Here is a 56737-nt window from a genome sequence, read left to right on the forward strand (position 1 = left end):
CTCGAACGTCGGCGCCGCGGCGGCCAGTGCCGTACCGACCAGGAACAGGCCCATCGCCGTCGCATAGGCGTGCCGGGTGGACACGCGCTGCAGGAACCACCCCGTGATCGGGATGACGGCGGCCATGGTCAACATGAAGGCGGTCGACAACCACTGCGCGGTCTGCTCGGTGATGCCCAACGCCGTCATCAACCGAGGGATCGCATTGATCATGATCGTCTCGTTGAGGATGACCACGAAGGCGGCGAGCACCAGCAGCCGCACCACAGCCGGAGTACGGCCTGGCGCGGTCGTAGCGGGCTTGACGGGTGAGTCGAGCTTTGGACTGGACACGGAACCTCGTTCGGGGGTCGTCGGACACAACGTGGTCGGGCGACCCATCCTGACGGCCGCCACCGACAAAACTCAGCGAGCCCGTCCACCCTCCCGGTAACCCCGGGCGCCCGTCATCTGCTTTTTCGGGCGGCGGCAGCCGTACCAAGGCCCACGACCTGCGAGAACGAGACCTGCGAAGACCCGCAGAATGCCTCCGGGCAAATCCTGGAGGCCCAGATCACCCCGGATGACGCGTGGGACCAGAGGGAAGGAATGATTTTCGGATTTCGTCAGGTTTGGTGGTGGTAAGCACGGACAATGCCTGATGTGAAACCAAATCAGTGGGTGCCGACAGGCGCAGCGGCTGGTGACAGCGGTCCGGTGAGGTACGGCCCGGCGGGCTCACGCCGAGCCGGGTACGGATGCGAGCGGTAGGGACACCGATGCCGAGGGCGGAGACGCCACCTCAGGGATCGAGCTCGGCGCAGCCTCGGGCACACGTGGTCTGCCGGAGGACGGCCGGGTGAAGAACAACGTCCGCGGCACCGGCGACGCAGGCGGCGGCGATCAGAGTGTGGTCAACACCGGCAGCATCCACGGCGACATCGTGCTGGCGAGCACGCCCTTGGCGTGTTCCGCGTACCGCGACCAGGTGAAGCAGATCTTCCCGTGGAAACTGCTCGGGAGGGAGTCCGAACTGGCCGAACTGGCCGCGTTCTGCACCGGCGACGACACCAGGCACGGCTACGCGTGGTGGCAGGGTGAGGCGTGGGCGGGCAAGTCGGCGCTGATGGCGGCCTTCGTCCTGGACCCGCCGCCGGGCGTGCGCGTCGTGTCGTTCTTCATCACCGCCCGCTACGCCGGTCAGAGTGATCGCGGCGCCTTCCTGCCGGTGGTGATCGAGCAACTGGCCGAACTGGTCGGCCAGCCGATGCCGGGCCTGCCGTACGAGGCCATGCAGTTGGGGTGGTTCGCCAGGCTGGTGGAGGAGGCGGCCGAGCGGTGCCGTGAGCGCGGCGAGCGTATGGTGCTGGTGGTCGACGGGCTGGACGAGGACCTGGGGGTGAGCGTCGGTCCGGGAGCGCACAGCATCGCGGCCCTGCTGCCCGCGGTCCTGCCGCCTGGAGTACGCGTCGTGGTGTCGGGCCGCCCGCGCCCTCCGGTGCCCACCGACGTGCCCGTACGGCATCCGTTGCGCGATCGGGAGATCGTACGTGTGCTCAGGCCTTCGCCCGAGGCGCGGGTGATCAGGGACGACGCCGAGCGCGAGCTCACGCATCTGCTGTTCGGCGGGCAGGCGGAGCGCGACCTGCTGGGGTTCCTCGCGGTTGCCGGAGGCGGCCTGAGCAGGGAGGACCTGTCCGAGCTGACCGGTGTCGCGGCCTCCGCCATCGAACGGCAGCTACGCGGGGTGCTGGGACGGACCTTCAGCAACCGCGACAGCGTCTGGCGCCCGCAGAAGGGGAACGGCGTCCTCATCCTGGCCCATGAGGAGCTCAGAGCCGCCGCGATCAGCGAACTGGGCGAAGCCGCCGTCGACGGCTACCGGCAGCGGATCCACACCTGGGCGGCGGGATACCAGGCCAAGGGCTGGCCGGCCGGGACCCCCGAGTACCTGCTGCACGGGTACCACCGGATGTTGTACGCCGCCGGTGATCTGGGGCGGATGGTGACATGTGCCACCGATCGCACACGACTGGACCGGATGCTGGACATGAGTGGCGGAGACGCCGCGGCACTGGTGGAGATCGCCGTCTGCCGTACGGTGGCCGAGCAGCAGAACGATCTCGATCTGGACGTGATGGTGATGCTGGCGTGGACCCGGGAGTTCCTGGGGGACCGCAATGCCAACATCCCGGCCGGACTGCCGATGGTGTGGGCCAGGATCGGCAACCTGGCACGGGCCGAGGCGCTGGCCCGTTCCCTCACCGACCCCGACTCCCGTGCTCGGGCGCTCAGCGGTCTGGTGGGCGTTCTCGGGCAGGCCGGGCGTTTCGAGCGGGCGGAGGCGGTGGCTCGTTCGATCGACGACTTCGACTCCCGTGCTCGGGCGCTCAGCGGTCTGGTGGGCGTTCTCGGGCAGGCCGGGCGTTTCGAGCGGGCCGAAACCGTCGCGAGCTCCATCGGCGACCCGTACCGGAGGGCGCTGGCGCTGAGCGGCCTGGTGGGGGCGCTGCTCGAGACCGGGAACGGCGAGCACGGTGAGCGGGTGGCCCGGTGCGCCAAGGACGTCGCGTGCTCGATCGGCGATCCGCACCTGCGGGCACAGGCGTTGAGCGGCCTGGTGGGCGTGCTGGGGCAGGCCGGGTGCTTCGACCAGGCCGAGAGCATCGCCCACTCCATCGACAACCTGCACACCCAGGCCCAGGCGTTGAGTGGGTTGATCGGGGTGCTGTTCGGCGCGGGGGGTGGTGCGCGTGGTGAGCGGGTGGTCCGGCGTGCCGAGGTGGTCGCCGCCCTGATCGAGGACCCGTACTTCCAGGTCAGGGCGTTGAGTGGGTTGATCGGGGTGCTGTTCGGCGCGGGGGGTGATGTGCATGCCGAGCGGGTGGTCCGGCGTGCCGAGGTCGTCGCCGCCTCGATCGACGACTCGTACTCACGGGTTCGGGCGCTGTGCACCCTGATCGGCGTGCTGGCCCGGGCGAGGGAGTTCGACGAGGCCGAGCGGCTGGGGGAGTGCGCCGAGGACGTCGCCCGTTCGATCGGCGATCCCTACCATCGGGGTCATGCCCTGAGCATGCTGGTGGGAGTGCTGGCCGACGCCGGGTACCTCGCCAGGGCGGAGGTCGTCGCCGGTTCGATCGAGGACTCGTACTCGCAGGCCCAGGCGCTGGCCAGCCTGGCCGACGCGTTCGCCGGGGCCGGTCATCTGGGCCGGGCCGAGGCCGTCGCCTCCGCCATCGGTGATCCGGACACGCAGGCTCTGGCTCTTGGCGGCCTGGTCGGGGCGTTGCTGCAGGCCGGGGAGCGTGACCGGGCCGTGTGGGTGGCCCAGCGTGCCGAGGTGGTCGCCCGTTCGATCGGCGATCCGTACTACCGTGCCCAGTCGCTGCACAGCTTGATCGGGATCCTCGCCGGAGCCGGGCAGTTCGACCAGGCCGAGGCGGTCGCACGTTCCATCGGCGATCTGGACCCGCGGGCCCAGGCGCTGGGCGCCGTGACCGTCGCTCTGGTCAAGGCGGGGCGTTTCGGGCGGGCCGAGACCGTCGCCCGCTCGATCGGCGACCAGTACTCCCAGGTACAGGCGCTGGGCAGCCTGCTGGTCGCCCTGGCCGGGGCCGGGCATGCCGATCATGCCGAGTGGGTGATCCAGCGTGCCGAGGTCGTCGCCGAGGCCATCGGCGATCCGCTCGCCCGGACCCAGGCGCTGAGCGGCCTGGCCGACGCGCTGGCCCGGGCCGGTCATCCCGGTCAGGCCGAGAAGGTGGCCCATCGGGCCGAGGACGTCGCCCGCACCATCAGCGACGCCTACCACCAGGCCCGAGCGCTGACCAATCTGGCCGTCGCCCTCGAACGGACCGGGCACGCCGAACGGGTCGAAGTGGTCGCCCACCAGGCCGAGGCCGTCGCCCGTACCATCGTCGAGCCGGACTCCCGCGCCCGCATCCTGTGCGGCCTGACGGGCGCGCTGGCGCAGGCAGGGCACATCGACAGAGCCAAAGCGGTCGCCTGCTCGGTCGACGACCTGTACTACAGGGCGTTGGCGCTGGGCAGCCTGCTGGTCGCCCTGGCCGGAACCGGGCACGCCGACCGCGCCGAGTTGGTCGCCCACCAGGCCGAGGCCGCCGCCCGTACCATCGGGGACCTGGACTACCAGGCTCGGGCGCTGAGCAGTCTGTCTGATGCTCTGGTCCAGGCCGGGCGTCTGGACCATGCCGAGACCGTCGTCATCTCCATTCTCGATCCGTACTACCGTGCGCGGGCCCTGAGCAGCCTGGCCGGGGCGCTTTTCCGGGCGGGAAATGTGGATCGTGCGGACAAGGCGGCGCTGCGTGCCGAGTTCGTCGCCGAGGCGCTCGCCGATCCGTACCAGGAGGCTCGGGCGCTGACCGGGCTGGCGGGGACACTCGCCAGGGCGGGGGATGTTGATCGTGTGGTGAGGGTCGCCGAGGTGGGGCACGCTGATCGCGCGGTAAGGGTCGCCAAGGCGGGGTACGCCGATCGCGCGGTGAGGATCGCCAAGAACGCCGAGGGCCTGCTCAAGTCGATTCCCGCCCAGGACGACGGGGATCGCGTCTCGCGAGGCCTGGTCGAAGCCCTGGCCTGGGCCGGGAGCCTCGGCGATGCCGAGAAGGTCTCCGCCATCATCAATGATCGGGACGGTTACGCCCAAGCCTTGCGCAGTATCGTCGACGCCTACGCCCATGCCGGGAACTGCGACCGCGCGGAGTACGCCGCGCGCTACATCCGCGACCCCGACGGTTACGCCCAGGCCCTGCGCAGCATCGCCGGAGCCCACGCCCGTGCCGGGAACCACGAACGCGCCGAGCAGGTCGCCCGTGCCATCGCCAACCCCGACTCCCTGGCCGACGCGATCACCGAACTCGTCGACCACATCGAGCCCAGGCAGGCCCGCCTTCTCATCGCCTGGGCGCTGACCGTGGCCAGGTCGCACGCCCTCCTGCCCGCGACGGTGAAGGTCGACCCGTCGATCAGCCTGCGCCTGGTCGACACCATGCGGGCGCCGACCGGGCTGTAGGCGTGGTGTGCGCTGGCTACGCTGTCCGTATGTGTACGTATGCGATGGTCACCTACAAGGTCCACTACGTGTGCGTGCCCTGCCGTCAGAGCCACAAGCTGCCGTGGGACGACGCGGAGCACCTCTGTACGCGTTGCCGTCGGCCGATGGCCTGTGCCGGTCATGATTTCGCCGCGCCGCGTAAGTCGAAGGCTCGTGAATGGTCGGCGGTGGCGGCCGTTCTCGGGGCCGGGCTGCGTTACGACGGCTTCGAGACGTGCGGCTGCGCCAGGGAGCCGAAACGCCGGCCGCGTACGAGCGCGCAGGTCCGGGCACGCCGCCGGATCGCAGCCCGCGAAGGCCTGACCGAGGCGGCGGCGTTCGCGCTGTAGGCGGGCGGTTACGGCATGATCTACGGCTTGGCCTTACGGCTTGACGGCTCGGGTGGCGAAGTAGCCCGGCAGGTACCGGGCGGTGGCGTCCGCGTGGTGCGGGGCTTCGTCGAAGTGGGTCAGCGTGAAGCCCGCCGCGAGCTGGCCGCCGATCTGCCCCGAGAGTGAGTGGCTGTACTCGATCGGCCCGGTCCCGTACGCGCGCTGCCGTTCGGCGTCCGGGAGGTCCAGGCTGCTGAACGGGAGTGGGTGGCGTACGACGAGCTCACCCCGCTCGTCCAACGCGGCGACGTCGAACAGGAAAAGGTCCGGGTTCATGAACCCGGTCATCAGGATTCCACCCGGGCGGAGCACCCGGAACGACTCCCGCCATACCGGTGCCAGGTCCGGGCAGAACACAGTCGAAACCGGGTTGAAGACGACATCGAAGCTCGCATCCGGGAACACACTCAGGTCGCGCATGTCGCCGAGCACGGTCCGGACGTCCAGCCCCTCGCGGGTAGCGACCTCCCGATCGCGCTCCAACTGCCGCGGCGAGTTGTCCAGCACCGTCACATCCGCCCCCGCCGCCGCCAGCACCGGCCCCTGCTGCCCTCCCCCCGAAGCCAGGCACAACACCTCGACGCCTACCAACTCCTCCGGAAACCAGCCATGCGGGACCGCTTGGTAGCCGATCAGCACGACGGACCAATCCCCGGTTCGTGCCCTGGCGATGACCTCCGGGCCGACCGGTTGCGTCCATTCGTTGTCGCTGTCCACTTCGCGGTCCCAGGCGGCCCGGTTGTAGGCCACGGGGTCAAGGCTGTCGGTCATAGCTGGGGAGCCTAGGGGGTGGCTGAGGGCGGCGGACGCGTGGAGGGCATTCGGTAGATCACGTGCTCATCGCCCCTACGTGGGGTCACAACCAGAGCAACTGCACGTGGGCGGCGCGGGAGGCTTCCTGTTCTCGTCGCCCTACGAGGGGTCGCAACGAGGCGCGCTCCCAGAGCCAGGCGGCGACCAGCGGGGCGGCGAGGCGGAAGATGGCCTCGGCCAGGCTATGGGCATCCATGCTCGACAAGACGGCGGCGAGCACGGTGAGCGCCCATGCCGCGATGCCGTCGATGCCGGCCGAGTAGTTCTCGCGCATGTTGCGCCTGGCGCGGACCGTCGAGGTGATGATCGCGACCTCGATGAAGGTGAACAGCAGCAGGCGTAGTGGGCCGTCGGGGCCGAGGACGTCGCCGAAGAAACACCACATGCGTTCGGCGGACACACCGGTGGCGATCGCCACAACCACAATGGCGAGGACACCCTCCGGCGCTTTGCCGGAGCAGGCGGCGGGTGTTGCGCCAGGCGGTCCACGCGAGGCCGAAGCCGAAGGGGAGCGCCGCGAGCTGCAGCCAGGGGAGAATCCACCTGACGGCACCCGGGATTCTAAGTAGTTTTTGCATCGATCGGCCCTCTCATGCACCTGGGGTGGTCAGTAGTGGAAGGACTCGCCGGGCCGGCAAGCCCGGCGGGTCTTCTGCGCTCAGGGGGCGTGGGGCGGCCTCGCCTCGAACCCCTCCAGATGGAGAACGAGGCCGCCGAACCCGGTCACCGCGGAGCCCTCGAAGCGAGGCCGTCGGGGCTGCTATGCGGCGACCGGGGATCTAGAACGAGGCGTGCTCGGCCTCGGGTTCGGACTTGGACAGCGCGTCGGCCTTTGCCTTGTCCACGGCCGCGAGAAACTCCCGCAGGAGCGCAACGGCCCGCGCTTTCGCTTCCCTCTCGGTGTCGCGCGGATGTGCACCTGCTCAAGCGAGGCCGTGATCGCCTCTTGCTCAGTCCGCCGGTGACGGACGAGGAGCGGGACGCCGAGGGGTTCGACCTCGCACTCTGGGATCCAGGGAGCTTGCTGCCTTGGTCTCCCTTCCGGGCCCGGCCACTTGCATATGCAAGATGACTGTAGGCTCACTGTACTTGCATATGCAAGACACTGAAAGGGGTTGGTGTTCAATGGCGGAATGGATCACGCAGAGGCGCGGCAGCGTTTCGCGCAAGCTCGGGTCGCCAGGCTGGGGACGGCCGACGCAGATGCTCGTCCTCACCTGGTACCGATCACGTTCGACCTCGATGGTGATCGTGTGGCGTTTGTGATCGACCACAAGCCCAAGCGGACTCTCGACCTGAAACGCCTGCGCAACATTGCCCAGAACAGTCGGGTCAGCCTGATCGTCGATCACTACAACGACAACTGGGAGCAGCTCTGGTGGGTGCGGGCTGACGGCAAGGCTGTCATCCATGAAGACGGGCCGGAACGGGCGCGCGCTGTTGAGCGGCTCGCCGCCAAGTACTGGCAATATCGAGGGCACACCCCAGCGGGCCCTGCTGTGATCACTACCGTTGCGTCGTGGAGCGGTTGGGCCTACGCGCGCCCAGCGGAGTAGGAGCCCTCATGATGAGCGCGCCATTCAGGCGTATCGCCGACGATCTCCGGCGAGACATCCTTACCGGGGTACTGCCACCAGGGGCGCTGGTGCCATCCGAGAATGAGCTCGCTGCCAAATACAGCACCACACGCACCACCGTTCGCAAGGCCCTGGCAGAGCTCAGGGCGCAGGGCCACCTGAGCAGCAGCCAGGGTGCCCGATCGCGCGTCCGGCACCAGGCGCCACTCCTGATGCAGACCACTGGATCGATTTGGCGAGAGCGGCGTCAGAGCGGTGCCAGCAACTTCAACGCACAGTTGGCATCGGTCGGGCAGAAGGCCGAGCAACGGCTTCTTGACGTCTCGACGAACCGGGCGTCGGCCGAGGTAGCTGAGCACCTGGGGTTGACCGAAGGGGATGAGGTGATCGTCCGGAGGCGCCTGCTGCTTGTCGACGACGAGCCTGTTCAGCGAACCGACGGCTACTACGCCGCCGCCTTGTTCGGGGCCACCCCGCTGAGTGAGCCGCGCAGGATCGCTGGCGGCGCGTCCGCCTACATCGAAGATGTGATGGGACGGCGTATCGTCCGCTTCGTTGAACGCGTGCAGGCGCGTATGCCGCTGCCGGACGAGAGCGCAGACCTTCAGATCGGTCTCGGCGTCCCAGTGGTACGCATCCTCCGCAAGGCGCTTGATGTCGACGGGGCACCGCTTGAGCTGCTCGATTCGATTGCGGTCGGTGACCGCCACATCTTCGAGTACGTCATCGATGTCCCCTAACAGGATTTGATCGTCGAGGCGCGGGCCCCGCTGGCACCGTGTGGCGGCGCACCCTGAAGGCCCCGTTCGGGGCAGGTCGGGGCCGCTCACTCGTTGACACGAAGTGCACGATGGTCAGAGCTGATCGCCCAGCGCGAGCCGCCTGGACGCGTCTATCGCGCGCTGTTCGGCGTTGGCGCACCGTACCGCTTGGGCATCTCAAAGGAGCTCCCACCGAACTGGCGCATGCCGTCCATCTCGGACCCACCGTTGGCGAACCAGGTATCGGCGGCGAAGTGGCGGAGTTGATGGGGATGGATCCGCTCAACGCCAGCTTGCTCGCATCGTCGCTCGATCATCTGGTAGATCCCGGACGAGTGAGTTCCTTGCCGTGTGACCCCAGCCGCATCCCGCCTATGTGGGCGAGGTCGTGCTTGGCGCGCACGCGCATGTACCTGGTGAGGGCCTTGCTCATCTTGGGGTCGAACGGCATTGATCGCCACTTGCGACCTTTGCCCATGATGAGGACGACGTCCTGATCGAGTCCACCCGTTCGACCAGCAGGGTTGCCAGCTCGGCTACCCGCAGGGATCCGGGTTCGCGGAAGAGGTGGATGATCGCCTCGTCGCGGCAGTTGTCGTGGTCCTTGCCGCTGCAGATGGCCAGCAGCTTCTGCACGTCCTCGCGGGCCGGGACGGGGATCGGGGCGTCCTCGCCCTGGGGTTCTCCTAAAACGCGCATCGGGACTCTTCCTGGTCGATGGACTCCTCGTCGGCCATCCAGTTGTAGAAGCGCCGCCGGCTCCTGAACCGGTTCGCGGTCGTGATCTCGCTGCGGGTCTCGATCAAGTGGAGCAGGAAGCCGGCGCTCTCCGCCTTGGCGAGCTCTTCCAGGTCGGCGCCATCACTGTAGGCCTTGAGTTGCTCGACTGCCTCGACGTATCCCTGGACTGTGCGCTCCGAGCGGCGCAGCAGCTTGAACTCGCGGGCGTGGTCGCGCCACAGGAGGATGTTCGCCGGGCTGGTCAGGCAAGGGGCAGACGGATGGAAGAGGTCGCCATGCGCGCTCCAGGGGGTTGGAGCCACTCTGAGGCCACGTGGCAGATCAGAGGGTTAGTGAGCGCCATGGTAGGCACAAAAGACAACCCGGACCAGAGTTTCCCCTGGTCCGGGTTCTACAGTGCAGCCGGAGGTACTCGAAACCCCAACCTTCTGATCCGTAGACAACGGCGGGGGTGGGGTCGGGAGCTTTGTGCGCTGGTCAGAGGTGTGATGGTGTGTGGAGGGGTGGGCTGTCGTGTGGCTGGGTTGCTGTACGTCCGTGCTGTACGGCACCCGCAGATTCGAGGGCAAGCGGACCCGTACCGCAGAACCGTCAAGGCCTGAGGAAACCCCGTAGATCAATGTTGAAGCATCTGCATGCTCAGCTCTAGGGCGCCTTGATGCTGGAAACTCGTACGACAATGAGAACTCCGGTCGTGACACTGACGGTAGCTTCCCCTAACGGTTGTGCCCCCTCATAGGGACCAATGAGGACCAGCGGGCAGTACACGGCCCAGTTGGCGGCGCGTTGAGTCCCTCATGAGGGCGATGAGGACGTGGCCGAGCTGCAGCGCCTGCAGCTGCTCAAGTCCATGTTGAGATCCCTTGTAGGGGCGATGAGGACCACTACCCCCTGAGTCGGACCAGAAGGGCATCGTCTAGTTGAGACCCCTCGTAGGGGCGATGAGGACACAGCGACGTCGTGTCCCTGCTCGGCAACCTGTTCACGTTGAGACCCCTCGTAGGGGCGATGAGGACCCCACGGTAAAGCCGCAGGTAGGCGCATGAGTCAATGCCTGGGTTCCTGCTCACTTTGCAGCGAACCTCCGGTCGTGCACGTGGACCGGCGGGTCTGCTGCATCCGGCCAAGATCGTATCTGCCGGTTCGCGTCTGGCGGCTCTGACAGTATGGCGATCATACGTGCTGTCGCTTGTGCAAGCTTGCGCGAAAGAGTCAGCTCTCGAACACATTCTTCAGTAAATGGTGCGAAGTTGTAAATCACGGCAAGTCCACTCCTGTGACACGCTTTGACGTCGTCGAGCTCGGCAAGATGCTATTGGGCAGTCCGGGTCGAAAGGGAGTCTTAGGTGCTTTCGTCCCCGCATCCGGCCTAGGCGCCCCAAAAGGTCAAATCAGTCATTTCAGATTAATTGCCCACTATTCAAGATCATTGCTTGTTGGTTGGGTTTTTGTCGGTGCCACGCCATAGTGTCTGCCTTGCCCTTCTGAGGGCGCTGAAGGAGGTGGATACAGTTGCGGCTTAAGGTGCTGATTTCGACATCGGCGTCGGAGTTACCGTGGAAGAGCGTGCTGGCACCCGGACGAGGTGTCGCCTACGGCCTTCTTGCCGCCACAGCAGCGGACCTGGGCAGATGGTTGCATGACAAGGGGATGGGCCCCCACGGCATGGTCCCGTTCGGCTATGGGGCTCCCGTTTTCACCAATGCGTCACGTCGTCACGGTGTGTATGCCGCCGGGGGGCCGGGTGTTTGGGAGCTGGGTAGCCCTCTCCTGGGGGCGGTGGAGGGATGGGCGGCTGCTCTGAGGGGCCGTGAACTGCTGGACTGGGACGGCGTCGCATTCCGGGTTCGGGCGGTCGAAGTGATCGACTCTCCGGACTTCGACTCAGGGCGTGCGAGGTTCCGCACGGAGACTCCTGTTGTGATGAAGGGGTCCGGAAGGGACGAACACGGGATTAGGGCGACCCGTCAAGCCTGGCTGCTCCCCAACGAACCGGAGTACGCCGTCTACTTCGAGGGAAACCTGCGGCGTAAGGCGGAGACGCTGGGACTCGACCCGGACATCACTCTGGAGCAGATCACCTGGGTGGGACCGAAGCGCTCGTTCGTCGTGGGCTCGGGAGCCAAGCCCGGCGCGGCCGTGGAGGTCGAACTTCGAGGGGCGCCGGATACGTTGCGGGCCATCTGGAGTTGGGGGCTGGGGCAGGCCAACGCGGCCGGATTCGGTTGGGTGACGGCATGACCGATGTGTCGCTGGCGTTGACCGCTCATCCCCTGCAACGGGTAGGCGCGTTTGCTCTGGCCAAGCTCGCGGGCAGCTCCAAGCCGGCGACGGTGAACGATACGGCCTTGGGCAAGGCCATGGGCGAGATCACTGAGCACGCGGTCACCGCCGCGCTGGTCAGGGACACCAAGCGAGAAGACGCCTTCTGGCTGAAGTCGAGTTTGTCGTTCTTTCCGAACTCGCCGATGTTCCACCCGTCCAATGGAAAGAAGTCGGACGCCCAGATCGAAGAGGCGGTGCGCAAGTGGCGCACCAGGCCGGAGCCTTCGGTTCATCCTGCTGCGACCTGTGTGCTGTGTGGGCGGCAGGCGGTCAAGTTCTTCGGCAAGCTCGATGTGCCTTTGGCCGAGAGCCACATCTATCGGAACTCGACTCCTCGTGGCCATGAGGGGATGGCGCTGTGCTGGTCATGTGTGTCCAGCTTCTACGCGTTGCCGTATGGGTGCGCGCTGACAGGCGGGCCGGCGATCGCACTGCACAGCTGGGATGACCGCTTCCTTTCGCACACGGTCTCGCGTCAGCTCAACCGCAATCGACGGGCCATCGCAGTGGGGCAGCAGGCCAAGGGAGCTGTGTCCCGCGAGGCGGTTGCCTTGTGGGCGCTACGGCAGTATGGCGAGCGAGTCACCGCGGGCGTCGAGTTGATGGTGTTCAGCAACAACAACAAAGGCCAGAGCCTGGAGATCTACGCGCTGGATCAGCCGCTCGCTGAGTGGATGCGCAGTACGTCGCGGCAACCCGACCGGCGCTCCGGCTTCGGCGCGCTATTGCAGGCTCACCGTTTCAAAGACCGGCCCGGCATCGTAGCCCTCGCACGCAACGCCTTTAGGGCACCGGAGCGAATTCTGGGCACGTGTGCGCGCTACATGACGTCGCGTTTGGACGAAGGCGGCCGAGTACCGCAAGACGTCGCCGCGCTGGCCAATCTGTGCTTCTCGTTCGTGATCGAGGTGATGAATGTGAATCCAAAGGATCTAGCGGAGATCAAGGCAACGGCAGCGAAGGTGGCGCTGTTGCTCGCGTCGGAGAAGTCCGGCGGCAAACTCAAACAATTTCACGCCAATCTCAAGGACACCAAGCGAATGCGCGCCTGGCTTCAGCGAAGCGCCGTCACCTGGGCCTTGGATTCCCCCGACAAACAAGACGGGCCGCTGGTGACCACACGGGCATTCGAGCTGCTCTTTGACCCGAATTCGGACACCCCTGCCTGGTTCCACCGTCAGATGTTGCTGGTAGCCGTACTGGAAGAACTCCATAGCCAGGCTTGGAGGCCGCAGGACGGCGCCCAACTGGTCGCAGAAATGGCCGACGAGAACGAGATACATGACGATGATCGGCACTACGCCGACGGTGAGGAGGACGAGTGACGTACCTGGCAGGCAAGATCGCGCTCGATATCGTCGCGGGCGCCCCGAACAACGGGCAGGGTGAAGACAACGTCGCCAAGGTCAAGCAGGTGTACATCGGCCGAGATGCGCACCCCTATGTGTCGGCGCAGGCGTTTCGTCGTTGGCTGCGCGATTCCCTCCCGTGGGACGAGCCGAGATCTCCAGTCACCCGAACCGGGACCGGGAAGAAGCAGCAGGCTTACACGGCTGGCCGACCTGACCAGTTCCTCGACGACGACCTGTTCGGCTACATGGTGGCGCTGAAGGGCGAGGGCACCTGCCAGCGGGACACCGTCCTGGCGACAGGAACGTTCCTCTCGGTGTCGCCGCGCAAGCCGACGCAGGACTGGGGCACGATGAGCCGCGGCTTCGGGGCCGGGGAGAATCCGGTTATCCACGAGCACGAGTTCTATTCAGCAGAACTCGCCGGCGATGTTCTTCTCGACCTTCCCCGAATCGGCGTCTTCGAGGTCGATGGCTCAGGGCTGAAGGTCGCCCTTACAGCCAAGGCGGCATCTGAGGCCAAAGACCTGGGGGCCGAGGAGACGACCTTCCGCGGGGTTTCCTCGCTCAGACTGTCGATCGAAGAACGTCGTCGCCGTACGGCGGTGCTGCTGCGAGGTATGTCGGCGGTCCGTGGCGGTGCCAAACAATCCCTGCACTATGGCGACCGGACGCCGGCAATGGTGCTGCTGGCCCCGATGAAGGGCGGCACGAATCCGTTCACCCGCATCCTCGCTTCACGCAATGGCCGGTGTGTGTTCGCCGCCGACGTGCTGCGCGAGGAGATCGGGGAGTGGGCCGACGAACTGGACGGGCAGGTGCTTCTCGGCTGGGCGCCCGGCTTCCTTGGCGAACTGCGAGACAAAGCGATCACTGACTTGGACGACCTCATCACTGAGGGGAAGATCCGCATCGACCACCCGCGGAAGATCCTCAACGGTCTTGCCGACGCCGTCGAAGGTGGAGCGCACGACTCGTGGTTCGAGGACGCGACAGCATGACGATGGAAGCGTTGGAGGCGACGGTCACCGCACCGATCGTCTCCTTCCGCAATCCGCTGTATGCCGGGGTTCAGGTGGGCTTGCCGTGTCCACCACCCTCCACGGTCGGCGGTCTTCTGTCCGCCGCCGCCGGTGGATGGAGCAATGTCGACCCCGCGTTTCGCTTTGCCATGGCATTCCACGCTCGCGGCAAGGGCGTGGACCTGGAGACGTACCACCCCCTCGACGCAACGGGGAAGAAGGCCGACCCCACCCCGCGTACCCGGGAATTCCTGGCTGACGTGACCCTGACGGTGTGGCTCCTCGATGAGATCCCCCTGTGGGAGCGACGTCTGAGGCGCCCGGTCTGGCCGCTCCGGCTCGGACGCAGCCAGGACCTCGTGTCAGTACGAACGACGCGTGTCCGCCTCGCCGATGAGGCAGGTACGCAGGGCGGCGCGCTCGTCCCGGCCGAGGCGACTCACATGGGAACTCTGATGCGGTTGCCCACTGCGGTTAGCCTCGACCGGACTCGTACCCGCTGGGACGCATACCGGTTCTCTGTCACCGGTGTTGCAGACCAACTGATCGCCGATAGCTATTCCGACGAGCATGGCCGCGCGGTAATCCTGCTTCCTCCGGCGCATCCGAGTCATGCGCAGCCGACGCCGGTGAGCTGATGGACCCGGTTCCCTACCTCTTGGCCAAGAGCGCGCAACGTGGCCGCCCTGCTGAGTCGCTGACGTCGCATCTGCTCAGCACGCTCAACGCGGCTGGCGCCCTCCAGCGGCGAGTAGGTCGTATCAGATTCGCGGAGGATCTGACCGAGGAGCGGTTCTGGTCGGCGGTACGGCTGGCCGCTTTGGTTCATGATGCCGGCAAACTGGCGGACGGTTTCCAGCGCATGCTTCGGGGGCGCGTTCGCAGTTGGGGACACAGGCATGAGCTGCTCTCTCTGGGCTTTCTGCCTGCCCTTATTGCCGATCCACTGCTCCGGATGTGGACGGCCACGGGAGTGATCACCCATCATCGCCCTTTGACAGGGAACCACAGATCGCTCCAGCACCTATATGGCGCCGTGAGCCCCGCAATCGTGGCTGCCCAGATCGGCGTGATTCCACAAGGTGAGGCAGCCAAGCTTGCTGCGTGGCTGGCCGAGACGGCTAGAAACGCGCACCTGCCCGTCAGCGACGCCGACGGCGACACTGATCTGGTCGATGCTGCCTGCCGTTTGCTGGACCAGATGCTGGATCAATGGGACGGCGACCTCGAAGGCGACGGCCTCGGCCTCGCGGCTGTGCTTGTCCAGGGAGCCGTCACTCTCGCGGATCATCTTTCATCCGCAGACGGCACGTTGCACTCGCGCCAACCTATCGATGCTCGCTTCCGGCCCGCGCTGGAACGAGCCTGGACGATGAAGGGCCGAGAGCTATGGAGCTTTCAGAACGACGCCGCACTGATTGATGGTCATCTTCTGCTCCGGGCCCCGACCGGCAGCGGTAAGACCGAGGCGGGTCTACTCTGGGCGGCTTGCCAAGTAGATGCCATCGCCGACGCGACAGGCGGGAGCCCACGGGTCTTCTTCGCTCTGCCTTATCTGGCGTCGATCAATGCCATGGCCAAGCGCCTCGACGCCATGCTGGACGAGCTTCAACTCGGTGCGGCCGACGCCGTCGGTGTGGCCCATTCGCGCGCGGCCTCCTACCACCTGAGAACCGCCATCTGTGGTGAGGACGAAGTCACGGCTGCTCAAAAGGCCGTTGCTCGCGCGGCTGCGACCAAGTTGTTTCAAGAAACGGTCCGCGTGGCCACGCCGTACCAATTGCTTCGGGGAGCCTTGGCCGGGGCTACGCATTCCAGCATTCTCATCGACGCGGCCAACTCTGTCTTCGTCCTGGACGAGTTGCACGCCTACGATCCACGGCGTCTCGGCTTCATCCTGGCTTCTGCTCGGTTGTGGGAGCGCATCGGTGGCCGCATCGCCGTCCTGTCGGCGACTCTGCCGACGGCGCTTGCCGACCTGGTCGTTGAGACCTTGGAGAAGCAGGTTAGCTGCATCGATGCCTCGGACTTGGGCCTGCCTGTGCGGCACCGGCTCAGGCTCCGGCATCATCACCTCACCGATGCCGCGGCCGTCGAGGAGATGAAGGGTCGGCTGCGGGATGGGCAATCGGTGCTTGTTGTGGCCAACAACGTGGCCGCGGCGCAGCAGCTGTTCGACGAACTGGCGCCGCTTGCCCGCGACCTCTTCGGTGAGGAGGCCGCGATGCTGTTGCACGCTCGCTTCAAACGGGGAGATAGATCGCGGATCGAGTCTCGGATCTGGGAGCGATTCCGGACCCGCCGTACCCCTCGACTGCCCGGCCTTCTGGTGGCGACCCAGACCGTAGAGGTCAGCTTGGACGTCGACTTCGACGTGCTGGTCACGTCCGGTGCGCCGCTGGAAGCGTTACTCCAGCGCTTCGGCCGGGTCAACAGAGTCGCGGAACGGCCTCCTGGAGATGTGATCGTTCATGCTCCTGTCTACGCTCGCCGGAACAAGAGCCGCCCGCAGGAGTACGCCGATGGTGTCTACCCGCGCGAACCCGTGGATCTCGCGTGGCAGATCCTCTGTCGTCATCAGGGCGATGACGTGGATGAGCGACATGCCACCGGTTGGCTGGATGAGATCTACGCCTCAGATTGGGGCAGCCAATGGCGGCGGGAGGTCCGCGCGCATAGAGACGAATTCGAAACAGCCTTTCTGAAGTTCGACCACCCGTTTGACGACCGATCCCTACTGGCAGAGGCATTCGACACGCTCTTCGATGGCACGGAGGCCATCCTCCAGGACGATATCGACGCCTATACCGAAGCCTTGGGTCAGGCCGGTGGCAAGACTGGGCGACTGCTCGCCGAGGAACTCCTGATCCCGATGCCGCACTGGGCCGGCAAGCTCACCCGCTACGAGCGTCAACTCGACGTGCGAATCATCAACGGTGACTACGACCCCGAGCGTGGACTTCTATCCGTGTCCGGCCCAGTCGCGCAGTCCTATCAACCTGGAGAGGTGCTGTGATCAGGGCAGACGATGTCGGAGGTGTACACATCAAATACCTATACCACTGCCCTCGCCAGCTGTGGCTGTATGTGCGAGGAGTCCGCCCCGAACATCTCAATGCAAGTGTTCAGCTCGGCGAAGCCGTACATGAGACCAGCTATACCCGCACCACTCCGGTCGATCTTGGCGTCGCGAAACTCGACCATGTTGACGGTCGCGCATGGGTGCACGAGGTGAAGTCATCATCTGGCCCTTCCTCTGCCGATGAAGCGCAGGCAATGCACTACTGCTTGCGGCTTCGCGCGGTCGGCATCCCTGCTCAGGGGGGAATTCTTCACTATCCGAAGACGCGACGAACCAAGCGAATTCCATATACGGAGGAGAAGGAGCGGCAGGCGCAGGAGGATATTTCTGAAGTCCTGCGCGTGATCTCAGCTCCTGTATCGCCTCCGCTTGTGTCGCGCACGAAATGCCGAGGTTGTTCCTATCTCGACTACTGTTGGAATGAATGACGCCTGCTGCGGCTCGAACGTATTGGCTGACGACAGCCTGCAGAATTCGTCGCAAGGATCAGTCCTTGCTCATAGAGCGAGCTGATGGCACGCCGGTTCATATCCCCATTACCGACGTGCGGGACATCGTCGCATGTGAATCTATCGAAATCAACACTGCAGTAATCTCTCTGCTCAATCAGCATCGGATCAATGTCCACTTCCTGAGTCACTACGGCGACTATGCCGGCTCGTTGCTCACCTCGGATACCAGTACGTCTGGCGAGACTGTCATCGCACAAGCACGTCTTGCTGGTGACTCGGAAGCGTCCCTGGCTATTGGGCGCGCACTGGTCGTCTCTGCTGCGGTTAACATCCGGCGTGTCATCGATCGGAAGCTGCTCACTCGTCCAATGGCCGTCCTCGAAACCTCCGCAGCCGAGGCGACGAGTCGCGAGGAACTCATGGGTGCTGAAGGTACCTTCCGCCGATCGGCGTGGGCAGTGCTCGACACCCGCTTGCCGGAATGGCTGCAACTTAACGGACGCAGTCGCCGCCCTCCAGCGAACGCGGGGAATGCGTTCATCAGCTATGTCAACGGCATCGTCTACGCTCGGCTTCTAACCGCGATCAGGCTCACTCCGCTGCATTCCGGAATATCGTTCCTTCATAGCAGTATGGAGCGCCAGCGCCACTCTCTTGTGCTGGACCTCGCGGAGGTCTTCAAACCGCTGTTCGCTGAGAGACTGCTGCTGCGGCTGTCGGGGCGTGGACAGCTTAAGTCGCATCATTTCGACGTCGGTGTCAATCAGGCGATGCTCAGTGACGCTGGTCGAAAGCTTGTCGTCCAGACGGTCCGCGATGAGCTCGCCGTGACATTCAACATCGTAGCCTCGGGCGTAAGGTCGCTTATGACGAGCTTCTCTACCTCGAAGCGCTTCAGCTCACCCGGACCTGCCTGGAGGGCACCTCTTACAAACCGTTTCGGATTTGGTGGTGAAACGCTGTGTACGTGGTGGTCGTGTACGACACGCTGGCTGAGCGTAATCCGAAGATTCTGCGGGTGTGCCGACGGTATTTGCATCATGTGCAGCGGAGTGTGTTTGAGGGGGCGTTGAGCGTTGCCCAGGTGCGGCGGTTCCGGTCCGAGGTGGAGAAGGTGATCGACGCTGGGTACGACAGTGTCTTGGTGTTCACGTTTCCGCCGGGGACCTTGCCGGAGCGTCAGGAGTGGGGCGTGGCTCAGTCGGCTCCTAGTGACATCATCTGAGTCCGCAGAGTGACTGCCTGGCGAGTGCCAGTGTTCGGACCTAAGCTGGGTGATCTTGGTTGAAATGCAGCAGACCCGCCAGTCCACATGCACGACCGGAGGTTCACTGCAATCCGACCACTATTGCGCGACTAGGTACGCCTACTCACCTGCGGTTTTACCTTGGGGTGCTCATCGCCCCTACGAGGGGTTACAACTCGATGACCCGACGACCGTCGCGACGATGCCGACGTGCTCATCGCCCCTACGAGGGGTTACAACCCGCACACAAACGCGGCGGACTGCGCAGGCCCCGCACCCGTGCTCATCGCCCCTACGAGGGGTTACAACGTGATCACGTCCGCTGTCCGGGCACGCAGGTCCGTGCGTGCTCATCGCCCCTACGAGGGGTTACAACTACACGGCGTCGAGGGTGATGATGTCCTGCGTCGCCCGTGCTCATCGCCCCTACGAGGGGTTACAACACGCCACCCACGACCGCACCGTCACAGCGGTTCAGCCGTGCTCATCGCCCCTACGAGGGGTTACAACATCATGCCCCAGAGGGTATGTGGGGGCCCCAGACCAGTGCTCATCGCCCCTACGAGGGGTTACAACAGGATGGTGTCGACGGCGGCGCGCATCTGGTTGACGTGCTCATCGCCCCTACGAGGGGTTACAACCGCGTTTCTACGTGTGCGGTGGAACTGCGGTTCACGTGCTCATCGCCCCTACGAGGGGTTACAACTAGATATTCGTCCGGTACCCGCTGTTGTCCGTGCAGGTGCTCATCGCCCCTACGAGGGGTTACAACATGCCGCCCACCGGCCCGCCGGTGGACAGCCACCTGACGTGCTCATCGCCCCTACGAGGGGTTGCAACGCGTAGAGCTGGGCACGGCCCGCCCGTAGCTGCACCTCCGGCTGTACCGCATGCAAAAGGCCCTCCGGGATGATCCCGGAGGGCCTTTGAGCTGGTGCAGCCGGAGGTACTCGAAACCCCAACCTTCTGATCCGTAGTCAGATGCTCTATCCATTGAGCTACGGCTGCTCGCTGTGTAAGCAAGCATAGCGGGTCTTGAGGGGTGGATCGAACCGGTTACCGGTTTCAGGGGTGTGGGGTGGGCTGGGGGGTCTTGTCCTTCTTGGGCCAGAGGGTGTAGCTGATCGGCCAAATGAGGGCGATGAGGGCGATTCTTCCCACGACCCAGATGAAGTCCGTCAGGGCTGTTGTGCGGGTGGGGTCGTCGACGAGCCAGGCCAGGCCGTACAGGATGGTGGTGGCGATGGCGGCGGCCAGGAGGATGTGGATCCACAGGGCCCATTCGTAGCGGGCTCGGGCCATGCCGCCGGGGGGTGGGCCCACGGGGCGGGGGCCGCCTGCGAAGCGGTGGTGGAATTTGGCGTCGGCCCAGCGGATGGTGCGGTGGCCGAAGACGATGGAGTACGCGATGTAGGCCGCGGCGAGGCCGTGACGCCAGTCGGCTGTGGCTCCGGCGCGCATGTCGGCGATGGCGGCGGCCAGCAGGATCACATCGAGCAGCGGCACGCCGATGAGCAGCGCCGTACTGAGTCGCCGCATGTTCCACAGGTAGCGGCTCGCGAGGCCGAGGGCGAGCAGGACCCAGAAGCCGACCTCGCAGATGATGATGATGGCTAGGACCATGTGTCCAGCCTGGTGGACAAATGCCGCGTTTTCGCCATCACGCCTGAGGAAGCCTGTGTACATCCTTCGGTGTATCCACAGGCTGCCCCCTCGGTGGAGGGAACGGTCGGTCGCGGGTGGTCTCATGGAGAGTATGAGACGAGACGTGCTCGCGGGTCTGGCCGCCTTCGCCGTCGGGCTCGTTCTGCTGGCGGGCGGGGCCGGCTGGCCGAGGCCCGTGCCGATGTGGGCCGCCGCGATTCCGCTGGCGCTCACCTGTCTCGGCGTCGTGGTGCGCAAGCGGGCGCCGCTGGGCGCGCTCGGGCTCGGTGTGGTGGGCATCGTGATCGACATGCTGTTCACGGGGCCGTCGCTGGGGACGGTGATCGTGTTCACCGACAACCTGTACGCGGCGGCGTTGTACGGCCCGGCGCGGATGGCGCGGTTGTTGCTGGGGGTCACCTCGGTGCTCGCGGTCGGGGCGGGGATCGTGGCCGGGTTCGTGCAGCAGACGTGGTTCTGGCTGGCGCTCGGCAGCGTGCAGGCGGCGCTGGTGCTGGTCACGCCGGTGATCACGGCGTTCTACCTGCGGCAGCAGCGGGAGCGGGCCGCCGCCGAGCGGGCCAGGTCCGAGCAGGTCGCGCACCTGGCCGAGCTGGACCGGCAGGCCGCCGTCACGGCCGAGCGCACCCGTATGGCACGCGAGTTGCACGACATGATCGCCAATCACTTCAGTGCGATCGCGATCCAGTCGACGGCGATGTTGTCGCGGGGCGACCTCGACGCGGCGGCCGTACGGAAGATCATGGAGTCCATCAGGGAGAACAGCCTGCAGGGCATGACCGAGATGCGGACGATGGTGGGCCTGCTGCGTCAGGCGGGTGACGACACCTCGGGCGAGGCCACGCGGCCCCGGCTGGTTGACATCGCCGACCTGGTGAAACGGTCGACCGATGCTGGGGTGCGCACGCGGTTGAGTACGCAGGGCGGGGTGCGTGAGGTTCCGGTTTCGATTGATCTGGCGGGATATCGGATTGTGCAGGAGGCGCTGACCAACGCACTCAAGCATGGTGCCGCACGGGCCGAGGTGCGTGTCGCCTACGAGGTCGATCAGGTCGTGCTGTCCGTCGTGAACCCGGTGGACGACGGGCGTTCGCGGCTGCCGGGGTCGGGGGCCGGGCTGATCGGGATGCGTGAGCGGGCGGTGCTGGTCGGGGGGACGTTCGAGGCGGGCGTGCGGGGCGAGGTGTGGCAGGTGGCGGCCGTGCTGCCCACGGATGACACGACGTTGCCCGAGGACGAATGTGTGGGGGCGAGGGAGCGGGAGGGGGAGCCTGAGGCGGCGGTGGCCGGGAGGTTCGCCTCGGTGTTGTGGGCGAGGGGGTGAGGGGCGGGTTGGGTATCTGTGAGGCGCCGGGAGGGCGTATGACCATTCGTGTTCTGGTTGCTGATGATCATGCGGCGGTTCGGGCCGGGATCGTGTTGATCCTGGACGGCGCCGACGACATCGAGGTCGTGGGGGAGGCGGCCGACGGCGAGGAGGCCGTGGCCCTGGTGCGGGAGTTGTCGCCCGATGTCGTGCTGATGGACGTCCGGATGCCCCGGCTGGACGGGATCTCCGCCACGAAGGCCATCGCGGGGGCCGCCGATGTGTTGATGCTGACGACGTTCGACCTCGACGAGTATGTGTTCGGGGCGCTTCGCGCCGGAGCGGCCGGGTTCCTGTTGAAGAACACCGATGCGGAGGCCCTGGTGGAGGCGGTACGGCTGGTGGCCAGGGGGGATGGCCTGATTTCGCCCAGTGTGACGCGGAAGTTGATCTCGGCGTTCTCGGTGCAGCCCGAGCGGCGCAGGCCGTACGAGGTGGAGGGGTTGACGCCGCGGGAGCGTGAGGTGCTGGCGTGTGTGGCGCGCGGGCTGTCCAATGCCGAGATCGCCGAGGAGCTCGACATGGCCGAGGCGACCACCAAGACGCATGTCAGCCGGGTGCTGAACAAACTGGGGCTGCGCAGCCGGGTGCAGGCGGCGATCCACTTCTCGGACGGCGTGGGAGCGTGACCACCGGGGGAGGGCTCTACGCCGGTACGAACAGCGTCAGGGTCTCCGCGACGCAGGCCGGGCGGGGGGAGGCGTCGAGTTCGACCGTCACGCGCAGGGCGGACAGGTAGCCGTTCGGGGTGGGCTCGACGGACAGTACGGTGGCCGAGGCGCGGACACGGGAGGCGACGGGGACGGGGGCGGGGAAGCGGACCTTGTTCAGGCCGTAGTTGACGCCCATGGCCACGCCTTCGACCTTCAGGATCTCCCTGACGAGGACCGGGAGCAGCGCCAGGCTCAGATAGCCGTGCGCGATCGGGCCGCCGAACGGTCCCTTGGCCGCGGCTTCGAGGTCGACGTGGATCCACTGGTGGTCGCCCGTGGCCTCGGCGAAGAGGTTGACCTGGTCCTGGGTGACGGTACGCCATTCGCTCGGGCCGATCGTCTCGCCCACGGCGTCCCGTAGTGCGGTGAGGTTCGCGAAGATCCGCATAGCGGAACATTATTCCAGCCGGGGTGCCGATTCCAGAGGGGTGTCACATTCGCGCGCTCTGTCCCGTCGTGAAGGATGACGACAGGGTAGGGGGTGTCATGGTGGATGCAACGAGCGTCTTCGAGGAGCACAGGGGCGTGCTGTTCGCCGTCGCGTACCGCATGCTCGGCAGTGCGGCCGATGCCGAGGACGTCGTACAGGACGCCTGGCTGAAGTGGACGGCCGCCGACCGTGCGGACGTCGCCGAGCCCAAGGCCTATCTGGTACGCATCACCACCAATCTCGCCGTCGACCAGCTGCGTTCGGCCAGGGTGCAGCGTGAGGCGTATGTCGGGCCATGGCTGCCCGAGCCCATTCTGACCAGCCCGGACGTCGCCGAGGACGTGGAGCTCGCGGAGTCGGTGTCGATGGCGATGCTGGTCGTGCTGGAGACGCTGACGCCGTTGGAGCGTGCGGTGTTCGTGCTGAAGGAGGTGTTCGGCTTCCCCTACGGCGAGATCGCGGAGGCGATCGGCAGGTCGGAGGCGTCGGTGCGCCAGCTCGGGCACCGGTCGAGGGAGCACGTGCACGCCAGAAGGCCGAGGATGCGCAGCGGCAGGTGCGAACGGCAGGCGGTGACCGACAAGTTCTTCGGCGCGGCGCTCGGCGGCGACCTGAACGAGCTCATGGCCCTGCTCGCCCCCGACGTCACGCTGTGGACCGACGGCGGCGGCAAGGTACGCGCCGCACTGCGGCCCATCAGCGGCGCGTCGAAGGTGGCAGCCTGGCTGGTGGGAGTGTCGGGACGGTCGTACCAGGGGGTGCCGGTCTCGGGGATGACGACCGAGATGCGGCAGCTGAACGGCGGGCTCGGCGCCGTCGTGTGGGGCGCCGGGCGACCGCTGTCCGTCATGACGGCCGACATCGACGACGAGGGACGGGTGATCGGCGTTCGGATCATCGCCAATCCCGACAAACTTCGCCAGGTCGTCGCCGGGGTGCCGCGGGAGGTGTGAGGCCGCTCGTCAGCAGGCCGCTCGTCAGCAGGTACGCGTGTCGTCGTCGTGCCGCCGGGTGAGGCCTCGCCGGTCGAGAAGCTCCAGCAGCGGTACGGCGACACGCCGCGTCGTGGCCAGGGCGACTCGCGCCTGGCTCACGGTGAACGGGGCTCCCAGGTCGCGCAGCAGCACCACCGCCCGGTCGGGGGCGTCGGGCAGCAGCACCACGTTCTCCGCCACGACCAGCACCGCCCCCGACTTGGCGAGTACGGCGAGTGCCTTGCCCGTCAGGCCGAGCTGCCCGAGACGGGAGACGCTCGGGGCGTCGAAGGGGTGGGCACGCAGGTGCGCTTGCAGGGCGGCGGCGGGCTTGCGCAGGTGTGTCGGGAGGGGGGAGGGGGCCTGGGGGGTGGCTCGCTTGACCACACCGGCGACGATGACCAGCGCGGGGGACTCGGCTTGGCCGGGTTGTGGATGCGGGCCCGGGTGCGTGGGTGGGGGGTCAGAAAGCGTTTCGCCCCGGCCGGCGTCCTCCCGTGGACCTGGCGCCGCGGATGGCGACCCGCCGGGCAACCCCCCGTGGGACCGCTCCCCCCGAGCGCCACCCCCCTCCACCAACGCCCGTGTGACCCGCCGATCGGGCAACCCCAGCACCTGTGTGGCCGCCTCCAGCGTCATCCCCTGTGCCTGGCCGCCCACCGCCTCCCAAAGAGCCAGGCGAAGCTCCCCCCAATGTCCCGGATCGGCATACCAATCCCCCCACACCGCCTCGACCTCTCCCGAAGGCGGCACCCCCATCGCCCCCAATGTGGAACCGCTGAGCAGCCCGTGCCAGCGCAGCAGATCCCCGGCCCCGGGCGTACCGGGGACGGCGGCCAGTGCGTGCGCCCTGGCGGTGGCGGTGCCGCGGCGGCGGGGCAGAGGGGGAGGGCAGGGGTCGAGGACGAGGGCGCCGACGAGGACGGTGTGGCGGCCGGGGTCGCGGAGCAGGGCGCGGTCGCCGACGCGGAGGGGGAGGGGACGGGCGAGGGTGAGGCGGGCGGTGTCGCCGCCGAGGGGGCGGAGCCGGGCGGGCACCGCGGCCGAGCCGACGTGGAGCACCAGGTCGCCCTTCGGGGGATCGCCGGGCGAGAGCCGTACGTCCAGCACGGTGGTCTCCAGCCAGGCCCCAGGGGTGAGCAGAGCCGTACCCCTGGACAGCAGGTCGCGGGAGGCGCCTCGGAGGTTGACGGCGACGCGGGCGGTGGCGGGGACGTGTGAGGCGTGGCGGTTGAGCGTCTGCAGGCCGCGTACCTGGACCGTGCGCCCGGTGCCGGACACGAGCAGCTTCTCGCCCACGCGAAGCGTGCCGTGCGCGAGCGTGCCGGTGACGACGACTCCCGCCCCGGTCACGGTGAACACACGGTCGGCCCACAGGCGTACGGAGGCGTGGGGGTCGGGCGGCGGGAGCGTGGGAGCGAGGGCGTCGAGGGCGGCGGCCAGGTCGGGCAGGCCCTGACCGGTGCTGCCGCTGACGGCGACGGCGGGCACGTGCCGCAGGGCGGTGCCGCGCAGCCGTGCCCTGGACTCGGCGATGGCGGGAGCGGGGTCGGCCAGGTCGCTCCGGGTGACGACGAGCAGCCCGTGCCGTACCCCGAGTGCGTCGAGCGCGGCGAGGTGTTCGCCCGACTGGGCCCGCCAGCCCTCGTCGGCGGCGACGACGAGCATGACGGCGGGACAGGGGCCGACCCCGGCCAGCATGTTGGTGACGAAGCGCTCATGGCCGGGTACGTCGACGAAGGCCACCTGGCGGCCCGAAGGCAGCTTCGTCCAGGCGAAGCCGAGGTCGATGGTCATACCGCGGCGGCGTTCCTCGGCCCAGCGGTCGGGCTCCATCCCGGTGAGCGCCCTGACCAGGGTGGACTTGCCGTGGTCGACATGCCCGGCGGTGGCGATCACCAGCACGGGACACCGGGCCTTGTCAGGATCGTGTGAGCGGGTCCGATCACCCGCCGTGAGGCGCAGGCCACCCCGGCACCGGGCCTTCTCAGCCTCGCGCGAGCGCCTTCAGGCACCCCGCCGACCGTCATTCGCCCTCCAGGCCTCACCGGAGCTCTGTGGCGCCCCTGAGACCCGTACAGAAGGGCAGGGGCAGGAACGATCTGGCGGAGGCGGACGGGAATCGAACCCGCCGCGCCGAGATGCTCGGCGCCACCGGTTTTGAAGACCGGGAGGGCCACCAGACACCTGGACGCCTCCACGGCGGATCCTACTGACATACCCGTACAAGAGCGGCGAAGAGCTCCTCGTCCTCCTCGGCCGGTACGGCACGCAGGTCCAGCAGGCAGCGCCCGTGCTCCACCCGGCCCAGCACGGCGGGATCGCCCAGCCGCAGCGGCTCGGCGTATCTCTCGGGCACGGCGAGCGCCACACTCGGCAGCTCGACGCCGGGCGCGCCGCCCCCGCCGACCGTGGCCGTACTGTGCACCGCCTCGGCGCGCACGTGCCCCTCCAGGCGTGCGGCCGGCGACTCCAGACGTGCGGCCAGCGACCTGGCCCGTTGCCACAGCTCGCCCACGTCGGCGTGCAGCGCCTGCCGCGTGGGGGTCGTGCCGAGGGTCAGCGTCGCCTCCAGGGCGGCCAGGGTGAGCTTGTCCACGCGCAGGGCCCTGGCCAGGGGGTGGCGGCGCAGCAGCTCGACCAGATCGGCCCGGCCCGCCAGCAGACCGCACTGCGGGCCGCCCAGCAGCTTGTCGCCGCTCGCGGTGACCAGGTCGGCGCCCTGGGCCAGCCAGGTGCTCACGTCCGGCTCGCCGGGCAGCAGCGGCTCGGGACGCAGCAGGCCGGACCCGGCGTCGGCGACCAGCGCGACGCCCGTCGGCGCGCACACGGCCGCGAGCTCCCCGACCGACGGCGTGCCCGCGAACCCCTCGATCCGGTAGTTCGACGGATGCACCTTCAGTACGAACCCGGTCAGCGGCCCGATCGCCCCGCGGTAGTCGTCGGCCGAGGTGCGGTTCGTCGTGCCCACCTCGCGCAGCCTCGCGCCCGTCGAGGCCAGCAGGTCGGGCAGCCTGAAGCCGTCGCCGATCTCGACCAGTTCGCCGCGGCTGATCACGATCTCCCTGTCGCGGGCGAGCGCGGTGGCGGCCAGGACGAGTGCGGCGGCGTTGTTGTTGACCACGTGCACGGCCTGGGCGGCGGGCAGGGCGGCGGCGAGTGCGGCCGTCGTGCCACGGCCGCGCCGGCCGCGCCTGCCGGTGACCAGGTCGAGCTCCACGTCGGTGACGCCCGACGCCGTGACGACGGCGGCGACGGCCTCGGCCGACAGCCTGGCCCTGCCGAGGTTCGTGTGCAGGAGCACGCCGGTCGCGTTGATCACACGACGGGTCCCGTGCCCGCTCAACTCGGCCAGCGCGGCGGTGGCGACGTCCTCGGGCGCGACGGCTCCGGCCCTGGCCCGGTCCTGGGCCTCGCGCACGGCCGCCTTGACCCGTTCGCGCCCGTACCTGGCCAGCGCCTCGGCCAGCACCGGATCGGCCAGTACGGCATCGGTGCGCGGAACGAGCCGCCGATGATCAGACATGATCAACAATTGGCCGCTTCATGGGGTTAGATTATGATCATGCGGCGATTGACGCACTACGCCCAGGGCGGCGGCTGCGCATGCAAGATCCCGGCGAGCGACCTGGAGGCCATGCTCGCCGGATTCGGCGCCACAGGTCCGGCGCACCCGCTCGGCGAGCTGATCGTCGGCACCGAGGCCGGCGACGACGCCGCCGTGGTCTCGCTGCGGGGCGACACCGCGATCGTGAGCACGGCCGACTTCTTCACGCCCGTGGTCGACGACCCCTACGACTGGGGCCGGATCGCCGCGGCCAACGCCCTGTCCGACGTCTACGCCATGGGCGGCCGTCCGCTCGTCGCCCTCAACCTGCTGGTCTGGCCGCGCGAGGGCCTGCCGTACGACATCGCGGCCGAGGTCCTGCGCGGCGGCGCCGACGTGGCCGGGCTCGCGGGCTGTCACACGGCCGGAGGGCACAGCGTCAACGGCGTCGAGCCCATGTACGGCATGGCCGTGACCGGTGTGGCCGACCCGGGCAGGCTGATGCGCAACGACGCGGGCACGGCGGGGCTGCCGCTGTCGCTGACCAAGCCGATCGGCTCGGGCGTGCTGAACAACAGGCACAAGGCGACGGGCGAGACGTTCGCCCAGGCGGTCGAGGTGATGACCGCGCTCAACGCCGATGCCTCGGCCGAGGCGCTGGCCGCCGGTGTGCGGTGCGCGACGGACGTCACCGGGTTCGGGCTGCTCGGCCATCTGTACAAGCTGGGCAGGGCGTCGGGTGTCACCGCCGTGCTGAACGCCTCGGCCGTGCCGCTGATCGAGGGGGCCAGGCAGTCGGTGCGCGACGGGTACGTGCCCGGGGGCTCGCGGCGCAACCTGGAGTGGGTGGCGCCGCACCTGGACGCCTCGGGGGTGGAGGAGGACCTGCTGGTCCTGCTGGCCGACGCGCAGACCTCGGGCGGCCTGCTGATCGCGGGCGAGATACCCGGCGGCACGGTGATCGGCGAACTGCTCCCGCGCGGCGAGCACACGGTGGTCGTACGCTGAGCGCCGTGGCCTCGCGCCGCTCAGGCGGGCACGGAGACGCCGACGCCGCCCTTGGTCCGCGCGCCGTACCTCTCCTTCTCGGTGGCCAGGTCGAGCGGGCGCACCCTGGCCCTGGCGGCGAGCGTCTCGTCGGTGATCAGGGCGGCGGGCACCAGCCAGGACACCTCGAACTCGATGCCGTCCGGGTCCTTGGCGTACAGCGCCTTGGTGGTGGCGTGGTCGGAGGCGCCGACCAGGCTGTCGAGCTCACCGAGACGTACGGCGATGCGCTCGAGTTCGTCGAGCGTGTCGACCTCCCACGCCAGGTGGTAGAGGCCGACCGTCGAGCGGCCCGCGCCGGAGGGGCCCGCCTGGGCGCCGATCTCGAACAGGCCGAGGTCGTGGTCGTTGGAGGAGCCGGAGGCCTGGAGGAAGGCGGCGCCGGGTCCGCCCATGACGACCTCGAAGCCGAGTGCGTCGCGGTAGAAGGCGACGCTGCGCTCGACGTTCCTGACGTACAGAACCGCGTGGTTGAGCCGCTGGACGGGCATGGGATCTCCTTTGAAGCTTGAACTCTCAAGCACGTTACCCGCAAGTGCTTGAGAGTTCAAGTAGAGTGGTGGCATGACCAGATGGCTCGACGAGGATGAGCAGCGGACCTGGCGCGACTTCCTGGCCGCGACCCAGCTCGTGCAGGAGGCGCTCGATCGCCAGCTCCAGCGCGAGGCGGGCATGCCGCACACGTACTACATGATCCTTGTGGCCCTTTCGGAGTCGCCGGGGCGGCGGATGCGTATGCGGGAGCTGGCCAACAGGTCGCAGTGCTCGCAGAGCAGGCTCTCGCATGCCGTCGCCAGGCTGGAGGAGCGCGGCTGGGTCGGACGCAGGCCCTCGCCCGACGACGGCCGCGGCCAGGTCGCCGAGCTCACCGACGCGGGCTTCACCGCGCTCGCCGAGGCGGCGCACGGGCACGTCGAGGAGGTGCGTCGCAGCCTGTTCGACCCGCTCACCCCCGAGCAGGTACGCAACCTGGGCGAGATCTGCGCCACCGTCAGGAACACGCTGGAGTCGTAGCGCGAAACTGTCGGCGGCAGGCTCTACGGTGATGCCCCGTAGCCGATCGAGGGGACGGGGAAGATGACGGATCTGGTCCGCGAAACCAGCCAGGACACCGACGAGGCATTGTTCAGGTCGGTCCATGCCATCGCCACGCATTTCGCCGGAAGGCCGGTGCCCGAGGTGATGCAGGCCCTCGTCCAGCGCCTGCCGAGGGCGCGTGGCGTGGACGTCTCGGACATCCGGCGCATCGCCGAGGAGATCAGCGTCGGGCGTGATCCCTCCGGGCTCTGAGGGAGCGACGTGCTCCTTCCGGGCTCCGAAGGGGCGGCGGGAGTGGGCGGGGTGATCCGGGGCAGGGCGGGGCCCTGTGACGGATCTTTCAGGCATGCGGTGGGCTTGTGGGCGGGTCCGGGGTCAAGGTGAGGGGGGCGGAAGCCGGGGTCTCAGGGGTTGGGTCAGGGTGGTCTCAGGGGTGACGCCGGATGTCCGGCGGGGCCGTGCGGAGGAGGCTTGGGGCATGATCCCGGCCAAGAGGCTTCTCCCCCTGATCGCATGTGCGGCGATCGCCTTCGGCGTGGTCGGCGTGGTCGTGGGGCAGTTCGGCCCCGACTCCACGCTCGACCCGCTCCAAGTGACCGTCAGCGAGTACGCCGTGGCCGACCGCGGGGGCGTCACGGAGGTCGCGATGGCGATACTCGGGCTGGGGTCGCTGGTTCTGGTGGCGGGGCTCAGGGCGGCGGGGGCGCCGATCAAGGGGCTGCCCGAGCGGCTGATGTGGATCTGGAGCGGCGCGCTGGTGGTGGCGGCCGTCGTGCCGACGTCCGAGCTCGGGCTCGACCTGACCTGGACGGCGCAGATCCACAGGTACGTCTCGATCGCCGCGTTCCTCAGTATTCCGGCCGCCGCCGCGCTGCTGGTGCCGAGGTTCGCGGCCGACGAGAGGTGGAAGGCCGTGGCCAGGCCGGTGGAGTGGCTGGCGCTGGCCGGAGGGTTCGGCATCCTGGCGATGACCTATGTCGCACTGCCCGGCGACCGTGTCATGATCGGTCTGGTCGAGCGCCTGCTCCTCGGCGCCGAGGTCGCCTTCCTCGGCGTCCTCGCCGTACGGCTCGCGCAGCTCATGTGGGTACGCACCGGTTCCCTCCGCTTCGCCCCACTCGGCAAGCACACGGCTTCGCTCTCCTGAGCGGGGGCCGGGTCGGTAAGCGCACGGCTTCGCTCTCCCGGGTGGGGGACCGGGGCGGCGAGCGCAAGGCGTCGCTCCCATGGGCGAGGCGCCCGCGTGCCCTTGCTCCCGGGTGAGGGCATCCCCGATGCCCCTGCCCTCCTGAGCGGGGCGCGGCCCCGGGTAGCTGTGGTGTCACCATTTCACGACATGTCACAGAATTCTCACGAATAGACCGTGATCACCCCTGGTCCCAGTGCTATTCTCTCCCGCGATCTCTAAGTGGGAGCGGGTGCCATGGCCTCGGGCAGATCTATTCGATACAAGATCTCAGCTCTGCTGGTCTTCCCGATCGCCTCGCTGGTCGGGCTCTGGTCTTTCGCCGCGGTGACCACCGTCGACGACGCCCTGAGCCTGCGCAAGGCAGAGCGAATCTGGACGGAAATAGTCGGCCCGGCCGACGAGATGGTGTTCTGGCTCCAACGCGAGCGACTCGCGGTCGCCGATCGAATCGACGGTGTCGTCGCCGACTCCTCCCTGCTGGCCAAGAACAGGGCGCAGAGCGACCAGCGCATCAAGGTCGTGCTCGACGCCCTGCTCGCGGAGGACATGCAGAGCGAGTTCGGCGCGGAGGAGAAGGCCAGGGCGCAGGGCCTGCTCGGCGAGATGGACAACCTCAAGGAGGCCCGTCGCATCGTCGACGAGGGGGCCATGACCACCGAACGTCTGATCAAGACGTACGGGCAGGTCATCGACTCGATCTACCGCCTCTACGGCAGCTTCTCGCTGAGCAACGACCTGGCGCTGAACCGCCAGGCCCGAGGCCTGATCAATGCCGGCCACTCCCTTGAGCTGCTCGAACGCGAGCACACCGTCGTCATGGCGACCAAGGCCAGGCCGAGCCCGAGCGAGGCCCAGCTGCTCACCCAGCTCGACGGCGCCCGCGTCCAGCTCTTCGACAAGGCGCTGGCCGACCTCGACGCCGAGCTGCGCGGCCCGCTGGAGTCGCTCGGCTACTCGCCCGAGCACACCGCGATGCAGACCCGCGTCAACGTGCTGATCGCCCGGGGCCAGAACGCCGTGCTGCTGGCCCAGATGGCCAACGGCCCGGTGACGGAGGGCGCCTGGCGCACCGGCACCGAGCAGGTGCTCAACGCCTACCGCAAGTCGATCGACACCACGAGTGCCCTGCTGCTTGCCCGCATCGAGCCGGCCAGCCTCGCGGTCTTCATCAAGGCCGGTGTGGCGGGCGCGCTCGGTCTGCTCGTCGTGCTCGGCTCGCTCTACGTGTCGCTGCGCGTCGGCCGCTCGCTCACCCGCGAGCTCGCCGGGCTGCGCGGATCGGCACGAGAAGTGGCCGTGGTACGGCTCCCACGGGTCATCACCAGGCTCAGCCGCGGCGAGAGCGTCGACCTTGAGGCCGAGGCGCCACCGATCATGGTGGCCAAGGGCGCGACCAGCGAGGTGGCCGACCTGGCGGAGGCGTTCGACAGCGTCCAGCGCACCGCGGTCGACGGCGCCATCGAGCAGGCCAGACTGCGTGACGGCATCTCCCAGGCCCTGCAGAACCTGGCCAGGCGCAACCAGTCGCTGCTGCAGCGCCAGCTCAAGCTCCTGGACGAGATGCAGCGCGACACCGAGGACCCGGACACGCTGGAGAGCCTGTTCAAGATCGACCACCTGACCACCCGCATGCGAAGGCACGCCGAAGGCGTCGTCCTGCTGGCGGGCGGCACAGCCGGGCGCAAGTGGCGCGGCAGCGTCTCGCTCGAAGACGTGCTGAGCGGCGCCGCCGCCCAGGTCGAGGAGTACCGCCGGGTCCGCGTCTACCCGATGCCCGGCTGCTCGGTGCCCGGTGGCGCCGTGGCCGACCTCATGCACCTGTTCGCCGAGCTGATCGAGAACGGCACCTCGTTCTCCTCGCCAGGCAAGGAGGTGTCGGTCAGGGGCGACCTGGTCGGCAGGGGATTCGCGATCGAGATCGAGGACCGCGGTCTCGGCCTCGGCTCCGACCTGCGCGAGGAGATCAACCACAAGCTGGCCAGCCCGCCCGAGTTCGACCCTTCGGCGACCGAGCGCCTCGGCTTCGCCGTGGTCGGCCTGCTGGCCGCCAAGCACAACATCGCCGTGATGCTCAAGCCCTCGCCGTACGGCGGGACCACGGCCGTCGTGCTGCTGCCGCTCACACTCGTCCAGCTCGAACCGCTCAAGCCCGAGCCGGAGCTGGTCCAGGTGACGGCCGTCAGGATCGACCAGCTGCCCGAAGGCAGGCGTGGCGAGCCCGACCAGCCGTGGCAGGACGTCGCGCCCGAGCCCAGGCAGGTGACGGGCGCATCGCCCGGCGGCGGCTCGCGGCCCGGTCTCGGCAGGCCGAGCGCCGGCACGGGCCCGAACGGCCTGCCGCGCAGGCAGCGCACCAGCCGCAGGGGCGAGGAGCAGCCGCAGCAGGCCAGGAACGGCGACGGCCCGCTCGGCGCGGGCGCACCGCCGCCCCAGCCGCCGCAGCCGAGCTTCACCGCCCAGGCGCCGAGCCCGGTCGCCGAGCAGCCGATCGACGACGCCGTGCTCGTGGAGAGCCCGGCGAGCGACGAGGTGGCCAAGCCGTTCGAGCCGTTCGGCGCCGAGCGCGGCCCCTTCGAGCCGCCCTTGGAGCGCTACGAGCGCGAGCAGGGCATCGTTCCCGAAGGCGCGCTGCCCAGGCGAGTTCGCCAGGCCAGCCTGCCCGCACGTCTCAAGCAGCCGCTTCCGCTGATGTCAGGACCGGAGGAGCGCTCTCCCGAGGAGACCAGGGCGCTCTTGTCGTCGTTGCAGTCTGGCTGGCAGCGTGGACGGCAGGTGGACGATAACGACGGAGGGACCCAGCCGTGAGCAGGGAGCAGGAGTGGGTCGACGACGAGGCGGGCCCCGTCGTCCGGCCCTATGCCCTGACCAGGGGCAGGGCCAAGCCCTCCTCGAAGGCGATCGACCTGCTCGCTCTGGTCGTCTCCAGGGGCATACCGGTGCCGGCGCAGAGCGATCTCGGCATTCACCATCTGCGCGCGCTCAGCCATGTCACCTCCGCCAAGCCGGTGGCGGAGGTGGCGGCCGAGATGAACCTGCCGATCGGCGTGGTCAGGGTGCTGCTCAGCGACCTGCTCGACCATCGGCTGATCGTGGTCAAGCCGCCCCTGTCCACGGCGGCCTCGCCGACGGCGAGCCTGCTCAGAGAAGTGATCAACGGCCTCAGGGCCCTGTAGCCCCGGGCGGCGGCAGGGCCGGGAAACGGCGAAGGAGCGCCCCCGGCGCTCCCCAAACTGCCGTCACGATCGAAGGGCCCGCCGTCAGCGCGCTCCGGTGAGCGTGCGCAACGAGTGCTCGACCAGCGAGATCATGACCTCCTTGGCCGAAGCCCGCATCCGTACGTCGCACAGCATCACGGGCACGTCCTCGTCGAGGTCGAGCGCGATGCGCACGTCGTGCACACTGTGCGGCACAGCGTCGTCGAAGCAGTTGACCGCCACCACGAACGGCGTGCCCCGCTGCTCGAAGTAGTCGATCGAGGGGAAGCAGTCGGTCAGCCGCCTGGTGTCGGCGATGACGATCGCGCCGAGCGCGCCGTAGGACAGCTCGTCCCACATGAACCAGAACCGCTCCTGGCCCGGCGTGCCGAACAGGTACACCACCAGTCCCTCGCGGATGGTGATACGGCCGAAGTCCATGGCGACGGTCGTGGTGGTCTTGCCCTCGACCCCGTCGAGGTCGTCCACACCGATGCCGCGGTCGGACAGCACCTCCTCGGTGCGCAGCGGTTTGATCTCGCTGATCGCGCCCACCAGTGTGGTCTTGCCCACGCCGAAGCCGCCCGCGACGAGGATCTTGAGCGCGACCGGGTCCTCAGAGAGCCCGTAGTCCATTGATCACTTCCTTGAGAATGCGCTCACTCGGGCGCGGTCCCGCCGCAGCGGGAGCGGAGACGCGGATGAGCCCCTGATCTATCAGATCGCCCAGCATCACTCGGACCACTCCGAGCGGTAGGTCGAGCTCGGAGGCCACATCGGCTACCGAGACGGAGAATCGGGCGGCCCGCAGGATGAGCTCCTGCTCCGGACCCGCCCCGTTGGCCCGAGCACCGGTCGCCGTGAGCATGGCGATGAGGTCGAGCGTCGCCCCTGAGGAGCGAGTACGACCCCCGATGAGAGCGTAGGGCCGTACGACCGGCCCCGCCTCCTCGTCCATCCACTCGGGCCCGCCGTTCATGACCCCGTGCGAGGGTTGGTCGAGATGTGTTGGCCGACCCGCTTGACGAGCATCGCCATCTCGTAGGCGATGTGACCGACGTCGGCGTCGGCGTCGGCCAGCACCGCGAGGCAGGTGCCCTGCCCGGCCGCGGTGACGAAGAGGAACGCCGACTCCATCTCGACGATCGTCTGGCGCACGTCACCGCCCCCGAAGTGCCGCCCCGCGCCCCTGGCCAGACTCTGGAAGCCGGCGGCGACCGCCGACAGGTGCTCGGCGTCCTCGCGGGCGAGGCCGCGGGAGAACCCCACGGCCAGACCGTCGGTCGACAGGATCACGGCCTGCCTGACGGCGCCGACCCTGGTGGTCAGGTCGTCCAGGAGCCAGTTGAGTTCGCCGGTGGTGGTAGGTCCGTTCATGCGTCCCCCTCCTCATTTGTCTCTTCGCGGGCGCGCTGCGTTCCCCGTTGGAATGCGGAGAACAGGTCGCGTACTTCCTGGGGGGAGCGTTCTGCTGGTCTGCTCTGCTCCGTGCTGGCGGTCTCGGTGCCGGGTTCCGAGTCCATGGTGGGTGCGGGCAGCGGTCCCTGCTGGGCCTGTTCGGCCACGCGCAACTGCGGCGCGAGGTTGGCCTGCCTGACCCGGCGGGGCAGTCCCGCGTGTGTGCCGTCCTGCGTGGAGCCGATGACGGCGAGCGGACGAGGGCGCGGTCGCTCGCCCGAGTCGACCGAGACGAGCCTGGGCGCCTCGTAGGCGGGCGGCTCCAGCTCGGCGGTGCTCTCGTCGACGAGCAGCGAGCGCGGGATGAGGACGATCGCCACCGTGCCGCCGAAGGGCGAGGCCCGCAGCATCACCTGGACGCCGTGCCTGACGGCGAGCTGGGCGACGACGAACAGGCCGAGCCTGTCGCTGTCGGCCAGGTCGAACTCGGGCGGGTTGATCAGCCGCTCGTTGAACTCGGCGTACTCGTGCGGCGAGAGCCCGAGCCCCCTGTCCTCGACCTCGACCACGAAGCCGTTGCCGACCGAGTCGCCGCGTACCTGCACCGAGGTCTGCGGCGGCGAGTAGATGGTGGCGTTCTCCACGATCTCGGCCACGAGGTGGGTGAGGTCGGCGGCGGCGGTGCCGTCGACGGCGGCCGACGGCATCGGCTGGACGTCGATGCGGGTGTAGTCCTCGACCTCGGCGATGGCCGCCCTGACGATGTCGAGCACCGCGACCGGCTTGCGCCAGGCCCGCCCGGGAGCGGCGCCCGACAGGATGATGAGTCCTTCGGCGTGCCGCCTCATGCGGGTGGTCAGGTGGTCGAGCTTGAAGAGGTTCTCCAGGTCGTCGGGGCCGTGCGTACGGCGCTGCATGCCGTCGAGCAGGGTGAGCTGGCGGTGCAGCAGGCCCTGCTTGCGCCTGGCCAGGTTGAGGAAGACCTGGCCGACTCCCTTGCGCAGTGCGGCCTGGCCGACGGCGGCCGAGACGGCGGTGCGCCTGACCGAGCCGAACGCCCTGGCCACCTCGCGCATCTCGGCCGACTCGCCCGCCTCGATGGGCGGCGCCTCGGCGTCGACGTCGACGTCCTCGCCCTTGCGCAGGCCTTCGACGACGCGCGGCAGCCGTACGTGGGCCAGGTCGAGTGCGGAGGTGCGCAGGTCGGCGAGCTCTCCGGCCAGGCGGCGGCCGAAGCGCACGGAGATGATGATCGAGGCGACGACGGCGACGAGGCCGAGCCCTCCGGCGGCGACGATCCTGACCGTGATCGCGGTGGAGACGGCGGCCGAGCGCTCCGACAGTGCGGTCGAGGCGGCGGCGCCGAGTTCGTCCAGCTCGGCGATGACCTTGGCGATCGTGGCGTGCCAGGCGGCGGCGTCGACGGGCGGCGAGCTGGAGGCGATCAGCCGGGTCTCCTCCAGCGCCAGCGCGGTGAACGCCTCGCCAGACAACGCCCGCTCGTACGGCTTGCGCAGCTCGGGTTCGAGCCCGGACAGGGCGCGCGACTGCAGGAACTGGCGGGTGGCGACGTACTCGGCGAAGGCGTCGGTCTCGGCGTCGGTGACGTTGTTGTCGATGAGCACGCCGCTGATGAGGGCGTTCTCCCTGGCGACGAACTCGCGTGCGCTGCCCATGAGCTGCAGGGAGGTGGCCTGCTGGTAGATCTGCAGGTCGGGCACGGCGGCGATCTGGTCGTAGAACCTGAAGACGGCGTCCAGGACCCTGTTGTACTCGCCGATCGCGGTCAGCCTGCTGCTGTTGCCCCCGTCGATGGAGGCGCGGATGCCGTCCAGCCTGGACAGCTCGGTGGTGACGGCGCCGATGGCGGCCTTGAGCCCGTCGGTGACGGCTTCGCCCGCGTCCTTCTCGGCCTTGCGGAAGGCGGTGACGGCCTTGTCGGTGTTGAGGCGTTGCGCACCGAGGTCCTCGGTGAGCTTGCGTGAGGTCACCGCGATGACGGACCTGGTCCGCTCGGCCTGTAGCTCCAGCCCGAGATGCGTGGAGGTGACCCCCACGGTCTCGTACAGCGTTCCGGCACGCAGGAGCGCCTGCCCGTCACCCACTGTCAGGTTGAGCACGAAGCCCCACAGGGCGCTCAGGGACAGGAGGGGAAGAAGCAGCAACAAAAAGATCTTGAACCGAATTGACCGGTTTCTCGAACCCATGTCCCAACCTCGGATGTCGAGCTGGCGATTTACACCCTTGATCGGTAAATGCACCTCCGGAAGATCGCACAGGAGACTAGCACCGATTTGGGGTGTGGCGCAGGGATAGAAGTGATGGTTTGTGGGACTAGAGGAGGCGATGACGGAATCGATCATTTCATCGCGGGTTTCCCGGCCGTTCTCAAGCCCTGGCTAGGGTTCGTGGGCTGTGAGGGACCCCTACTTCGACAACGCGAAGTACCTTGCGATCGTCCTGGTGGTGTGCGGGCACCTGATCGAGGACCTGCGCTCGGATCCGGTGGCGCACGCGCTCTACTTCTACGTGTACCTGTTCCACATGCCGCTGTTCATCATGCTGAGCGGCTATCTGTCACGCAACTTCACCTTCTCCAGCGGCAAGGCCAGACGCCTCATCGCCACGCTCGCCGTGCCGTACGTCATCTTCGAGGTGGCCTATTCGCTGCCGCGCCTGCTGCTGTACGGCAAGCTGGAGATCAGCCTGCTCGACCCTTACTTCCTCACGTGGTTTCTGATGTCGCTGTTCCTGTGGCGGCTGTCCACGCCGGTCTGGCAGCAACTGCGCCGGCCGCTGGTGGTCGCGACGGGGCTGTCGCTGCTGTCGGGGACGAGCGCGCTGCCGGACGAGCTGTCGATGAACCGCACGCTCGGGCTGCTGCCGTTCTACGTGCTCGGGCTGATGCTGCGGCCCGAGCACTTCGACCTGCTGCGCAGGCCCTACGCCAAGGCGGTGGGCGCGGGCGTGCTGCTCACGGGGCTCGGGCTGGCCTTCCTGCTGCACGAGCGGGTGCCGACCGAGTGGATCAGGTGGCGGCACGCCAACACCGCGATCGGGGTCGACGACCTGACGGGCAGCGGGATCCGGCTGGCGATGCTGGCGGCGGGTGCCGTACTGGTGCTGGCGTTCCTGGCGGTGACGCCCGATCGGCGCACCTGGTACTCCGACCTCGGCACGGCCACGATGTATGCCTATCTGCTGCACGGCTTCGTGGTGAAGGCGGCCGAGCGGCTGGGGCTCGGCGTGCCGCTGTCGATCCTGCTCGGCGTGGCGGTGGCCACCGCGCTGTGCACACCGCCGGTCCGCAGGCTCTTCCACTGGGCCGTCGAACCCAGGATGGAGTGGGCCTTCACCGCCCTGCGACGCCCCGTGCGCTGAGCGACTCCCCGGCCAGGGCCCGCCTGTCGATCGAACGCAGCCACAGCACGCCCACGACCGAGATGGCCAGCAGGCCGACCCAGTCGAGCGTCGTGTACAGGTGCACCTGGCCATCCGTCGCCTGGGGCACCTGGCCGATGCGCAACATGCTGAACTGCCAGTCCCTGCCGGTCAGCACCAGCGTCAGTGCGATCGCGATGCCGCGCATGGAGTCCCACAGGGCGTGCAGCGCCGAGACGCCGAGATAGGTGAGCACGACGGGCAGGGTGAAACGCCAGTGCCTGGTGGAGGCGGCGAACAGCACACCGCCGATGATCGCCGTCCACAGGCCGTGCCCGACGGGCGCGAGCAGCCCGCGCAGGATCTCGGTCTCCACGAGCTGCCGCAGCGACAGCCCGTCCTCGGTGAACAGCGCGTTGAAGGCGTAGCCCGCACTCTCGAACGCCGCGAACCCGAACCCGACCGTCGCACCGAGCACCAGCCCGTCCCTGGCCGTACGGCGCCGCATGTGCCTGGCCACGAACATCAGCGCGGCCAGCTTCACGCCCTCCTCGATCAGCCCCACCGCGCCGTACATCCACAAGGACGGCTTGAGCAGCCAGCTCTCCAGGATCGAGGCGCCGAGCACACCCAGCACGCCGCCCACCACGAAGGCGACGAACAGCAGCTCGACCGTCACCTCCTGCGACCTGCCGCGCTCGTAGGCCCACACGACGAAGGTCACCGGCACCAGGAAGCTGCCGAGCAGCACGACGGTCGGCACCAGGTTGGAGTTCTGCGTCCACGCCGTGACCAGGACCGTGGCCAGCCACAGGGCCAGCCCGATGAGGAAGACACGCAGCCAGGGCCTCATGCCGAGAGCTCCGCGACGGCTCGGTAGGCGGCCGTGACGGCGGCGTCGGCGTAGGCGGCGGGCACGGAGTCGGAGTTGGCGATCGCGATCCTGCCGTACCTCTTGCGCGCGGCCTCGGCCGGGAAGGGCCCGTCGGGATAGAACAGATTCCACGGCCTGCAGTACTCGGGCGCGTAGCCGTGGCCCCAGCGGTTGACGGTGATCGCCTCGATGTCGCGTTCGGGGTCGAAGCCGCCGGGCCCGAGCAGCCGGGTGAGCTGGTCGCGGATGGAGTACTCCATATAGCTGTAGGGCGTTTTGATCAGCTGGTGCCTGCCCGCGATCGACCCCTCCGAAGGCGACATGCCGGGCGCGCACGGCGTGCTGATCATGTGGACGTTGATCGGCTGCGAGGGGTCCTTCGGGCACTCGTAGCCCGGCATGCTGACCGGGTAGTCCAGCTCGGACACGCACCAGTACGCGCCCGTCCAGCGCACGTGGTTGACGCCGACCTTGCGCCACGGCTCCCAGTTGCGCAGCTGCACCATCGAGTACAGCAGCGGCACCTTCACTGCCTGGTGCAGCGCCGTCTTCTGCTCGGGCGGCAGGTCGGTGACCAGATAGGGGATGACCATGTTCCAGCACGCCATGATCACCGCACCGGCCCTGACCGTCCTGATCGCGTCGCCGTCGTAGTAGCCGACGGTCGCGGTCGAGGCGGTCTCCGGGTAACCGTCGTTGGACGCGGACACGACCGGGCTCGACAGCCGGAAGCGCACCCGGTTGGAGGCCAGGTCGAGCTTGCTGTAGTCGTAGGAGGCGGTCGTCACGCCGTCCATGTCGCTCGCACTGGCGAATCCCGGGATCATCCGGCCCACCATCATCCGCACGAGCGCCTGGTTGCCCTCGGGGAAGTGGTAGATGTACGGGTCGTCGGCGTCCCAGCCCTTGATCATGCTGGGCGAGTTGAACCTCGACGGCTTGTCGGTGTCGAGCTTCAGGCCCTGGAAGCCCGGATAGTCCCACTCGTCGGCACTGCCCCAGGCGTCGATGGCGCCGAACGCGTCGGTGCCGTACGCCCACTCGTCGCTGGACATCGTCCGGCAGAACTTCTCCACGTCCGGGTGCACCTTGCACACGTCGAGCAGGAACTGCGAGTACGTCATCCCGGCCAGCCTGGCCTGCTTCTGCTCGGCCGACAGGCCGCCGAACCAGTCGGGCGGGCTGGTGTAGAGCATGAGCAGGTCGCGCTTGGCCCGTTCGGCGATCGGCAGGTCGGCCACCCACTGCTCGGCCTTGATGCCGTCGGTGTAGCGGATCAGCTTCTCGGTGGCGAACGTCTCGCGGTCGCAGTACACACTGTCGGTCATGCCGAGCTTGGTGTAGAGCTCCTGGTCGAAGTACTTCTCGAACTTCTGCACCTGGACGTCGAGCTGCTGCAGCAGGTTCTTGCCCGCGGGCGTCCACACCGATGGCGCCTCGATGGACTGCGAGCCGCCGTAGCCGATGAGCGGGCCCTTGCGGGCCTTGGGCTCGAACTGGTTGCGCCGGGCGTGGCCGCCGATCTCGTCGTGGTTCTCCAGGATGAGGATCTTCGCGCTCGGGTTGAGGCGCAGCCATTCGAAGGCCGCGCTGACCCCGCTGATGCCGCCGCCGACGACCACGAGGTCGTAGTTCTCGCCTGTGGACTGCGGCGTGCCCGCGTACTGCCAGAAGCGGTCGTCGCGCAGCGCGTGCGGCACGCTGAGGGCCTCGGGGGTGTTGCCCCGCAGGCCGTGCAGGTCGGGCGGGAAGGCCACGTCCGTGGGCACTTCGAGGCTCTCGGTGCCGATGACCCCGGGTTCGGCGTTGTTGTAGGAGGGGCCGCAGCCCGTCACCGCGCCGAGCGCGGCCAGGCCCGCCGCCATCGCGACACCGTCGAAGAAGTCACGGCGCGAGATGTCACGGCCCATACCGAGCTCGCGTGCCCGCTTTGGATTGATCTCCTGGCCATCGGTCATGGGATCGATCATCGCCAGCCGGTCGATAAACCCCCACTCGGCACGCAGCGCCCTTCGGAAACATTTTGCCTAATAAGCCGGTCGGGCCACAGGGATTGGCCATTGTTCTAACGTTTGAACAAGGCCGCTTTTCCCGGGGGAGCAATCATGCAAAAGCAAATTGTCGGAATACTCCTGGGTATGGGGATTCTCGCCGGGTGTGCGGCGGCGGCCGAGCCCGCCAGGCCGTCCAGGCTCGACGGAGCCCTGCTGCGGGCACCGGCGGGCATGAAGGTCGCCTACGGCCCCGAGAGCGGCCCTTTCGGCTCGCTCAAGGCCACCCGGCTCGGCCTGCGAGCCCTCCGCGCGTCCGAAACCGGCCCGGCCGCCTGCACGGCCGGCCGGCTCGACCCCGGCGACCCCGGCCTGAGTACGGCTCCCGCCGCCGTGGTGGCCTTTTCCTCCGAACGCGGTTCGGTCGCTCAGGCGTTGGTCGCGCTCCCACAGGGCGAGGCCGTAGCCCGTTTTCCGAAACCGCTGGCCGAGGAGTGCCGCTCATACACCGTCAATACGGTGAAATACGCGACACGTGAGCTCGCACTTCCGAAAAAAGGCGACGAAAGCCGGGCCTTCCTCACCTCGGCCACCGGCGCGGGCGGGCGGCTGCAGATCGGCTCGGTGGCCATCAGGTCGGGCGGCGTGGTGATGAGCCTGCTCGTCGTCGGTCAGGAGCTCCAGGCCGACGCCCTCGCCGTGGTGAGCGGCGAGGCCTACGACCGGCTGGTGCGGCAGATCAGATGAGGACGTGGTCGCCCGGGTGCCCCACGAACGAGAACTGCGCGTTGCGGGTCAGCTTGATGTGATCGGCCTGCCAGGTGTGCATGGCGGTGTCGGCGCTGCGCCAGTAGACGAAGTTGAACCGGTCGGCCGAGTAGATCTTGACGCCGTCCTCCTTCAGCGCCCTGACCAGGCGGGTGTCCTCGCCCCTGGTGACGTCGTCGAAGCCGTACGTCCTGAACATCGAGGCGGTGCCGAGGAAGGTGCCGCCCTGCACCAGGTGGGCGTAGCGGTGCTCCAGGCCGGGCAGGCGGAGCATCGTGGTGTTGGAGCCCTCGAAGTAGGTGTAGTGCGCGCCCTTGCCGACGAGCTCGGCGTCGGTGTAGTCGAACGAGCGCACCAGGTCCGACAGGTAGTGCTCGCCGTACAGGTTGTCGTCGTCCATCTTGGCGATCAGCTCGCCGTCGGCGGCGGCGATGCCCAGGTTCAGGCACGCGCCGAGCGAGAGGCCGGGAGCCGCGGGCAGGACCACGACGTCGGAGATCCCGGCCACACGCGCCTTGTCGGCGACCACGATCGGGTCGATGTCCAGGCCGTGCAGCACCATGACCAGCTGCAGCGGGCGGTGCAGCTGCTTGGCGACCGAGGAGATGGCGTGCTCGATCTGCGCCGCGCGGTTGGTCGGCAGCACCACCGAGATCGAGCGTGACCTCGGCTCGACGTGCTGACCCATGACCTGGAGGATCTGGTCGACGCGATGCGAGAACAGGTGCTTGTCGAAGACCTCGCGCATGGCCAGATGCCCCTGGCGGGCCCGCAGCTCGGGGCTGTTGACGAGGTGCAGCACCTGGTTGTAGGACTCGATCGGCTCGCGTGCGATCGGGATCAGCTCGCCGAACGTCTCCTCGATGGCCCGCGACCAGCCGGACACCACGGGCGTGGAGCAGGCCGACAGCTCGAAGACGCGCCGCGCGCACATCGTGGGCGAGTCGAGCACCGAGTTGACGTTGAGGAAGACCTTGTACATCCGGTAGGCGGCCAGCATCTGGTCGTAGGGCAGTTCGCCGACGATGTGCGGGCGGTACTCGGCGGGCCAGGCGTACTTCTCGTCCACCTCGCCGTTGCGGGCGAAGATGTGCAGGCCGAGTTCGCGCACGGGGTCGAGCACGGTCTCCATCTGCTCGCGGCGCTCGGGGTGCTTGTCGCGGAAGTACATCCCGGCGAAGACCACGTCGTGCAGGCGGCCCTGCTTCTGCTGGATCGGGTTGTGCACCCGGGGCTGCGCCGCGAACTGCAACACGTCGACCCGGTCGTGACCGAGCACCTCGCGGTACTTCGGCAGCATGTCGCCGTCACAGGTGAAGACGTAGTCGAAGAGCTTGGCGGTGTCGATGAAGAAGTCGAAGTTGGGCGGGTCCTCCTTGTTCCAGAAGACCGTGGGCACGCCCTCCTGGTTGCACCAGGCGATGAGGTCGCGCAGCTCCTGCTTGGGGGCGTTGGTCCCGGTCATCTGGTAGCGCCATCTGCCCTGGTTGCCGTGCCAGGCCGACTCGCAGAACAGCATGTCGGGACGCTTGTCCGCGAAGATCTCCGGCCAGTCCTTCAGGCCGAACTCGATCTGGTCCCACTCGTACTTGAACGCCATCCGGGAGAAGTCGTCCAGGATGACGGCCACCTTGAGGTCTGGCCGGTCGACCGGGCCGAGCGGCCACTTGATCGCCGGAACCTCGACCAGGGGACCGCGCCTGGCCACGGCCTCGGCCACCTCGGTGACCGGGGTCGGGGCCTTGGGCGCCTTCTCCTTCGAACGCACCGCGCTGACCAGGCGGCCCGCGCTCTTGGCCGTGATGGCCTCGCCCAGCTTGAACGAGCGCTTGGCCTGGGTCGCCTGTAGCTTCCACGCGGCGTACTCGGCCTTGGCCTCGGCGATCTCCAGCCTCCTGCGGAGCTCCCTGATGTCGGCCTCGTAGCGCTCGACGAGCTTGCGCTCTTCGGGCAGCCAGTTGACAGGCCCGAGCCGCTGGTAGGCGGGCTCCCGGGTCTCGGCGGACGTCGGCTCTTCGGGGGACTCGGCCATGATCGCTCTGCTTTCGGGGCTTTCGTACGGGTTTGTCAGCGTACGCCGCGGGCGTGTGCCGCAGGGGACAGGTTGTCGCCCTTGAGCCACGCCTGGATGACACGGGCGATCCGCGGACCGGCCGCGCCGTCCCAGAGCACCGGCAGGTCGCCCGAAGGCGTGCTCGCACCGTCGGCCAGCGCCTTCTCGGCGGCGGCCGGAAGCAGCGCCGGACTGACCAGGCGGTTGGTCCCGTGCGTCACGGTGATCGGCCGCTCGGTGTTCGGCCGCACGGTCAGGCACGGCACGCCCAGCATGGTCGTCTCCTCCTGCACGCCGCCCGAGTCGGTGACGACCAGCGCCGCGCCGCGTACCAGCGAGAGGAAGTCCACATAGCCCAGCGGGTCGACGACCTGCACCGAAGGCCCGTCGACCAGACCGGCCTCGGCCAGCCTCGTGCGACCACGCGGGTGGATCGGCACCACGATCGGCACCTGGGCCGAGACCGCGAGCACGGCGTCGACCAGTTCGCGCGCGGCTTCGGGCGAGTCCACATTGGCCGGGCGGTGCAGGGTCGCGACGGCGTAGCGCCCGGGCAGGCCGAGCCGCTCGACGATGGGCGCGGGGTCGAGCTTGGGCAGCGCGCTGAACAGGCTGTCGATCATCGGGTTGCCGACGAGGTGCACCTTGGCGGCGTCGACGCCCTCGGCCGCGAGGTAGGACAGGGCGTCGGGCGAGGTGGCGAACAGCAGGTCGGACAGGGCGTCGGTGACGATCCTGTTGACCTCTTCGGGCATGCCCCTGTCGAACGAGCGCAGCCCGGCCTCGACGTGCGCGGTGGGCACACCGAGCTTGGCGCAGACCAGGATGGCGGCCAGCGTGGAGTTCACATCGCCGTAGACCACGACGAGGGTCGGCTCGTGTTCGAGCACGACCTGCTCCAGGCCGACGAGCAGTGCGGCGGTCTGGGTCGCGTGCGACCCCGAGCCCACTCCGAGGTTCGCCACGGGCTCGGGCAGCCCCAGGTCGGCGAAGAACACATCCGACATCAGCGCGTCGTAGTGCTGGCCGGTGTGGATGATGCCCTGCCGTACGCCAAGTTCGTCGAGGGCGCGCACCACGGGGGCGGCCTTGACGAAGTTGGGTCGAGCGCCAAGCACGTGCAGAATGAGCGCGTTTTCCGTGCTCCGCCCCATGTGACCTCGCCTTTCAGAACGTAACGGGGGAAATCGCTGCCTATGGTACGGTCACGCCGTGGTATCCGACGCCAAAAAAGTCACGGCGAAGTCGGCCCGAGCTGGCGTCGGCGGACTTCTCCGCGGTTTCGCGCAACACCCCGTCATCGTCACCAAGGTCGTCTACTCCAAGGTGAAGGCCGACCCGGTCAGGGTCGCCCAGGCGGCGGCCGACGCCCTGCCGCCCAGGTTGCGGCCGATCGTGGGCAAGGTGGCATGGCCGGCGGCCAGGCAGGTCCGCCTCGTCGCACGCAAGCTCGGCATGCGGATGGTCAGAGGACCGTTCCAGGAGGCCAAGGCCGCCTGGGAGGCCGGTCGCATCAGCGACGCCGTCGAGGTGCTGCGACCGCACTCCAAGTACCCCTTCATCCGGCGCAGGGGCCTGTACTACGTGGGTGAGCTGGCCTCGATCAGCCCCGGCCCGATCCCGGACGCGCCTTCGGTGGCCGTCGGCGAGCGCGTCGAGGGGCGGGTGCTGCACTGCGTGACCAACGCGCTGCCGTACACGCAGGCCGGGTACACCGTGCGCACGCATCGCATCGTCACCGCGCAGCGGGCGGCCGGACTGGACCCGCACGTGGTGACCAGCTGGGGCTACCCGATGCTCCAGGGGCACGCCGACGCCGCGCCCTTCGAGGAGCTCGACGGCACGACGTACCACCGGCTGCTGCCCAACGGCGGCGAGGTGCCGTTCGAGAGCAGGGGCCGCATGATCCGCGGCGCCGACGAGGTCACCGAACTCGTCCGCCGCCTGCGCCCGCAGGTGCTGCACGCCGCCACCGACCACCGCAACGGCTCGGTCGCACACGCCGTACGGCAGCGCACGGGCACGCCGTTCGTCTACGAGGTGCGGGGCTTCCTGGAGGAGACCTGGGCCTCGCGCGACCCGATCCGCGTCGGCAGCCAGCGCCACGTGCTGCAGCGCGAGCGCGAGTCGTTCCTCATGCGCGAGGCCGACGCGGTCGTCACGCTGGCCGAGACGATGGCCGTGGAGATCGTCGAGCGTGGTGTGGCCCGCGAGAACATCTATCTCGCGCCCAACGCCGTCGACGACTCGCTGCTGACCGCCTCCTACGACGGCGCCGCCTTCCGCCGGTCGATGGGCATCGGCGACGGTGAGATCGTGGTCGGCTCGGTCTCCAGCATCGTGGCCTACGAGGGCTTCGCGACGCTGCTGCGCGCCGCCGCGCTGCTGCGTGAGCAGGGCACGCCCGTCCGCGTCCTCATCGTGGGCGACGGCACCGAGCGCGAGACGCTGCTCGACCTGGTCAAGGACCTGGGCCTGACGGATGCGGTGCTGCCCGGCCGGGTCGGCCCCGAAGAGGCCCTGCAGGCGCAGGCGGCGATCGACATCTTCGTCTGTCCTCGCGAGGACCTGCGGGTTTGCCGACTTGTTACGCCATTGAAACCCGTCGAGGCGATGGCGCTCGGCAAGCCCGTCGTGCTGTCGGATCTGCCTGCTCTGTCGGAGCTCGTGGGCTCCGACGGCGCCGGACTGCTCGTACCGGCCGGTGATCCCGCCGAGCTCGCCAAGGCGCTCGCGGGGCTGCGTGCCGACCCCGAACGGCGGGCGCTCATGGGCGAGGCGGGACGGGCCGAGGTGGCCGCCAAGCGTACGTGGAGCCGCGTTGCGGAGACTTACCGCGACATCTACCGAATGCTTGCCGAGCGATGACCTTAGCGATACCTGTCTGTTCTGACGTGTTCAGTCGCATTAGGCGTGAGCTATGTGGAACTGAGATAGCCTTTGCGACCATGAAGTGTTGTCTCCAAGGCGATTGGGCAAGGTCGTGAGCGAGAGAAGCGAGCGAACCATCCAGAGCGGCGCCTTCGCGACCGAGGCCGGCGCCGCCGGTCAGGGTCCCGACTTCGACCTGGCCGTCATCGGCCTGGGGTACGTGGGCATGCCGCTGGCCAAGGAGGCCGTCGCGGCCGGACTGCGCGTGATCGGCGTCGACGTCGACCCCCGCAAGGTCGAGGCGCTCACCGAAGGCCGTTCCTACATCGACGACCTGACCGACGCCGATCTCGAGCACATGCTGGCCAACGGGTTCGGCGCCACGCTCGACGAGACGGTGCTCGCCAGGAGCAAGACCATCGTCATCTGCGTGCCGACCCCGCTCGACGAGGACCACCGCCCCGACCTGAGCGCCGTCGAAGGCGCCACCAAGGCCGTCGGGCGCAACCTCACCAAGGGCACCCTGGTCGTCCTGGAGTCCACCACGTGGCCCGGCACCACCGACGAGGTGGCCAGGCCCCTGCTGGAGACCTCGGGACTGGTCGCGGGCGAGGACTTCCACCTGGCCTTCTCGCCCGAGCGCATCGACCCGGGCAACCCCAAGTTCGGCCTGCGCAACACCCCCAAGGTGGTCGGCGGCTTCACCAAGGGCTGCCTGGACGTCGCGGCGGAGTTCTACAGCCAGTTCATCGAGCAGGTCGTGCCCGTCAGCGGCACCCGCGAGGCCGAGATGGCCAAGCTGCTGGAGAACACCTACCGGCACGTCAACATCGCCCTCGTCAACGAGATGGCGATCTTCTGCGACGAGCTGGGCATCAACCTGTGGGAATCGATCGAGGCGGCGGCCACCAAGCCGTTCGGCTTCCAGAAGTTCCTGCCGGGACCCGGCGTCGGCGGGCACTGCATCCCGGTCGACCCCTCCTACCTCTCCTACACGGTGCGCAAGCTCGGCTATCCGTTCAGGTTCGTCGAGCTGGCCCAGGAGATCAACGAGCGGATGCCCTCGTACGTGGTCGCCCGCGTGCAGCGTCTGCTCAACCGCTACAAGAAGGCGGTGAACGGCTCCAAGGTGGTCATGCTCGGTGTGACCTACAAGCCGGACATCGCCGACGAGCGCGAGACGCCGGCCCTGCCGGTCGCCCGCGTTCTGCTGGAACTCGGCGCCGAGCTCACCTTCGTGGACCCGTACGTCAAGCAGTGGTCGGTCGACGGCATCCCGGTGCCTCGTGAGGAGGATCTGGCCGAGGCGGTCCAGAACGCGGACGTGACGCTGCTGATGCAGCAGCACTCGCTGTTCGACCTCGGTCTGGTCGAGGAGAAGGCCAAGCTCGTGCTCGACACCCGCGGCGTGCTCGCCGAGGGTGAACGCGTCGAGCGGCTGTAGCGACGGAGGGCTGCGCGCAGTGCACGTGCTCGTCATGACGGTGGTGCATCACCCCGAGGACGCGAGGATCCTGCACCGGCAGATCCGCGCTCTCGTGGACGCCGGTCATGAGGTCACGTATGCCGCGCCCTACACCGCGCGCGGTGTGGTGCCGCGCTCGTGGGTGACCGGCGTCGATCTGCCGCGCGCCGCGGAGCGCAGGCGGCTGTCGGCCGTCCTGGCCGCGCGCAAGGTGTTCAAGCGCATGCGTGACAAGGTCGATCTGGTCCTGGTGCACGATCCCGAGCTGCTCTTCGCGATCTGGGGTGTGCGCAAGCGCCCGCCGGTCGTGTGGGACGTGCACGAGGACACGCCCGCCACGCTGTCGCTCAAGCCGTGGCTGCCCTCCTTCCTGCGCCCGCCCGTGCGCTTCCTGGCCAGACTGCTGGAGGGCACGGCCGAGCGCCGGCTGCACCTGCTGCTGGCCGAGACCGCCTACGCGGGCAGGTTCAAGCACGCCCATCTCATCGTGCCCAACGAGACCTGGGTGCCCGACGCCGTCACACCGCCAGGCGACGACCGCATCGTCTATCTCGGCTGGCTGTCGGGGGCCAGGGGCGTGCGCGAGGCCGTCGAGGTGGCCAGGCTGCTGCAGCCGCACAAGGTCGCCGTCGAGCTCATCGGCTATGCCGACCCGCAGAGCAGGCCGATGCTCAACGAGGCGGTGTCCGAAGGCGTGCTCGAATGGCGCGACTTCATGCCCAACGACGAGGCGCTCAAGCGGCTCGACGGCGCGCTCGCCGGGCTGTCGCTGCTGCACGACGAGCCCAACTACCGCCACTCCATGCCCACGAAGATCGTGGAGTACATGGCACACGGCATCCCGGTCATCACCACCCCCTCGCCTCGGGCCGTCGAGCTGGTCGAGAGGTACCTCAGCGGCGTCGTCGTGCCGTGGCAGGACCCCAAGGCGGTGGCGCAGGCCGTACTCACCCTGAAGGAAGACGTGCAGGAGCGCAGGGCCCAGGGGGCGCGCGGCTACGCGGCCGCGCGTGCCAACCATCACTGGCCCAACTCCGCCCGCCGGTTCGTCACGCAGCTGGAGGCGTGGGGCGGCATCAAGCACTGAACATCTTTAGGCTGATCCGATCCCGAGGGCGGTAGGTTCCCGATCGTGCGCTGGCTCACTGTCCTTCTGGGAGCGGCGATCCTCGCCGTGATCGCGGCCGTGGTCGTGGTTCTTCCCAACAGTCCTTCGGCCCCGGTGAGCGAGAAGCGCCCCAGCTCCTCCGCGCCGCCGTCGGCCACGACCGAGCCGACGCCCACGGCCAGCACGTTCACCGACCCGTGCGGCACCTTCGACACCGCGACCCCGACCCCGTACGCGGTCACCGGCTACTGGCTGACCCCCAAGGCCGACCCCTGCACCTGGCGCGAGCAGATGGAGGCCATCCACAAGCTCGGCGGCGACACCGTCATCAGGATCGGGTACGGCCTGCAGCCCCGGCAGATCGACGCCGAAGGCCGCATCCTCGACAAGGACGGCAAGCCCGACGAACGCTACGAACGTTGTGCCGACGGCGGCGGCACGTGCTTCCAGTCGGTCGACGCGGCCCTGAAGGCGGCCAATCCGGGTAACAAGATCACCCAGACCTACGTCTACCGGACCGACGAGTCCTACGGCGAGGCCATCTACCGCTGCCGCGCGATGGAACGGGCCATCACGGTCGGCGATCGGCAGTACTTCCTGCTGGTCGCCCCCTCCGACGGCTCCGACGACGCCACCTGCGCGTTCGCCGACAAGCCCCGCGACTGGCACCTCATCGTCATCGCCGCCGCGGCCGAGGACAGCCTCACCAAACTGCTCGACCTCGGCGACAGGTTCGGCGTGAAGGTCTTCCCCGCGCTGCCGCTCGCCCCCCGTGACCCGGCCGTGCCCACCAGAGCCGACCCCGAGCACATCGGCACGCTGACCACCGTGACCCGGCGCATCCTCCAGGACTACGGCTCCAGGCATGCCGGACGGGAGTCGCTCGGCGGTGTGTACCAGCCGTTCGAGCTCCAGCTCAGGAAGATCTCGGCCGACAATCCGACCCTGCACGTCTACGCCGACCAGCACGAGATCGTCGAGCAGGAGCTGCCGGGCAAGCCGATCCTGGTCAGCCCCTACCTCGACGCACGCAAGCGCGTCGGCTTCGGCGCCACGCCCGCCCAGGTGGCCGAGGGCTTCAAGGCGCTGGCCCGCAGCGGCGTCGGCATCATCGCACCGCAGGACTCGCGCGGCACCGGCAAGGTCGGCCTGTTCTGGGGCGACGAACGCGACCAGGAGGTCGACCCTCGCCTGCGCTCGATGGTCGGCGAGACCACCTACGGCACCGCCTACCACGGCTCGACCCGCGACTACTACCGCGCCATGGCGGCGGCGCGTGAGCAGATGGGCTCCACCGTCCAGCTCTGGGCCAATGTGGAGGCGTTCGAGCCTTCGGCCGACCAGCCGTGCGCGCCGCAGGGCACCCGCGGCAAGACCGACAAGAAGCGCCTGGACGCCGCGGTGGCGATGACCGGACGCTACGTGCAGAAGGTCGTCTCCTACATGTGGAGCGACTTCATGACATGCGGTTCGCCCTCGCTGGAGTCGGAGATCGCCACCGACTACAACCGCCCGATCGCCGTCGACGCCATCAGGCGCAACCGCGACATCCAGGACGGCGTCGAGGTACGCGGCTACTACCTCGAACACTCGACCGTGACCGTCGCCTGGCCCGGCGGCTCGGCCGAGATGAACGTCGACACGCAGGGCTGGCACGACCCCGACCCGCTGGAGGAGCTGCCCTTCCGCATGCAGACCGCGTGGGTGCCCTTCGACTGGAGCGTCGTGGGGGACGCCTGGGTGACGATCACCGTGCGCGCCGCCGACGGCAGACAGACGACCAGTCCTCTGCACGTACGCGTGAAAGGGTGACCTCGCCGTGTAACGTGCCTGGCATGGTCCCCTGCATCCCCGTCAGCGTGGACCTCGTCGTGCTGACCGTGCGCTGCCAGGCGCTGTGCGCGCTCGTCTGGCGTCGCGACAATCCGCCTTATCTGCGGCGCTGGGCGCTGTCGGGTGGATTCATCCAGCTGGACGAGGATCTGCCCGCCGCCGCGCACCGGGTGCTGGCCGAGCGCGCCGGACTGCCCGGTGCGCCCGTGCACCTGGAACAGCTGCAGACCTACGGCTATCCCGACCGCGATCCGCGTCAGCGGGTGCTCAGCGTGGCCTACGTCGGTCTGTCACCCGACCTTCCGGCGTCGGAGAAGGCGCACATGAGCTGGCAGCCGGTCGGCGAGCTCACCGCCATGGCCTTCGACCACCGCCGCATCATGCTCGACGGCGTCGAGCGGGCCAGGGCCAAACTGGAGTACACCTCGCTCGGCGCGGCGTTCTGCCCGCCCGAGTTCACGGTGGCCGACCTGCGCCGGGTCTACGAGATCGTGTGGGGCCGCACCCTGGACCCGCGCAACTTCCACCGCAAGGTCACCAAGGCCGAGGGCTTCCTGCTGGAGACCGGCGCGACGACGACACGCGACGGCGGCCGCCCGGCGAAGCTGTATCGCAGGGGGCCGGCCGAACTTCTGCATCCGCCTATGTTGCGCTCTTTGAAGGAATGACCTGCGTCAGGTCGATGTCGATCGCGAAGGGCACCGACAGTCGCAGCTTGTCGTGGTGAATGCCGGTCAGGGCATAGGCCTTCGTCGCGGGGTCGAGCTCGTAGGTGATGACCGTCGGCCGGTCGTTGATGTTCTCCACCCGCCAGAAGTGGGGGAAACCGGCCTTCGCATAGATCTGCGGCTTGTGCTCGCGATCACGGGCCAGCGACTCCCGTGAGACCACCTCGACCACGAGGACGACATCGGCGGCCGGCAGTGCGGTCTGCGCCAGACTCATCCCGGAGGTGTCGCGCACGACCGTGATGTCGGGCTCGGGCCGTTGCCGCTCGTCGATCGTGACCGTCATCTCACGCTCGACCAGCAGATCGCCGGGCGCGGTCGCCTCCAGCCCTTTGACCAGCAGGCTGATGACACGCTGATGGAATCTGGTCTGCGGGCTCACCAGGACAAGGCTGCCATCGATCAACTCGGTGTGAGGGGGAATCCCGGGACGATCAAGGTCGTCGGCGGTCCACCCGCCCTCCGGCGGGGTGGCCCAGTCGGGCAGGTCGGCGAAGCGGTCGGTCGGGGCGGTGGGCTCTGAGGCGGGCTCGATCGTGAGCTCCACCTCGGGCATGGTCTGCGCACTCATGTTGTCCTCCTCGCCAACCACGTTGCAATCCCTCCAGTGTCCCCGAACGATGTCGTGCTCACCCGCTTCTTTTAAGGTAAGGCCATGCCTCGTTTCCGTGCGATCCTGGACACAATGCCGCCCTACAAGCCGGGCAAGGCTGTGGTAAGCCCCGACGGGCGCTCCTTCAAGCTCTCCTCCAACGAGTCGCCCTACGATCCACTGCCCTCCGTGGTCGACGCGGTCGCCGACGCGGCGCGTCACATGAACCTCTACCCCGACGCCGCCGCCGTAGCCCTGACCGAGGCCGTGGCGCAGCGGTACGGCGTGCCGCCCGAGCACGTGGCGCTCGGGCCCGGCTCGGTGACGGTCGTGCAGCAGCTGCTGGAGACCGTCGGCGAACCCGGTGCCGAGGTGGTCTACGCCTGGCGGTCGTTCGAGGCCTACCCGCTGCTGGCCGACCTCGCGGGCCTGACGTCGGTCCAGGTGCCGCTCGACGGCGAGGACCACGACCTCGACGCCATGGCCGAGGCGATCACCGACAACACCAGGCTGGTCTTCGTCTGCAACCCGAACAACCCGACCGGCACCTCGATCGGCAGGCAGCGCCTGGTCGACTTCCTGGACAAGGTGCCCGCCCATGTGATCGTCGTCCTGGACGAGGCCTACCGCGAGTACGTGCGCGACGAGGACGTGCCCGACGGCCTGACCCTCTACCGCGACCGCCCGAACGTGTGCGTGCTGCGTACCTTCTCCAAGGCCTACGGGCTGGCCGGGCTCAGGGTGGGCTACCTCATCGGGCACGAGCCGATCGCCGCCGCCGTGCGCAAGACGACGGTGCCGTTCGCGGTCAACAGCCTGGCCCAGGTGGCGGGCATCGCCTCGCTGGCCGCCGAGGAGGAGCTGCTCGCCCGCGTGGAGAGCGTGATCGGCGAACGCACCCGGGTACGGCAGGCGCTGCTGGAGCAGGGCTGGGACGTGCCGCCGACCGAGTCGAACTTCGTGTGGCTGCGCCTGGGCGAGCGCACGCTCGACTTCGCCGCCGCGTGCGCGGTCGAGGGCGTCGCCGTACGGCCGTTCGCGGGGGAGGGGGCCAGGGTGTCGATCGGCAGCCCCGAGGCCAACGACGCCTTCCTCAAGGCGGCGGGCGACTTCCTGCGGCGCTGAGTTCTCCCTGGGGCTGCTGCGAGCCGGTCGTCCTGATCGGTTCGTAGCGGCCTTTCGGCGTTCCGGCGGCCTCGGCTGGCGGAGACCTGCTTCCGGGCGCTCCACGGAGCTCTGAGGGCCGTACAGTCGATGCCCTAGTCGATCGAGGCGTTGACCGTGGGGCGTGCGGGAGCCGTGGGAGGGGGCGGGCTGGAGGGGCGCCTGCGTTCGGTCGAGATGACGAGCGCGACGCCGACCAGGATGATCAGACCGCCTCCCACGACCTGAACCGTGATCGGCTCGCTCAGCACCAGAGCGCCCAGCAGTACGGCGACGGCCGGATTGACGTAGGCATAGGTCGACACCAGCGAGATCGGCGCATTGGTCAGCAGCCACGCGTACGACGTGAAGCCGATCAGCGACCCGATCAGGATCAGATAGACGAGCGCCGCCCACGACCGCCCCGACACGGCCGCCAGGTCGAGGTGCTCCCCGAACGCGGTGCCCGCAACCGCGAGCCCGATGCCGCCCATCACCATCTCGGCCGCGCTCGCCACGAACGGGTCCGAAGGCATCGGGATACGGCTGGACAGGAACGATCCCACCGCCCAGGCCAGCGAGGCCGCGAGAATGATCACGATCCCCGTGGTCTGCGACCCCTCGCCCGACCCGCTGCCGCTGAACGACAACGCCGCCACACCGCCGAACCCGACCAGCACCCCCGCGAGCGTCAGCACCTTGGGCCGATCGCGCACCATCAGCCTGAGCACCACCAGCCACAACGGCACCGACGCGACGAGCAGAGCCGCGAACCCCGTCGAGATGTACTGCTCGGCGACGGAGACCATCCCATTGCCCGCCGTCAGCAGCAGCAGCCCGACCAGCGTGACGCCCCCGAACTCCTTCCACGTCATCCGCAGCGCCCCGGGCCCCTTCCGCAGCAGGATGAACGCCCCGAGCAGCACACCGGCGGCGACGAACCGCATGGCCCCACTGAGCATGGGCGGCAGGGTCTCCACCGCGATCCCGATGCCGAGATAGGTCGACCCCCACACCACGTAGACGATGCCGAGAGCCAGCCATACGAAAAGGCTGTGCCGCCTGTCAGGGGTGTTCGCACTCATAGGTGGTGACAATAGCGGTCAAGTGGGACATATTACTCGCGGGGTTCGGTCAACTAATTGCGCGACCGAAACACGAAAGATCGAGTTGAGAGAGTGAGGGGGGTCCCCCCGGAACGCGCCTAGCGTCCCCAGCCTTGAAACCCCCGCTCCACCCCCGAAAGCCGAAGCCCTGCTTCAACTCCACTCGGGCCTCGACCCCACGTCTCAGGCCCAAGTGTCATCCCCCCTGAAGCCCTCGGCCCTTCGTGGCCCCCACGGCCACACCGCCGAGTCACCCGCCCCTCCCCAACACGCCCACCCGCCACAGCCCCACCGCACCCCCGGCGAGCCAGGCTTCCCCGAGCCCACCCCCCGGAACGCGCCCAGCGGTCAAAGACGATGCTGGGCGCGGCCGGAGTCCTGCTAGGGGTGCGTGAGTGACGGGCCCCGGCCCTGTGCCGGGCGGGGGCCGCCAACTGTGCTTGCCGTACTGTGAGACCTGCTCATGCTTGGCGTAGTATGAGAGGGGCTCACCTTGTCCCGAGCTTCTCCACGATCAAGCGGTAGAGCTGGCGGGGCCGGCCGGGTTGTGGCGTGCGATTCGGGGGGAGCGGCCACGCGAGTCCCTCGTCAACCAGCGTGCGCAGCAGTCTGCGGGCCGTGCGTGGGGTGACCCCCAGCATGCGGCCTGCGCCTTCGGCGTCCACCACGGTGTCGCCGCCCTCCAGCTTCGCCGCCAGCCTGGCGAGCACCTCGATGCCCTTCGGCTTGAGCGGGGTCGATCCTGTGGGGGGCATCCGGGGAGCGGGGATGAGCGCGCGGCCCTCCCTGTCCACGGCGAACCCCTGCGCCTGCTTGCCCGCCTGTGTCCTGGCCAGCGCGGCCCTGGCGTGCGACTCGGCGTCATGGGTGGTACGGCCCATGCCGACGCCGACCTCGACGGCCAGGCCGAGCTCCTCCCTGATCCTCGCCGCGAACGGCAGCACCCTGAAGCCGTCGGTCGCGGCCGCGATCGAGCCCCGGGTGGCCGTGACCAGGTAGCTGTGGTCGTCGATCGGCCAGACCGTCGCGTTGATCCGGTTGGCCTCCTGGACCAGCAGCCGGTGCAGGCTGAGCCTCAGCTCGTCGCGCCAGTAGCGGGGCGCCGCCCGCCTGATCGGCTCTCTGAGCGTGGGCACCTCGACGAGTACCACCGTGAGCTGGGACTCCTCCAGCCTGTGGTGTGCGCCGAGCAGAGCGGCCGTGTGCAGTGCCGTTCGCACGGCGGCCGACGTGGGCCTGACCCTGACGACGGGCACTCCCGCCGTCTGCAGCCTGTCGGCCACGCCTGGCAGGCAGGTGAGCGCGCCTGTGGTGGCGCCCTGTCTGGCCAGTCGTTCATGGTAGGCCGCGATCGTGCCGGTGGCTCCGGGTTCGTCGCGGCTGTGTACCTCGGTCACGGGTATGCCGAGGTCGGTGTACGCCTCCTCGATGTCGGCCCTGGACACCACGTCGACGCTGACCTTCGCCG

50 protein-coding genes, 2 tRNA genes and 1 CRISPR repeat array (2 of these 53 only partly in view) are annotated in these 56737 nt (G+C 68.4%); of the genes, 29 read left to right on the forward strand and 23 right to left on the reverse strand.

Going from position 1 to position 56737, the window contains the following annotated elements; all coding sequences use genetic code 11:
* Positions 1 to 333, reverse strand: partial view of an MDR family MFS transporter gene (locus ACTWNK_RS02880; protein WP_474301931.1) — the start only. 1125 nt of this gene lie to the left of the window's left edge; the window shows 333 of its 1458 coding nt (coding positions 1–333); its start codon is at positions 331 to 333; its stop codon lies off the left edge, out of view.
* 505 nt (positions 334 to 838) lie between these two features.
* Here ACTWNK_RS02880 and ACTWNK_RS02885 point away from each other — a divergent pair.
* Together ACTWNK_RS02885 and ACTWNK_RS02890 are read left to right on the forward strand one after the other, a co-directional pair.
* Entirely contained in the window at positions 839 to 5014 is a 4176-nt protein-coding gene (locus ACTWNK_RS02885; protein WP_474301932.1) for a hypothetical protein, read from the forward strand.
* A 29-nt stretch (positions 5015 to 5043) separates the two neighbouring features.
* A complete protein-coding gene (locus tag ACTWNK_RS02890; RefSeq protein WP_474301933.1) occupies positions 5044 to 5385 on the forward strand; it encodes a hypothetical protein in 342 nt (113 codons plus the stop codon).
* Positions 5386 to 5418: 33 nt separating this feature from the next.
* On the opposite strand, the gene ACTWNK_RS02895 is transcribed toward ACTWNK_RS02890, so the two are convergent.
* Together ACTWNK_RS02895 and ACTWNK_RS02900 are read right to left on the reverse strand one after the other, a co-directional pair.
* On the reverse strand, positions 5419 to 6198 hold the full coding sequence (locus tag ACTWNK_RS02895; protein ID WP_474301934.1) for a class I SAM-dependent methyltransferase: 780 nt from the start codon (positions 6196 to 6198) through the stop codon (positions 5419 to 5421).
* A gap of 85 nt (positions 6199 to 6283) precedes the next feature.
* Positions 6284 to 6658 (reverse strand): hypothetical protein, encoded by a 375-nt coding sequence (locus ACTWNK_RS02900; protein ID WP_474301935.1) that lies wholly within the window; start codon positions 6656 to 6658, stop codon positions 6284 to 6286.
* A 715-nt stretch (positions 6659 to 7373) separates the two neighbouring features.
* Between ACTWNK_RS02900 and ACTWNK_RS02905 the strand changes: the two genes are divergently transcribed.
* Together ACTWNK_RS02905 and ACTWNK_RS02910 are read left to right on the forward strand one after the other, a co-directional pair.
* Complete coding sequence (locus tag ACTWNK_RS02905; protein ID WP_474301936.1) at positions 7374 to 7796, forward strand: TIGR03668 family PPOX class F420-dependent oxidoreductase; 423 nt, start codon at positions 7374 to 7376, stop codon at positions 7794 to 7796.
* A gap of 8 nt (positions 7797 to 7804) precedes the next feature.
* Positions 7805 to 8557: a GntR family transcriptional regulator gene (locus tag ACTWNK_RS02910; RefSeq protein WP_474301937.1), complete on the forward strand. Its 753-nt coding sequence runs from the start codon at positions 7805 to 7807 to the stop codon at positions 8555 to 8557.
* Positions 8558 to 9007: 450 nt separating this feature from the next.
* Here ACTWNK_RS02910 and ACTWNK_RS02915 read toward each other — a convergent pair whose 3' ends face one another.
* Positions 9008 to 9214 carry a hypothetical protein gene (locus tag ACTWNK_RS02915; RefSeq protein WP_474301938.1) on the reverse strand — a complete coding sequence of 69 codons (207 nt, stop codon included), beginning with the start codon at positions 9212 to 9214 and terminating at the stop codon, positions 9008 to 9010.
* A gap of 50 nt (positions 9215 to 9264) precedes the next feature.
* On the reverse strand, positions 9265 to 9621 hold the full coding sequence (locus tag ACTWNK_RS02920; RefSeq protein ID WP_474301939.1) for a phage integrase N-terminal SAM-like domain-containing protein: 357 nt from the start codon (positions 9619 to 9621) through the stop codon (positions 9265 to 9267).
* Positions 9622 to 10831: 1210 nt separating this feature from the next.
* Between ACTWNK_RS02920 and ACTWNK_RS02925 the strand changes: the two genes are divergently transcribed.
* From ACTWNK_RS02925 to ACTWNK_RS02960, 8 genes are all read left to right on the forward strand, one after another.
* Complete coding sequence (locus tag ACTWNK_RS02925; protein ID WP_474301940.1) at positions 10832 to 11560, forward strand: CRISPR-associated endoribonuclease Cas6; 729 nt, start codon at positions 10832 to 10834, stop codon at positions 11558 to 11560.
* Positions 11557 to 12969, forward strand: coding sequence for a hypothetical protein (locus tag ACTWNK_RS02930; RefSeq protein ID WP_474301941.1), 1413 nt, complete (start codon positions 11557 to 11559; stop codon positions 12967 to 12969). The genes ACTWNK_RS02925 and ACTWNK_RS02930 overlap by 4 nt, the downstream gene beginning before the upstream one ends.
* Entirely contained in the window at positions 12966 to 13994 is a 1029-nt protein-coding gene (cas7i, locus tag ACTWNK_RS02935) for a type I-B CRISPR-associated protein Cas7/Cst2/DevR (protein ID WP_474301942.1), read from the forward strand. Before ACTWNK_RS02930 ends, cas7i begins: the two co-directional genes overlap by 4 nt.
* Positions 13991 to 14653: a CRISPR-associated protein Cas5 gene (gene cas5 / locus ACTWNK_RS02940; protein ID WP_474301943.1), complete on the forward strand. Its 663-nt coding sequence runs from the start codon at positions 13991 to 13993 to the stop codon at positions 14651 to 14653. The genes cas7i and cas5 overlap by 4 nt, the downstream gene beginning before the upstream one ends.
* The gene (cas3, locus tag ACTWNK_RS02945) at positions 14653 to 17031 is read left to right on the forward strand and encodes a CRISPR-associated helicase Cas3' (protein ID WP_474301944.1); all 2379 of its coding nucleotides are present in this window, start codon (positions 14653 to 14655) and stop codon (positions 17029 to 17031) included. Before cas5 ends, cas3 begins: the two co-directional genes overlap by 1 nt.
* Positions 17028 to 17525 (forward strand): CRISPR-associated protein Cas4, encoded by a 498-nt coding sequence (locus ACTWNK_RS02950; RefSeq protein WP_474301945.1) that lies wholly within the window; start codon positions 17028 to 17030, stop codon positions 17523 to 17525. The genes cas3 and ACTWNK_RS02950 overlap by 4 nt, the downstream gene beginning before the upstream one ends.
* A gap of 65 nt (positions 17526 to 17590) precedes the next feature.
* The gene (cas1, locus tag ACTWNK_RS02955) at positions 17591 to 18622 is read left to right on the forward strand and encodes a CRISPR-associated endonuclease Cas1 (protein WP_474301946.1); all 1032 of its coding nucleotides are present in this window, start codon (positions 17591 to 17593) and stop codon (positions 18620 to 18622) included.
* The gene (locus ACTWNK_RS02960) at positions 18568 to 18774 is read left to right on the forward strand and encodes a CRISPR-associated endonuclease Cas2 (RefSeq protein ID WP_474301947.1); all 207 of its coding nucleotides are present in this window, start codon (positions 18568 to 18570) and stop codon (positions 18772 to 18774) included. The genes cas1 and ACTWNK_RS02960 overlap by 55 nt, the downstream gene beginning before the upstream one ends.
* Positions 18775 to 18941: 167 nt before the next feature.
* A CRISPR array of direct repeats spans positions 18942 to 19635; the repeat unit is 30 nt; unit sequence GTGCTCATCGCCCCTACGAGGGGTTACAAC.
* A gap of 92 nt (positions 19636 to 19727) precedes the next feature.
* On the opposite strand, the gene ACTWNK_RS02965 is transcribed toward ACTWNK_RS02960, so the two are convergent.
* Both ACTWNK_RS02965 and ACTWNK_RS02970 read right to left on the reverse strand, forming a co-directional pair.
* A tRNA-Arg gene (locus tag ACTWNK_RS02965) sits at positions 19728 to 19803 on the reverse strand.
* Between the two features lie 57 nt (positions 19804 to 19860).
* A complete protein-coding gene (locus ACTWNK_RS02970; protein WP_474301948.1) occupies positions 19861 to 20418 on the reverse strand; it encodes a hypothetical protein in 558 nt (185 codons plus the stop codon).
* Between the two features lie 133 nt (positions 20419 to 20551).
* Between ACTWNK_RS02970 and ACTWNK_RS02975 the strand changes: the two genes are divergently transcribed.
* Entirely contained in the window at positions 20552 to 21784 is a 1233-nt protein-coding gene (locus tag ACTWNK_RS02975) for a sensor histidine kinase (RefSeq protein ID WP_474301949.1), read from the forward strand.
* A gap of 38 nt (positions 21785 to 21822) precedes the next feature.
* On the forward strand, positions 21823 to 22455 hold the full coding sequence (locus ACTWNK_RS02980) for a response regulator (protein WP_474301950.1): 633 nt from the start codon (positions 21823 to 21825) through the stop codon (positions 22453 to 22455).
* A gap of 16 nt (positions 22456 to 22471) precedes the next feature.
* On the opposite strand, the gene ACTWNK_RS02985 is transcribed toward ACTWNK_RS02980, so the two are convergent.
* Entirely contained in the window at positions 22472 to 22927 is a 456-nt protein-coding gene (locus ACTWNK_RS02985; RefSeq protein ID WP_474301951.1) for a MaoC family dehydratase, read from the reverse strand.
* Positions 22928 to 23025: 98 nt separating this feature from the next.
* Between ACTWNK_RS02985 and ACTWNK_RS02990 the strand changes: the two genes are divergently transcribed.
* On the forward strand, positions 23026 to 23922 hold the full coding sequence (locus ACTWNK_RS02990; protein WP_474301952.1) for an RNA polymerase sigma-70 factor: 897 nt from the start codon (positions 23026 to 23028) through the stop codon (positions 23920 to 23922).
* 24 nt (positions 23923 to 23946) lie between these two features.
* On the opposite strand, the gene selB is transcribed toward ACTWNK_RS02990, so the two are convergent.
* The 3 genes from selB to selA all read right to left on the reverse strand — a co-directional run bounded on the left by selB (position 23947) and on the right by selA (position 27469).
* Positions 23947 to 25848, reverse strand: a complete 1902-nt coding sequence (selB, locus tag ACTWNK_RS02995) for a selenocysteine-specific translation elongation factor (protein WP_474301953.1) — start codon at positions 25846 to 25848, stop codon at positions 23947 to 23949.
* Between the two features lie 198 nt (positions 25849 to 26046).
* A tRNA-Sec gene (locus ACTWNK_RS03000) sits at positions 26047 to 26142 on the reverse strand.
* A gap of 10 nt (positions 26143 to 26152) precedes the next feature.
* On the reverse strand, positions 26153 to 27469 hold the full coding sequence (selA, locus tag ACTWNK_RS03005; RefSeq protein ID WP_474301954.1) for an L-seryl-tRNA(Sec) selenium transferase: 1317 nt from the start codon (positions 27467 to 27469) through the stop codon (positions 26153 to 26155).
* A gap of 33 nt (positions 27470 to 27502) precedes the next feature.
* Here selA and selD point away from each other — a divergent pair, with 33 nt between their 5' ends.
* Positions 27503 to 28498, forward strand: a complete 996-nt coding sequence (gene selD, locus ACTWNK_RS03010; protein WP_474301955.1) for a selenide, water dikinase SelD — start codon at positions 27503 to 27505, stop codon at positions 28496 to 28498.
* Between the two features lie 20 nt (positions 28499 to 28518).
* Here selD and ACTWNK_RS03015 read toward each other — a convergent pair whose 3' ends face one another.
* Entirely contained in the window at positions 28519 to 29028 is a 510-nt protein-coding gene (locus tag ACTWNK_RS03015) for a VOC family protein (RefSeq protein WP_474301956.1), read from the reverse strand.
* Between the two features lie 73 nt (positions 29029 to 29101).
* Between ACTWNK_RS03015 and ACTWNK_RS03020 the strand changes: the two genes are divergently transcribed.
* The 5 genes from ACTWNK_RS03020 to ACTWNK_RS03040 all read left to right on the forward strand — a co-directional run bounded on the left by ACTWNK_RS03020 (position 29102) and on the right by ACTWNK_RS03040 (position 33937).
* Positions 29102 to 29551, forward strand: a complete 450-nt coding sequence (locus tag ACTWNK_RS03020; RefSeq protein WP_474301957.1) for a MarR family winged helix-turn-helix transcriptional regulator — start codon at positions 29102 to 29104, stop codon at positions 29549 to 29551.
* A gap of 63 nt (positions 29552 to 29614) precedes the next feature.
* Entirely contained in the window at positions 29615 to 29827 is a 213-nt protein-coding gene (locus tag ACTWNK_RS03025) for a hypothetical protein (RefSeq protein ID WP_474301958.1), read from the forward strand.
* A gap of 226 nt (positions 29828 to 30053) precedes the next feature.
* Entirely contained in the window at positions 30054 to 30722 is a 669-nt protein-coding gene (locus ACTWNK_RS03030) for a DUF998 domain-containing protein (protein WP_474301959.1), read from the forward strand.
* Positions 30723 to 30998: 276 nt separating this feature from the next.
* The gene (locus tag ACTWNK_RS03035) at positions 30999 to 33569 is read left to right on the forward strand and encodes a sensor histidine kinase (RefSeq protein ID WP_474301960.1); all 2571 of its coding nucleotides are present in this window, start codon (positions 30999 to 31001) and stop codon (positions 33567 to 33569) included.
* On the forward strand, positions 33566 to 33937 hold the full coding sequence (locus tag ACTWNK_RS03040) for a DUF742 domain-containing protein (protein WP_474301961.1): 372 nt from the start codon (positions 33566 to 33568) through the stop codon (positions 33935 to 33937). The genes ACTWNK_RS03035 and ACTWNK_RS03040 overlap by 4 nt, the downstream gene beginning before the upstream one ends.
* Before the next feature lie 84 nt (positions 33938 to 34021).
* Here the strand turns inward: ACTWNK_RS03040 and ACTWNK_RS03045 are convergent, their stop codons facing one another.
* Genes ACTWNK_RS03045 through ACTWNK_RS03060 form a run of 4 tightly spaced genes read right to left on the reverse strand, consistent with a single transcriptional unit; the run spans position 34022 to position 37521 of the window.
* A complete protein-coding gene (locus ACTWNK_RS03045; protein WP_474301962.1) occupies positions 34022 to 34594 on the reverse strand; it encodes a GTP-binding protein in 573 nt (190 codons plus the stop codon).
* A complete protein-coding gene (locus tag ACTWNK_RS03050) occupies positions 34575 to 34937 on the reverse strand; it encodes a DUF742 domain-containing protein (RefSeq protein ID WP_474301963.1) in 363 nt (120 codons plus the stop codon). The genes ACTWNK_RS03045 and ACTWNK_RS03050 overlap by 20 nt, the downstream gene beginning before the upstream one ends.
* A complete protein-coding gene (locus tag ACTWNK_RS03055; protein ID WP_474301964.1) occupies positions 34934 to 35335 on the reverse strand; it encodes a roadblock/LC7 domain-containing protein in 402 nt (133 codons plus the stop codon). Before ACTWNK_RS03055 ends, ACTWNK_RS03050 begins: the two co-directional genes overlap by 4 nt.
* On the reverse strand, positions 35332 to 37521 hold the full coding sequence (locus tag ACTWNK_RS03060) for a sensor histidine kinase (RefSeq protein ID WP_474301965.1): 2190 nt from the start codon (positions 37519 to 37521) through the stop codon (positions 35332 to 35334). The genes ACTWNK_RS03055 and ACTWNK_RS03060 overlap by 4 nt, the downstream gene beginning before the upstream one ends.
* Before the next feature lie 250 nt (positions 37522 to 37771).
* Here ACTWNK_RS03060 and ACTWNK_RS03065 point away from each other — a divergent pair, with 250 nt between their 5' ends.
* The gene (locus ACTWNK_RS03065; protein WP_474301966.1) at positions 37772 to 38737 is read left to right on the forward strand and encodes an acyltransferase family protein; all 966 of its coding nucleotides are present in this window, start codon (positions 37772 to 37774) and stop codon (positions 38735 to 38737) included.
* Here ACTWNK_RS03065 and ACTWNK_RS03070 read toward each other — a convergent pair.
* Positions 38709 to 39590 (reverse strand): PrsW family intramembrane metalloprotease, encoded by an 882-nt coding sequence (locus ACTWNK_RS03070; protein WP_474301967.1) that lies wholly within the window; start codon positions 39588 to 39590, stop codon positions 38709 to 38711. The genes ACTWNK_RS03065 and ACTWNK_RS03070 overlap by 29 nt on opposite strands.
* Entirely contained in the window at positions 39587 to 41569 is a 1983-nt protein-coding gene (locus ACTWNK_RS03075; RefSeq protein WP_474301968.1) for an NAD(P)-binding protein, read from the reverse strand. The genes ACTWNK_RS03070 and ACTWNK_RS03075 overlap by 4 nt, the downstream gene beginning before the upstream one ends.
* 180 nt (positions 41570 to 41749) lie before the next feature.
* Here ACTWNK_RS03075 and ACTWNK_RS03080 point away from each other — a divergent pair, with 180 nt between their 5' ends.
* On the forward strand, positions 41750 to 42349 hold the full coding sequence (locus ACTWNK_RS03080) for a hypothetical protein (protein WP_474301969.1): 600 nt from the start codon (positions 41750 to 41752) through the stop codon (positions 42347 to 42349).
* On the opposite strand, the gene ACTWNK_RS03085 is transcribed toward ACTWNK_RS03080, so the two are convergent.
* Together ACTWNK_RS03085 and wecB are read right to left on the reverse strand one after the other, a co-directional pair.
* On the reverse strand, positions 42342 to 44402 hold the full coding sequence (locus ACTWNK_RS03085) for a glycosyltransferase family protein (protein ID WP_474301970.1): 2061 nt from the start codon (positions 44400 to 44402) through the stop codon (positions 42342 to 42344). The genes ACTWNK_RS03080 and ACTWNK_RS03085 overlap by 8 nt on opposite strands.
* 35 nt (positions 44403 to 44437) lie before the next feature.
* The gene (gene wecB, locus ACTWNK_RS03090) at positions 44438 to 45577 is read right to left on the reverse strand and encodes a non-hydrolyzing UDP-N-acetylglucosamine 2-epimerase (RefSeq protein ID WP_474301971.1); all 1140 of its coding nucleotides are present in this window, start codon (positions 45575 to 45577) and stop codon (positions 44438 to 44440) included.
* A 58-nt stretch (positions 45578 to 45635) separates the two neighbouring features.
* On the opposite strand from wecB, the gene ACTWNK_RS03095 reads away from it, so the two are divergent.
* The 5 genes from ACTWNK_RS03095 to ACTWNK_RS03115 all read left to right on the forward strand — a co-directional run bounded on the left by ACTWNK_RS03095 (position 45636) and on the right by ACTWNK_RS03115 (position 52368).
* The gene (locus ACTWNK_RS03095; protein WP_474301972.1) at positions 45636 to 47291 is read left to right on the forward strand and encodes a glycosyltransferase family 4 protein; all 1656 of its coding nucleotides are present in this window, start codon (positions 45636 to 45638) and stop codon (positions 47289 to 47291) included.
* Positions 47292 to 47490: 199 nt separating this feature from the next.
* Positions 47491 to 48738: a nucleotide sugar dehydrogenase gene (locus ACTWNK_RS03100; protein WP_474310818.1), complete on the forward strand. Its 1248-nt coding sequence runs from the start codon at positions 47491 to 47493 to the stop codon at positions 48736 to 48738.
* 19 nt (positions 48739 to 48757) lie between these two features.
* The gene (locus ACTWNK_RS03105; RefSeq protein ID WP_474301973.1) at positions 48758 to 49846 is read left to right on the forward strand and encodes a glycosyltransferase; all 1089 of its coding nucleotides are present in this window, start codon (positions 48758 to 48760) and stop codon (positions 49844 to 49846) included.
* A 45-nt stretch (positions 49847 to 49891) separates the two neighbouring features.
* Positions 49892 to 51679 (forward strand): DUF4434 domain-containing protein, encoded by a 1788-nt coding sequence (locus tag ACTWNK_RS03110; RefSeq protein WP_474301974.1) that lies wholly within the window; start codon positions 49892 to 49894, stop codon positions 51677 to 51679.
* A 23-nt stretch (positions 51680 to 51702) separates the two neighbouring features.
* Positions 51703 to 52368 carry an NUDIX hydrolase gene (locus tag ACTWNK_RS03115; RefSeq protein WP_474301975.1) on the forward strand — a complete coding sequence of 222 codons (666 nt, stop codon included), beginning with the start codon at positions 51703 to 51705 and terminating at the stop codon, positions 52366 to 52368.
* Here the strand turns inward: ACTWNK_RS03115 and ACTWNK_RS03120 are convergent.
* A complete protein-coding gene (locus ACTWNK_RS03120) occupies positions 52343 to 52999 on the reverse strand; it encodes a Uma2 family endonuclease (protein WP_474301976.1) in 657 nt (218 codons plus the stop codon). The genes ACTWNK_RS03115 and ACTWNK_RS03120 overlap by 26 nt on opposite strands.
* An 84-nt stretch (positions 53000 to 53083) precedes the next feature.
* Here ACTWNK_RS03120 and hisC point away from each other — a divergent pair, with 84 nt between their 5' ends.
* Complete coding sequence (gene hisC / locus ACTWNK_RS03125) at positions 53084 to 54145, forward strand: histidinol-phosphate transaminase (RefSeq protein WP_474301977.1); 1062 nt, start codon at positions 53084 to 53086, stop codon at positions 54143 to 54145.
* A gap of 134 nt (positions 54146 to 54279) precedes the next feature.
* Here the strand turns inward: hisC and ACTWNK_RS03130 are convergent, their stop codons facing one another.
* Positions 54280 to 55248 (reverse strand): EamA family transporter, encoded by a 969-nt coding sequence (locus tag ACTWNK_RS03130; protein ID WP_474301978.1) that lies wholly within the window; start codon positions 55246 to 55248, stop codon positions 54280 to 54282.
* A gap of 509 nt (positions 55249 to 55757) precedes the next feature.
* On the reverse strand, positions 55758 to 56737 hold the 3' portion of the coding sequence (locus ACTWNK_RS03135) for a GTP cyclohydrolase IIa (protein ID WP_474301979.1). 310 nt of this gene lie beyond the right edge of the window; 980 of the gene's 1290 nt are visible here — the last part of the coding sequence; its start codon lies beyond the right edge, outside the window — the gene reads right to left on this strand; the stop codon is at positions 55758 to 55760.

Source organism: Nonomuraea sp. IBHARD001, assembly GCF_056106265.1.

Excerpts from the sequence above, each read along its gene's own strand:
- ACTWNK_RS02990 (WP_474301952.1), top strand. The coding sequence starts at position 23,026 with ATGGTGGATGCAACGAGCGTCTTCGAGGAGCACAGGGGCGTGCTGTTC.
- ACTWNK_RS03030 (WP_474301959.1), top strand. The coding sequence starts at position 30,054 with ATGATCCCGGCCAAGAGGCTTCTCCCCCTGATCGCATGTGCGGCGATC.
- selD (WP_474301955.1), top strand. The coding sequence starts at position 27,503 with ATGATCATGCGGCGATTGACGCACTACGCCCAGGGCGGCGGCTGCGCA.
- ACTWNK_RS03020 (WP_474301957.1), top strand. The coding sequence starts at position 29,102 with ATGACCAGATGGCTCGACGAGGATGAGCAGCGGACCTGGCGCGACTTC.
- ACTWNK_RS03035 (WP_474301960.1), top strand. The coding sequence starts at position 30,999 with ATGGCCTCGGGCAGATCTATTCGATACAAGATCTCAGCTCTGCTGGTC.
- ACTWNK_RS02895 (WP_474301934.1), bottom strand. The coding sequence starts at position 6,198 with ATGACCGACAGCCTTGACCCCGTGGCCTACAACCGGGCCGCCTGGGAC.
- ACTWNK_RS03055 (WP_474301964.1), bottom strand. The coding sequence starts at position 35,335 with ATGAACGGACCTACCACCACCGGCGAACTCAACTGGCTCCTGGACGAC.
- ACTWNK_RS02985 (WP_474301951.1), bottom strand. The coding sequence starts at position 22,927 with ATGCGGATCTTCGCGAACCTCACCGCACTACGGGACGCCGTGGGCGAG.
- wecB (WP_474301971.1), bottom strand. The coding sequence starts at position 45,577 with ATGGGGCGGAGCACGGAAAACGCGCTCATTCTGCACGTGCTTGGCGCT.
- ACTWNK_RS02930 (WP_474301941.1), top strand. The coding sequence starts at position 11,557 with ATGACCGATGTGTCGCTGGCGTTGACCGCTCATCCCCTGCAACGGGTA.
- cas3 (WP_474301944.1), top strand. The coding sequence starts at position 14,653 with ATGGACCCGGTTCCCTACCTCTTGGCCAAGAGCGCGCAACGTGGCCGC.
- ACTWNK_RS03085 (WP_474301970.1), bottom strand. The coding sequence starts at position 44,402 with ATGGCCGAGTCCCCCGAAGAGCCGACGTCCGCCGAGACCCGGGAGCCC.
- ACTWNK_RS03130 (WP_474301978.1), bottom strand. The coding sequence starts at position 55,248 with ATGAGTGCGAACACCCCTGACAGGCGGCACAGCCTTTTCGTATGGCTG.
- ACTWNK_RS03115 (WP_474301975.1), top strand. The coding sequence starts at position 51,703 with ATGGTCCCCTGCATCCCCGTCAGCGTGGACCTCGTCGTGCTGACCGTG.
- ACTWNK_RS03120 (WP_474301976.1), bottom strand. The coding sequence starts at position 52,999 with ATGAGTGCGCAGACCATGCCCGAGGTGGAGCTCACGATCGAGCCCGCC.
- ACTWNK_RS03045 (WP_474301962.1), bottom strand. The coding sequence starts at position 34,594 with ATGGACTACGGGCTCTCTGAGGACCCGGTCGCGCTCAAGATCCTCGTC.
- ACTWNK_RS02975 (WP_474301949.1), top strand. The coding sequence starts at position 20,552 with ATGAGACGAGACGTGCTCGCGGGTCTGGCCGCCTTCGCCGTCGGGCTC.
- ACTWNK_RS02980 (WP_474301950.1), top strand. The coding sequence starts at position 21,823 with ATGACCATTCGTGTTCTGGTTGCTGATGATCATGCGGCGGTTCGGGCC.
- hisC (WP_474301977.1), top strand. The coding sequence starts at position 53,084 with ATGCCTCGTTTCCGTGCGATCCTGGACACAATGCCGCCCTACAAGCCG.
- selA (WP_474301954.1), bottom strand. The coding sequence starts at position 27,469 with ATGTCTGATCATCGGCGGCTCGTTCCGCGCACCGATGCCGTACTGGCC.
- ACTWNK_RS02905 (WP_474301936.1), top strand. The coding sequence starts at position 7,374 with ATGGATCACGCAGAGGCGCGGCAGCGTTTCGCGCAAGCTCGGGTCGCC.
- ACTWNK_RS03025 (WP_474301958.1), top strand. The coding sequence starts at position 29,615 with ATGACGGATCTGGTCCGCGAAACCAGCCAGGACACCGACGAGGCATTG.
- ACTWNK_RS03075 (WP_474301968.1), bottom strand. The coding sequence starts at position 41,569 with ATGACCGATGGCCAGGAGATCAATCCAAAGCGGGCACGCGAGCTCGGT.
- ACTWNK_RS03015 (WP_474301956.1), bottom strand. The coding sequence starts at position 29,028 with ATGCCCGTCCAGCGGCTCAACCACGCGGTTCTGTACGTCAGGAACGTC.
- ACTWNK_RS03080 (WP_474301969.1), top strand. The coding sequence starts at position 41,750 with ATGGGGATTCTCGCCGGGTGTGCGGCGGCGGCCGAGCCCGCCAGGCCG.
- ACTWNK_RS03050 (WP_474301963.1), bottom strand. The coding sequence starts at position 34,937 with ATGAACGGCGGGCCCGAGTGGATGGACGAGGAGGCGGGGCCGGTCGTA.
- ACTWNK_RS02970 (WP_474301948.1), bottom strand. The coding sequence starts at position 20,418 with ATGGTCCTAGCCATCATCATCATCTGCGAGGTCGGCTTCTGGGTCCTG.
- ACTWNK_RS02890 (WP_474301933.1), top strand. The coding sequence starts at position 5,044 with ATGTGTACGTATGCGATGGTCACCTACAAGGTCCACTACGTGTGCGTG.
- ACTWNK_RS03070 (WP_474301967.1), bottom strand. The coding sequence starts at position 39,590 with ATGAGGCCCTGGCTGCGTGTCTTCCTCATCGGGCTGGCCCTGTGGCTG.
- ACTWNK_RS02910 (WP_474301937.1), top strand. The coding sequence starts at position 7,805 with ATGATGAGCGCGCCATTCAGGCGTATCGCCGACGATCTCCGGCGAGAC.
- cas5 (WP_474301943.1), top strand. The coding sequence starts at position 13,991 with ATGACGATGGAAGCGTTGGAGGCGACGGTCACCGCACCGATCGTCTCC.